The sequence below is a fragment of the Syntrophus buswellii genome, assembly GCF_046097065.1.
Taxonomy (GTDB): domain Bacteria; phylum Desulfobacterota; class Syntrophia; order Syntrophales; family Syntrophaceae; genus Syntrophus; species Syntrophus buswellii.
Genome location: NZ_CP175563.1, coordinates 230,083 through 287,753, shown reverse-complemented (window position 1 = coordinate 287,753; position 57,671 = coordinate 230,083). Strand labels below are relative to the sequence as shown.

At 56.6% G+C, this 57,671-nt stretch carries 50 protein-coding genes and 1 pseudogene (2 of these 51 only partly in view); 28 read left to right on the top strand and 23 right to left on the bottom strand.

Annotated elements, in window-relative coordinates; all coding sequences use genetic code 11:
- From ACJ77P_RS01285 to ACJ77P_RS01245, 9 genes are all read right to left on the bottom strand, one after another.
- Positions 1-278 carry the 5' end (the start) of a FecR domain-containing protein gene (locus tag ACJ77P_RS01285; protein ID WP_408998818.1) on the bottom strand. The gene continues 1,408 nt to the left of window position 1, outside the view, so 278 of the gene's 1,686 nt are visible here — the first part of the coding sequence; it begins with the start codon at positions 276-278; its stop codon lies beyond the left edge, outside the window.
- 447 nt (positions 279-725) lie between these two features.
- Positions 726-1,022 (bottom strand): HesB-like (seleno)protein, encoded by a 297-nt coding sequence (locus ACJ77P_RS01280; protein ID WP_408998817.1) that lies wholly within the window; start codon positions 1,020-1,022, stop codon positions 726-728.
- 75 nt (positions 1,023-1,097) lie between these two features.
- Positions 1,098-1,259, bottom strand: coding sequence for a hypothetical protein (locus tag ACJ77P_RS01275; RefSeq protein ID WP_408998816.1), 162 nt, complete (start codon positions 1,257-1,259; stop codon positions 1,098-1,100).
- A gap of 601 nt (positions 1,260-1,860) precedes the next feature.
- Positions 1,861-3,414: a flavocytochrome c gene (locus ACJ77P_RS01270; protein WP_367360514.1), complete on the bottom strand. Its 1,554-nt coding sequence runs from the start codon at positions 3,412-3,414 to the stop codon at positions 1,861-1,863.
- Positions 3,415-3,941: 527 nt separating this feature from the next.
- Positions 3,942-4,157: a hypothetical protein gene (locus tag ACJ77P_RS01265; protein ID WP_367360513.1), complete on the bottom strand. Its 216-nt coding sequence runs from the start codon at positions 4,155-4,157 to the stop codon at positions 3,942-3,944.
- 123 nt (positions 4,158-4,280) lie between these two features.
- Positions 4,281-4,712, bottom strand: a complete 432-nt coding sequence (locus tag ACJ77P_RS01260) for a DUF2703 domain-containing protein (protein ID WP_367360512.1) — start codon at positions 4,710-4,712, stop codon at positions 4,281-4,283.
- A gap of 88 nt (positions 4,713-4,800) precedes the next feature.
- A complete protein-coding gene (gene hgcB, locus ACJ77P_RS01255; protein WP_408998815.1) occupies positions 4,801-5,091 on the bottom strand; it encodes a mercury methylation ferredoxin HgcB in 291 nt (96 codons plus the stop codon).
- Between the two features lie 13 nt (positions 5,092-5,104).
- Positions 5,105-6,226: a mercury methylation corrinoid protein HgcA gene (gene hgcA / locus ACJ77P_RS01250; protein WP_408999387.1), complete on the bottom strand. Its 1,122-nt coding sequence runs from the start codon at positions 6,224-6,226 to the stop codon at positions 5,105-5,107.
- 150 nt (positions 6,227-6,376) lie between these two features.
- Positions 6,377-6,817: a MarR family winged helix-turn-helix transcriptional regulator gene (locus ACJ77P_RS01245; RefSeq protein ID WP_367360612.1), complete on the bottom strand. Its 441-nt coding sequence runs from the start codon at positions 6,815-6,817 to the stop codon at positions 6,377-6,379.
- 249 nt (positions 6,818-7,066) lie between these two features.
- Here ACJ77P_RS01245 and ACJ77P_RS01240 point away from each other — a divergent pair, with 249 nt between their 5' ends.
- The 18 genes and pseudogenes from ACJ77P_RS01240 (at position 7,067) to ACJ77P_RS01155 (ending at position 21,386) form a co-directional block, all read left to right on the top strand.
- Positions 7,067-7,414, top strand: coding sequence for a helix-turn-helix transcriptional regulator (locus ACJ77P_RS01240; protein WP_367360510.1), 348 nt, complete (start codon positions 7,067-7,069; stop codon positions 7,412-7,414).
- A 127-nt stretch (positions 7,415-7,541) separates the two neighbouring features.
- Positions 7,542-8,633 carry an ACR3 family arsenite efflux transporter gene (gene arsB, locus ACJ77P_RS01235; protein WP_408998814.1) on the top strand — a complete coding sequence of 364 codons (1,092 nt, stop codon included), beginning with the start codon at positions 7,542-7,544 and terminating at the stop codon, positions 8,631-8,633.
- Between the two features lie 24 nt (positions 8,634-8,657).
- Entirely contained in the window at positions 8,658-9,830 is a 1,173-nt protein-coding gene (locus ACJ77P_RS01230; RefSeq protein WP_408998813.1) for a permease, read from the top strand.
- Positions 9,831-9,888: 58 nt separating this feature from the next.
- On the top strand, positions 9,889-10,122 hold the full coding sequence (locus ACJ77P_RS01225) for a thioredoxin family protein (protein ID WP_408998812.1): 234 nt from the start codon (positions 9,889-9,891) through the stop codon (positions 10,120-10,122).
- Positions 10,107-10,559 (top strand): arsenate reductase ArsC, encoded by a 453-nt coding sequence (locus ACJ77P_RS01220; RefSeq protein WP_408998811.1) that lies wholly within the window; start codon positions 10,107-10,109, stop codon positions 10,557-10,559. Before ACJ77P_RS01225 ends, ACJ77P_RS01220 begins: the two co-directional genes overlap by 16 nt.
- A gap of 99 nt (positions 10,560-10,658) precedes the next feature.
- Positions 10,659-10,895: pseudogene (uxx1, locus tag ACJ77P_RS01215) on the top strand (UXX-star selenoprotein family 1).
- A 181-nt stretch (positions 10,896-11,076) separates the two neighbouring features.
- A complete protein-coding gene (locus tag ACJ77P_RS01210) occupies positions 11,077-11,460 on the top strand; it encodes a thioredoxin family protein (RefSeq protein ID WP_408998810.1) in 384 nt (127 codons plus the stop codon).
- Between the two features lie 13 nt (positions 11,461-11,473).
- A complete protein-coding gene (locus tag ACJ77P_RS01205; protein ID WP_408998809.1) occupies positions 11,474-12,187 on the top strand; it encodes a cytochrome c biogenesis CcdA family protein in 714 nt (237 codons plus the stop codon).
- A gap of 142 nt (positions 12,188-12,329) precedes the next feature.
- Positions 12,330-13,256, top strand: coding sequence for an AAA family ATPase (locus ACJ77P_RS01200; protein ID WP_408998808.1), 927 nt, complete (start codon positions 12,330-12,332; stop codon positions 13,254-13,256).
- A 12-nt stretch (positions 13,257-13,268) separates the two neighbouring features.
- Positions 13,269-14,684 carry a vWA domain-containing protein gene (locus ACJ77P_RS01195; protein ID WP_408998807.1) on the top strand — a complete coding sequence of 472 codons (1,416 nt, stop codon included), beginning with the start codon at positions 13,269-13,271 and terminating at the stop codon, positions 14,682-14,684.
- 154 nt (positions 14,685-14,838) lie between these two features.
- The gene (gene uxx1, locus ACJ77P_RS01190) at positions 14,839-15,084 is read left to right on the top strand and encodes a UXX-star selenoprotein family 1 (RefSeq protein ID WP_367360501.1); all 246 of its coding nucleotides are present in this window, start codon (positions 14,839-14,841) and stop codon (positions 15,082-15,084) included.
- 184 nt (positions 15,085-15,268) lie between these two features.
- Positions 15,269-15,460 (top strand): hypothetical protein, encoded by a 192-nt coding sequence (locus ACJ77P_RS01185; protein WP_408998806.1) that lies wholly within the window; start codon positions 15,269-15,271, stop codon positions 15,458-15,460.
- A gap of 352 nt (positions 15,461-15,812) precedes the next feature.
- The gene (locus ACJ77P_RS01180) at positions 15,813-17,087 is read left to right on the top strand and encodes a B12-binding domain-containing radical SAM protein (protein WP_367360499.1); all 1,275 of its coding nucleotides are present in this window, start codon (positions 15,813-15,815) and stop codon (positions 17,085-17,087) included.
- 74 nt (positions 17,088-17,161) lie between these two features.
- Entirely contained in the window at positions 17,162-18,001 is an 840-nt protein-coding gene (locus ACJ77P_RS01175) for an alpha/beta hydrolase (protein ID WP_367360498.1), read from the top strand.
- A gap of 142 nt (positions 18,002-18,143) precedes the next feature.
- A complete protein-coding gene (gene tpx, locus ACJ77P_RS01170) occupies positions 18,144-18,653 on the top strand; it encodes a thiol peroxidase (protein ID WP_408998805.1) in 510 nt (169 codons plus the stop codon).
- Positions 18,654-18,719: 66 nt separating this feature from the next.
- Positions 18,720-19,565, top strand: coding sequence for an NAD(+) diphosphatase (gene nudC, locus ACJ77P_RS01165; RefSeq protein WP_408998804.1), 846 nt, complete (start codon positions 18,720-18,722; stop codon positions 19,563-19,565).
- Positions 19,566-19,575: 10 nt separating this feature from the next.
- Positions 19,576-20,238 (top strand): hypothetical protein, encoded by a 663-nt coding sequence (locus ACJ77P_RS01160; protein ID WP_408998803.1) that lies wholly within the window; start codon positions 19,576-19,578, stop codon positions 20,236-20,238.
- Positions 20,235-21,386 (top strand): TolB family protein, encoded by a 1,152-nt coding sequence (locus ACJ77P_RS01155; protein WP_408998802.1) that lies wholly within the window; start codon positions 20,235-20,237, stop codon positions 21,384-21,386. Before ACJ77P_RS01160 ends, ACJ77P_RS01155 begins: the two co-directional genes overlap by 4 nt.
- Here the strand turns inward: ACJ77P_RS01155 and ACJ77P_RS01150 are convergent.
- The 5 genes from ACJ77P_RS01150 to ACJ77P_RS01130 all read right to left on the bottom strand — a co-directional run bounded on the left by ACJ77P_RS01150 (position 21,334) and on the right by ACJ77P_RS01130 (position 34,223).
- Positions 21,334-30,321, bottom strand: coding sequence for a hypothetical protein (locus ACJ77P_RS01150; protein ID WP_408998801.1), 8,988 nt, complete (start codon positions 30,319-30,321; stop codon positions 21,334-21,336). The two genes, ACJ77P_RS01155 and ACJ77P_RS01150, sit on opposite strands and share 53 nt — an antisense overlap.
- 136 nt (positions 30,322-30,457) lie before the next feature.
- Positions 30,458-31,117: a TPR end-of-group domain-containing protein gene (locus ACJ77P_RS01145; protein ID WP_408998800.1), complete on the bottom strand. Its 660-nt coding sequence runs from the start codon at positions 31,115-31,117 to the stop codon at positions 30,458-30,460.
- 33 nt (positions 31,118-31,150) lie between these two features.
- Positions 31,151-32,479: a caspase domain-containing protein gene (locus ACJ77P_RS01140; protein ID WP_367360491.1), complete on the bottom strand. Its 1,329-nt coding sequence runs from the start codon at positions 32,477-32,479 to the stop codon at positions 31,151-31,153.
- Positions 32,480-32,502: 23 nt separating this feature from the next.
- On the bottom strand, positions 32,503-33,318 hold the full coding sequence (locus ACJ77P_RS01135; RefSeq protein ID WP_367360490.1) for a hypothetical protein: 816 nt from the start codon (positions 33,316-33,318) through the stop codon (positions 32,503-32,505).
- Positions 33,319-33,332: 14 nt separating this feature from the next.
- On the bottom strand, positions 33,333-34,223 hold the full coding sequence (locus ACJ77P_RS01130; RefSeq protein ID WP_408998799.1) for a DUF4384 domain-containing protein: 891 nt from the start codon (positions 34,221-34,223) through the stop codon (positions 33,333-33,335).
- Positions 34,224-34,578: 355 nt separating this feature from the next.
- Here ACJ77P_RS01130 and ACJ77P_RS01125 point away from each other — a divergent pair, with 355 nt between their 5' ends.
- A complete protein-coding gene (locus ACJ77P_RS01125) occupies positions 34,579-37,281 on the top strand; it encodes a glycogen/starch synthase (protein ID WP_408998798.1) in 2,703 nt (900 codons plus the stop codon).
- Positions 37,282-37,294: 13 nt separating this feature from the next.
- Here ACJ77P_RS01125 and ACJ77P_RS01120 read toward each other — a convergent pair whose 3' ends face one another.
- Entirely contained in the window at positions 37,295-39,058 is a 1,764-nt protein-coding gene (locus ACJ77P_RS01120; protein ID WP_367360487.1) for a mechanosensitive ion channel family protein, read from the bottom strand.
- A gap of 286 nt (positions 39,059-39,344) precedes the next feature.
- Between ACJ77P_RS01120 and zupT the strand changes: the two genes are divergently transcribed.
- From zupT to ACJ77P_RS01100, 4 genes are all read left to right on the top strand, one after another.
- Positions 39,345-40,247 carry a zinc transporter ZupT gene (zupT, locus tag ACJ77P_RS01115; RefSeq protein ID WP_367360486.1) on the top strand — a complete coding sequence of 301 codons (903 nt, stop codon included), beginning with the start codon at positions 39,345-39,347 and terminating at the stop codon, positions 40,245-40,247.
- Between the two features lie 464 nt (positions 40,248-40,711).
- Complete coding sequence (locus ACJ77P_RS01110) at positions 40,712-41,155, top strand: hypothetical protein (protein ID WP_408998797.1); 444 nt, start codon at positions 40,712-40,714, stop codon at positions 41,153-41,155.
- Between the two features lie 51 nt (positions 41,156-41,206).
- On the top strand, positions 41,207-41,722 hold the full coding sequence (locus ACJ77P_RS01105) for an N-acetyltransferase family protein (RefSeq protein ID WP_408998796.1): 516 nt from the start codon (positions 41,207-41,209) through the stop codon (positions 41,720-41,722).
- A 2-nt stretch (positions 41,723-41,724) separates the two neighbouring features.
- The gene (locus tag ACJ77P_RS01100; RefSeq protein ID WP_367360483.1) at positions 41,725-42,885 is read left to right on the top strand and encodes a M20 family metallopeptidase; all 1,161 of its coding nucleotides are present in this window, start codon (positions 41,725-41,727) and stop codon (positions 42,883-42,885) included.
- A 31-nt stretch (positions 42,886-42,916) separates the two neighbouring features.
- Here the strand turns inward: ACJ77P_RS01100 and ACJ77P_RS01095 are convergent, their stop codons facing one another.
- Positions 42,917-45,055, bottom strand: coding sequence for a protein kinase domain-containing protein (locus ACJ77P_RS01095; RefSeq protein ID WP_367360482.1), 2,139 nt, complete (start codon positions 45,053-45,055; stop codon positions 42,917-42,919).
- 643 nt (positions 45,056-45,698) lie between these two features.
- Here ACJ77P_RS01095 and ACJ77P_RS01090 point away from each other — a divergent pair.
- Positions 45,699-45,914: a hypothetical protein gene (locus ACJ77P_RS01090; protein WP_367360481.1), complete on the top strand. Its 216-nt coding sequence runs from the start codon at positions 45,699-45,701 to the stop codon at positions 45,912-45,914.
- Between the two features lie 119 nt (positions 45,915-46,033).
- On the opposite strand, the gene ACJ77P_RS01085 is transcribed toward ACJ77P_RS01090, so the two are convergent.
- Together ACJ77P_RS01085 and ACJ77P_RS01080 are read right to left on the bottom strand one after the other, a co-directional pair.
- Entirely contained in the window at positions 46,034-46,885 is an 852-nt protein-coding gene (locus ACJ77P_RS01085; RefSeq protein WP_367360480.1) for a ferritin-like domain-containing protein, read from the bottom strand.
- Positions 46,886-46,961: 76 nt separating this feature from the next.
- Positions 46,962-48,098: a site-2 protease family protein gene (locus ACJ77P_RS01080; protein WP_367360479.1), complete on the bottom strand. Its 1,137-nt coding sequence runs from the start codon at positions 48,096-48,098 to the stop codon at positions 46,962-46,964.
- A gap of 177 nt (positions 48,099-48,275) precedes the next feature.
- Here ACJ77P_RS01080 and ACJ77P_RS01075 point away from each other — a divergent pair, with 177 nt between their 5' ends.
- The gene (locus tag ACJ77P_RS01075) at positions 48,276-49,241 is read left to right on the top strand and encodes an MBL fold metallo-hydrolase (protein WP_367360478.1); all 966 of its coding nucleotides are present in this window, start codon (positions 48,276-48,278) and stop codon (positions 49,239-49,241) included.
- Between the two features lie 6 nt (positions 49,242-49,247).
- Here the strand turns inward: ACJ77P_RS01075 and ACJ77P_RS01070 are convergent, their stop codons facing one another.
- Genes ACJ77P_RS01070 through ACJ77P_RS01060 form a run of 3 tightly spaced genes read right to left on the bottom strand, consistent with a single transcriptional unit; the run spans position 49,248 to position 51,832 of the window.
- The gene (locus ACJ77P_RS01070; protein WP_367360477.1) at positions 49,248-49,916 is read right to left on the bottom strand and encodes an MBL fold metallo-hydrolase; all 669 of its coding nucleotides are present in this window, start codon (positions 49,914-49,916) and stop codon (positions 49,248-49,250) included.
- A gap of 50 nt (positions 49,917-49,966) precedes the next feature.
- Positions 49,967-50,413, bottom strand: a complete 447-nt coding sequence (locus ACJ77P_RS01065) for a PPC domain-containing DNA-binding protein (protein ID WP_408998795.1) — start codon at positions 50,411-50,413, stop codon at positions 49,967-49,969.
- A 39-nt stretch (positions 50,414-50,452) separates the two neighbouring features.
- Positions 50,453-51,832, bottom strand: coding sequence for an FAD-binding oxidoreductase (locus ACJ77P_RS01060; protein ID WP_367360475.1), 1,380 nt, complete (start codon positions 51,830-51,832; stop codon positions 50,453-50,455).
- Positions 51,833-52,233: 401 nt separating this feature from the next.
- On the opposite strand from ACJ77P_RS01060, the gene ACJ77P_RS01055 reads away from it, so the two are divergent.
- From ACJ77P_RS01055 to ACJ77P_RS01045, 3 genes are all read left to right on the top strand, one after another.
- Entirely contained in the window at positions 52,234-52,788 is a 555-nt protein-coding gene (locus ACJ77P_RS01055) for an HDIG domain-containing metalloprotein (RefSeq protein ID WP_408998794.1), read from the top strand.
- A 39-nt stretch (positions 52,789-52,827) separates the two neighbouring features.
- Positions 52,828-53,247 carry a universal stress protein gene (locus tag ACJ77P_RS01050; protein WP_367360473.1) on the top strand — a complete coding sequence of 140 codons (420 nt, stop codon included), beginning with the start codon at positions 52,828-52,830 and terminating at the stop codon, positions 53,245-53,247.
- Positions 53,248-53,888: 641 nt separating this feature from the next.
- The gene (locus ACJ77P_RS01045; protein ID WP_408998793.1) at positions 53,889-56,099 is read left to right on the top strand and encodes a beta strand repeat-containing protein; all 2,211 of its coding nucleotides are present in this window, start codon (positions 53,889-53,891) and stop codon (positions 56,097-56,099) included.
- A gap of 216 nt (positions 56,100-56,315) precedes the next feature.
- On the opposite strand, the gene ACJ77P_RS01040 is transcribed toward ACJ77P_RS01045, so the two are convergent.
- Together ACJ77P_RS01040 and ACJ77P_RS01035 are read right to left on the bottom strand one after the other, a co-directional pair.
- Positions 56,316-57,191 carry a chemotaxis protein CheX gene (locus ACJ77P_RS01040; protein WP_367361442.1) on the bottom strand — a complete coding sequence of 292 codons (876 nt, stop codon included), beginning with the start codon at positions 57,189-57,191 and terminating at the stop codon, positions 56,316-56,318.
- A gap of 143 nt (positions 57,192-57,334) precedes the next feature.
- A protein-coding gene (locus ACJ77P_RS01035) for an HAD family hydrolase (RefSeq protein ID WP_367361441.1) crosses the window boundary here: on the bottom strand, positions 57,335-57,671 show its 3' portion. The gene runs 320 nt beyond the window's last position; 337 of the gene's 657 nt are visible here — the last part of the coding sequence; its start codon lies beyond the right edge, outside the window — the gene reads right to left on this strand; it ends in the stop codon at positions 57,335-57,337.

The window sequence follows — 57,671 nt, the reverse complement described above, 5'->3', positions numbered from 1 at the left end:
GGCGTCATGTTCCGGGAGGGAACAGGCTTCCCGGAATATCGACTGCCTTTAAGCCTTTTTTTCGTGCTGGAACAAACCCGGACCTTCCGATCAGCCGGCGTTCCACTGCTGTGGCCGGACTTGCTGAAGTTGCGGGAATCTTTACGGCAACCTGTATCTGGTATCTGATCGTCCTGGGTAGAGCGTTCTGCGGATGAAGACTTCATGCCGGCACTGCCGTTTGTCGGCTGGGCAACAAAGAAAAGGAGAACCATCAGAATAAGAGCACACTTTTTCATTGTACACTCCATAAATTAACTTTTTTATTCAACTTAAATAAGGAGTCAGAGATACCCGAGATCTGCATACTTGTCAAAGGAAATCAACCGATCCAAATGCCCTGCAGCATCATCTTACCGGACCGACAAAAACGAGACCTCGTTCATTCCCCGCTACAGGCTGTGGCCTAGGATCGTCATACCGAGAGGAAAGGGAACAAGCCTGAGATGGTTGCGGCAGACGGGAAGAAATGCCGCGGAGGAGGGCGGAGTTCACCGGAAACGTTCATGGCGGGGGCGTTTTTATGTCCATGGAGTCCATTTCATCGCCTGGAACTCTCCAACGGGCCTGATATGGCCGCCTCGCTTCCGGGAATCCCGCGTAAAGCGGATCATCCGAGCACAGAAAGCCTCTCCCCGGTTAAGCGGGCCGGTGCCGGAAATTGAAACCCGAAAAAACCGCCATGATCAGCCGCATCCACCGGTGGGGAGGCTTGAAGTGAGCAGAAATCCCTTCCGTCCCCCGCATTCGACGAAATCGATCCGGATAGGTCTTGCCTTATCGAGAAGGTCCCTGTTGATCGCAAAGGCGATGTTCCGGACCGTGACTGTCAGATCCTTTTCCCCGGGCTCGTCAAAAACCATCGCCAATTCAGGCCCCAGGGCATTCTGCCTCAGGATCCGGATGGTGGAGGCCCCGGTCCGGTTTTCAAGAAACGGCCTGATCGCCTCGTCGGCTTTTTCCGTCACTTCCAGAATCGTCATGATGTTTTGCCTCATGGAAATGGAGCGTTTCGATGCATGGCCTTCTCCAGGATAACGTTCTTTTGCGCCAATGCACTACTCCGGTATGGCACACATTTCGTCAACGGCCTTGGCCAGCCCGACTGACGCCGCTCTCGAAAGAACGGCATTTCCCACCGTGACTTTCAGAATTCCCCTGGCATCTAAAACAGGGAGATCGAATCGACATTCACATAAAGCAGCGTCCGCTTCCAACAAGCGACTCCTCCCATCGGTATGGAACCATTCCCTCCTTTCTTTACGAAGCTTGAAAATGGACAAGGTGATGAAAGTTGCAGGTTGAACGCGCTTCGGCGATTGCCGGAACAATCTTCCCGGCGGCGGCAACAGGATTCAACTAAAACGGGGGCCATTCCCCTCGGAGCAACGGAACAGTTATCAACCTAAATCATTCATCGTGTCAACTGTTTTTGTTTTTCAAAACGCAGGCATCCGGTGCATCCGCCGGTGGCTCCGGGGCGTGCCGCGACCGGAAGCGGGAGGTTCTCGAGGCAAAACGGGAGCGCCATGGCGCTGGATCGGCAGAAGCGGATACCTGGATCAACGGCTGTCCGGAGCCTCTGATGCCGGTCCGAAAGCGGAAAGGCAGGGCCGGTGAAGGGTCCTGCCTTTCTTTATGAAGCGGTCAGGGCGATTGGAAAAGCACGCCCATTCCCATTTGAGCCCCCTTCCGGCGGCCTTCAGGGCACCTTGAAGTTGAAGCTGTGGCACTGGCTGCGGGAGTCTTCGCTCCGGGCATGCTGGTGGTGGCAGAGGTTGCAGTCCGGCTTCCTCCCGGAATGTCCTGATCCCTGAGGGGTTAACCCCACGGCTTTTCTTTCGCCGCGTTCGTTCCGGCAATGCGCCCGAAGACGACACAGTCGGTCATGGCCACACTGCCGAGGCGCACAGCCCCGTGAACCCCGCCGGTGACCTCTCCGGCGGCGTAAAGCCCCTTGATCGGCTCCATGCCAAAGCCCGTGACCTGTGCATTCTGGTCGATCACCAATCCGCCCATGGTGTGGTGGACGCGGGGCCATAGCCTGGCGACGTAGAAAGGCGGGGTCTCCGACGCTTTGGCTTCGGGGAAGATCATGCAGCCGAAGTCATCGTCCTTTTTCTTGTCGACGAAGGCGTTCCAGCGCTTGACTTCCGTCTGGAAGGCGTCAGCGGGGATGTTGTAACTTTTCGCGATTTCCTCGAGGGTGTCGAATTTCTTGATCGCACCGGCCTCCATGCCTTTCTTCAGGGCGATTGGGAATACCTGCTTGTTTACGGCATAGGAGTCACCGAAAATGATGACAGGATGCCCGATGAGGATGATCGCATCGGCCCGCTCCTTCCGGTTCCCCGTTTCCTTGAAGAAGCGCTTGCCAGTCCCGGGGTCGATCATGGGTCCATAGCCGACGAGCCTTTCGCAGAAGAGGGGGACGTGGCCGAATCCCTTCTCATCGGGACTGGTCCAGGGGCCGAGTTGGATCCAGTCCATCTGGACGTCCATGGCGCCTGCCATGCAGGCCGCCAGCAGAGCCTCGCCCGTGGCGCCGGGTTGGTTGGTGGAGTCAAAGCGGTCCGTAAGGCGGGGGTCATGCACCTGGCGCAGACGGACGTCCTGTGAGAAGCCGCCCGAGCACAGGACCACGGCCCTGCCGGCCTTGATAAAAGCTGTCTTTCCGGTTTTGTCATCGGGGAAGCGATATCCTTTGAGCACTTCCAGACCGACAATCCTTCCTTCCCTGTTCGACAGCAGCCGCACGAGCTTGGTGCGCATTTCGAACTTTACCCCGAGGGACCGGGCCTTGACCATCATCTTGTTGACCAGCTCGGACCCGGAGGCATTGGCGGTCTGCACGGACCGCTTCACCGAGTGGCCGCCGTGAAAGTTGAGCCTCGTGAAGCTGGCGCCCACATAGTTCTCGCACCACTCGAGGGTTGCGTTGGACTGGTCGGCGACCATCCTGGCCAGTTCGGGGTGATTCAGATAGGAACCGGCCTTCATCATGTCCTTGAGCATGAGCTCGGCGGAGTCCTGGATTCCCGCTTCCTTCTGCATTTTGTTTCCTGCGGCGGCAAAATCCCCGCCGTTGATGATCGAGTTGCCGCCATGAACCGGCATTTTTTCGATCACGATCACGTTTGCGCCGCCGTTGCGCGCCTCGATGGCGGCGGCAAGTCCGGCGAATCCGCTTCCCACCACGACCACGTCCGTGGTCTGATCCCATTTGGCGGGCAGTTCTCCTCCCGCGGCGGCGGCATCACGCCCCGGAATGGCAACGCTGCCCATAGCCATTCCGGCCACGGCAGCCGCTCCTCCCACCGTCTTCATAAAATCCCGCCGCGATACGCTTTGGGCTCGCTTTGACGCTTCGCTCATGGTCCACCTCCATAGGTTAAGGTTATTTGCAGCCGCGGCGGAAAGCTCCTTTGGTTGAGCGTGGAGTGCGGGCAGCCCACGCTGGCATAGCGGGGCTTGGCTTGCGGGTCTTTCCACAGCACCGGATCATTTTTCTTGGTGGTGACCAAACCGGCCATGCCGGGGCAATGCTTACGCCGGAACCCAGGGCCTCGACAAAATTCCTTCGACTTGGTTCCATATGTACCCACCTAAGGTTGTGTGCCGATCAAAAGCGGCTTCTTGTTCGATCGGCACAGTGCTGGAATGAATGCCTGCATATTCAGGCAAATCATCGGGGTACTCTGTCAAATGGCCGCTGTCCTTCCAGTGGTCACCCGGCTGCCGGATCGGACGAACCCCTGCGCTGTCATGGACATGATCATACTTGCGTTTGATAAAGAACCTGATTTTTCCGATGGTAAAATATAGGAAATTCCTGATTATGTGTCAATAAAATTGAAGAGGATCTACCCGGTCGATGGTCCATCCCTGCTTCCGAGTTTCCCTCAGCCGTTCTTCTTCTCAGCCGGATCGTTCTCTTTTCGACGCTTTTCCATCACAGCGAAATATTCTTCATAGTGTTTCAGAATCGCATGTTCGTACTCTCTGACGCTGTTGGGGGGAATGTAATTGACTTCCCCCAACTGGCTCACCAGGTACTGAGCGGTCTCCTTATCGGGAATTTTCCCCTCCTTGTAAGCATGTTGAAAAATAGCGTTCAAACCCGTCACATTGACCTTGGATCCATCGGGAAAGAATACGGCACGGTATTCCTGGGGTTCTCCCGGTCATCAAAAACAGGGACCTAAAGTGATTTGTGGTGACATGTCAAACCTCCTGATTAATTAATGGTTATTTTTCTGGTGGTTTTCTTGCGGCGGCACGTCTGCAAAAAGCTCTGCCGCAGCCAGGAGACCCGCCTGAATAATGAGTCTCTCCGGAATTTCCTCAAAGGTGTTGCCCCCGATGATCAGGGTTCGGCACTCCGAATCGGTACAGACCCCGCAGCAGGGGCTCTGCCCCACGGAAGCTCCGACCCACTCCTCCAGGGGTTTTTCTCCAACCCAGATGCGGTTGGATTGAAGAGGATCCCGGGAAAACATGGGAAAGTTGAGGGCTTCCATTTTCAAGATCACCTCAATGCCCAGTTCGGCCAGGGATTTTTTCAGCTTGCCGACCGCGCTTTGAACGGTTTCACCGGTGATGCCACAGCGAGGGCAAGTCCGATCCTCCCCGTCAACAAGCCTTTTCCAGCGGATCGTTATGGCTTTCATCATAACCTCAAACTATCATTATCATTCATTAGACGCGCAGAAAACGATCGCGGAAGAAGAGACCCGACACGACCGACCGGATAGCCATAAGTCATCCACAGCATTGCTTACGGACACGATAGAATTTCTGTTCAAGAAGCCATTCATTGATGAGTCCTGTTGCGCAACCAACGCCGGCATCGACAAAGAGAGCATGGACAGGGCAATTCCTGGCACAGGCGCCGCACTCCATGCATGCATTGAAGTTAATTATCCGAGCCTTTCTCCCTGCGAGTGAAAAGACCTGGTGCGGACAGACCTCCAGACACCTGCCACAACCAACGCATTTTTCCGTATCCAACGCCATTGTTGACACATTGCGCAAATAGCTGAAATTTTTCATAAGAACCCCAGATTCACAGCAATGTTCCCGCCAATACAGAGATGGCACTCAAGGCAAGCGCAATTCCCATAGCCGGCATTGCAGCCCGCATCTCCTTTTTGACCCCCGAGCGCGAAGTGTAGGGGGTGCATCCGGTAAAATTTAGCGCGTAAAAGGCGCTCACTGACGGTAGGGCAAGAAAGGCAGCGACGGTCATCGGTCCGCTCCAGTCTCTCCCCCCGGCAAGAAGATAGAAGGCTGCCATCCATGCAAATCCTGTCAGAGCTCCCTTGAAGGAAAAACTCCTGCCGGGCAGCCAGGGAAGAAGCATCGGCACAATGGCAACACCGGAAATCACTGCGCCTAGATAGGCGTAGACCGTCACGAGGCCATTCTTAGGTGCCTGCAACAGTGCCGCTATGATAAACAGCGCTGCTGCCACAACAATGGTTGGCTTGAGGGCCTGCACCAATTCCACGGGGATAAGCACAGCTCGTTCCCGTAGGGTAAAAGTCTGCTCCCGCATTTCAGACGTTGTCATCATGCCGTTGTCCAGGTATGCCGGAATATCTTCAGCCCGGATGGCCGCGTACCGGATGCTGAAACCGGTTCGTCTTGTCACTTCGTAAGCCGCCACCCCCGGAGCCCCAAGGATCGGCAGAATGAGACGGCGGTGGGTGACCACCATTGCCAGATTGGACAAGTCGATGCGCCGCACCAGCTCTTCCGTGCTGAAGGTGCCTTTTCCCGCCGCACACCACACATTGATGCCATAGGTCTCAAGGACGAGAAGCCAGACATTTCGTCCTCCCAGGACGCTGCGGACGATGTCATAACTCATTTTGTAGTTGGCTGTTACCAGCACCGGATCATCCGCTGTCGGGGCGCCGATCGCATAAAGGCCCGGCGGCACCATATAGTTCATCCGACCGATACTCCACCGGGCCTTCCAACGGCCGAAATGGTCTGTAAAGGCAAGCGTCGTGGCAATCTGCGGAACCCGTCCCACTCCGGTCGTCAGCCATCTGATGAAACCGGGAACATTCTCATTTATTTCCCCACCGCCGGCAGAGGTTGGGGGACCTCAGCAGGGAGGTTTGTCGGAGTAAGCCCCTCCCGCTGAGCTTAAGCCTATCGGTGCCAGTTTCAACTGCATCTTATCGATTGTTTTCAGAGACATTTTGTCATTGAGTCCCACGGCCATGCCTATCTCCGGCGTCTGGCGCCCTTAAAAACGTTCCGAGGCTTTTCTTTCTGATGCCTCCGTAGTAAAAAAATCAATCTTCTCACCCTATAGTTGATTAGATCAACCATTTCCGGAGAAATGATTTCCCTCCGGTATACAGCAGGTTTCCCGCTGCGAACTTTCGCTAATTCCCTTCCGCTCTGAAGCCCGAACAAAGGCGCTGAGGCTGATGATGAGGATTTCCCGCATGTCCGGGTCTATGACCGCCAGAATCTCCTGCATTTTAGCCATCAGCAGATCCTCAATCCGGTTCAGAAGCGTTCGGCCTTCTTCCGTAAGAGTGACACAGCAGATCCGTCCGTCTTTCCTGTCCTGCTGACGATTCGCCAGCCCCTTGTCTTCCAGGCGTTTGGCGATGCGGGTTGCACCGCTCTTTGTAACCGCCGCACTTCTTGCGATATCCTGCATGGTGCAGCTATTCTGATGCAACGCAACCTGCAAGGCGCGAAACTCACCGTGGGAGATATTTTCGTTACAGCATCGGCCCTCAATGCTCTGCATCCCGAAGGCGTATGTTATATTTTCAATCAATCCGATTAGTTGTCTTGCTTCAGATTCGATCAATACCTTTCTCTCCGCAGTGAAGCATCCCAACATCAAGGTGCGTTTTACTGTCTGAAAGATTTTTTCTCAGAATTAGTTGCGTTTGTCAACTATAATTGAACTGCTGAAAGAAGCTGGATAGTTTTAACTTGACAAGGAAGAGTCAAGCCCAATATATTACTCAAAAAGAATATGGAGCCTTCCTTTATGAAAGAATTTCTGAAAGTGACCAAGGCCCTATCCGATCCCAATCGGGTTAAGGTGCTGAAGATGCTGCAGCACAAGGTCATGTGCGTCTGCGAGATCCAGGCCGCGTTGGGCATCGCCCAACCAACGGCCTCCAAACATCTGAAAATTCTTGAAGAAGCCGGGCTGGTTAATTCCCGGCGGGATGGGCAGTGGGTGAATTACTATCCCGCAGACGGGAAGAACAGCCCCTATGCCGCGACAATGCTGGGCAACCTGCTCCATTGGTTAGAGGATGACGAGGATGTACACCAGCTTATCGAGAAAATCCCCTGTATTCGCCGTGAAGAGATTCTTTGCCGGCGTTGAGGATGCCTGTAGGCAGGTTGCGAGATATATTACCAAATGGAAATATGATTCCATGTTTATCCGATGCGATGATTGATCTCTCTGAAACCAGATTCGCGGCGCACCTATTCTGAAAAAAGGAGGCACTATGGCACACGCAGCGGTGGAGCGACTTTCTTTTTTAGACCGGTTTTTAACCCTCTGGATTTTTCTGGCTATGTTTATCGGCGTAACTGGAGGGTACCTCTACCCCGGCATCCGGGACATCATCAACCTTTTTCAGGTCGAAACAACCAACATCCCCATTGCCATCGGGCTGATCCTGATGATGTACCCGCCCCTGGCTAAGGTGAAATACGAAAAACTGGGGCAGGTCTTTTCCAACGGCAAGGTTCTATTGCTTTCGCTCGTTCAGAACTGGATCATCGGTCCGATTCTCATGTTTCTGCTCGCAATTACTTTTCTCTCCAACTATCACAGCTACATGGTGGGTCTGATCCTCATCGGCCTGGCCCGCTGCATCGCCATGGTCATCGTCTGGAACGACCTGGCAGACGGCGATCGGGAATACTGTGCAGGCCTGGTAGCCTTTAATTCGATCTTCCAGGTCCTGTTCTTCTCCTTGTATGCCTACCTTTTCATCACAATTCTTCCCACCTGGATCGGTCTAAAAGGGGCAGTCGTTGATATCTCGATTGGACAAATCGCCCGGAGCGTTTTCATCTATCTGGGAATTCCCTTTATCGCCGGGATTATCTCCCGGTTCGTCGGCCTGAAGACAAAGGGGCAGGTTTGGTACGAAGAGACGTTCATCCCGAAGATCAGTCCCATCACTTTGATTGCCCTGCTCTTTACAATCCTCGTCATGTTCTCCCTCAAGGGAGAGTACATCGTTGAACTGCCCATGGATGTGATTCGGATCGCCCTTCCCCTGCTGATTTACTTTGTGGCGATGTTTTTCGTGTCTTTCTACCTGTCAAAGAAAGTTGGAGCGACCTATGAGGAATCCACGACCCTGAGTTTCACCGCTGCCTCCAACAACTTCGAGCTGGCTATTGCCGTGGCCATTTCCGTTTTCGGAATCAATTCCGGCGAGGCCTTCGCCTGCGTTATCGGACCGCTTCTGGAGGTCCCTGTTTTGATTTCCCTGGTCAATGTGGCCCTCTGGCTCAAAAGGAAATACTTCCCCTACGCCAAGGAGACCCTCACGGGAGTCTGCCATGTTTCCTGTAAAGATTAGCCCCACGATGAAAGGATAATGTCCATGAAAGAGCGTTACAAGCTGTTAATCATTTTACTGATTTTTCTGGGGGCTTACTATATTCCCTGGAGCCAGCCCATCGTTCGCCGGTCCGGCCTGGAGGCCTTCCTGATGCTTCAGGAATACGCCCAGCAGCATGTCCTGACCTGCCTGATCCCGGCATTTTTCATTGCGGGAGCCATCGCCGTCTTCGTTTCCCAGGCTGCGGTGCTGAAGTACTTCGGTTCAACAGCCAACAAGATTCTTTCCTACTCCGTGGCTTCGGTTTCCGGGACGGTGCTCGCCGTATGCTCCTGTACGGTTCTGCCGCTGTTTGCCGGAATTTATACCCGGGGCGCCGGCATCGGTCCCGCAACGGCGTTTCTCTATTCCGGTCCGGCCATCAATGTCCTGGCAATTGTGTTGACGGCCAGAGTTCTCGGCTGGCAGCTCGGATTGGCCCGGGCGATCGGTGCGGTAGCCTTCGCCGTTATAACGGGGCTATTGATGGCCCTGATCTTTCGCCGGGATGACGCCAATCGGACGGCGGGAAACATTTATGTTCCCGATGCGGAAGACCGTTCCCGCACCATCACGCAGGATGCCCTGTACCTGCTCACCATGGTTCTGATCCTGGTCTTTGCCGCCTTCGCCCGTCCGGCGCCCGGCGTTACGGGAATCTGGCCCTTCCTGTACGCCGCCAAGTGGATCATCACGGCCACCCTTCTCGTTGTACTGGGCATCATGCTGAAAGCCTGGTTTTCCAGGGACGAATTGACGTACTGGGTAGAAGCCACCTGGGGATTCATGAAACAGATTTTCCCCCTTCTGCTGGGCGGCGTTCTGGTGGCGGGTTTTCTTCTGGGCCGCCCCGGTTACCCCGCATTGATTCCAGAGCATTACATCCAGACCCTGGTAGGCGGCAATTCCCTCTGGGCCAATCTCTTTGCCGCCATCGTCGGCGCCTTCATGTATTTCGCAACGCTGACGGAAGTTCCCATTCTTCAAGGGCTGATCGGTTCGGGCATGGGACAGGGACCGGCCCTTTCCCTTCTGCTGGCCGGCCCGGCACTGTCCCTTCCCAACATGATCGTCATTGCCCGTGTCATGGGGGTGAAAAAGACGGCCGTTTTCTGCGTCATCATCATCGTGCTTTCCACACTGGCAGGGCTGGGTTACGGATGGCTTGTTTCCTGATGAGAAGAATCCGTTTCATCAGGCGGTATAGATAAAAACTTAGCGGAGGTTAGTACTGATGAAAATCAAAGTGTTAGGACCTGGATGCGCCCGTTGCCATCAAACGGAACAGCTGGTGCGGGAAGCCGTTGCCGAAGCCGGCGTGGATGCGGACATTGAAAAGGTAACCGATGTCATGGCCATCGCTCAATACGGCGTTCTCGGGACGCCTGCGGTGGTGATCGACGAGAAGGTCAAGTCCGTGGGAAAAATTCCGAAAAAAGAAGATGTGTTAGCATGGCTGAAGGAATGACCTCACCAGGAGAAGACCTCGTGGAAAAGGAGCGGAAAAAGAGGATCCTCTTCGTGTGCACCCACAACTCCTCCCGATCGCAGATGGCCGAAGGGCTCCTCCGCGCTTTGCGGGGGGATCGCTACGAGGCCTTCAGCGCCGGCACCGAGCCCACGGGAGTTCACCCTGGGGCCATCGAGACGATGGCGGAAATCGGAATCGACATCCGAAATCACGCGTCCAAGGGGCTCTCTTCTTTCGGGGATGAGGCCTTCGACGAGGTGGTGACCGTCTGCGGACATGCGCAGGAGACCTGTCCCATTGTCCCAGGCCCCCACAGGAAGCACCACCAGGGTTTTGAAGACCCGGCAGCGGCAACAGGGACCGAAGCCGATGTCCTTGCTGCATTCCGGCGGGTCAGGAACGAGATTCGGGACTGGATTCTCAGAACCTATTGAAACCGGTGTCATCCACCGGGCGTTAGAACTTGGAGTGTCGACAAAGGTATCGCGAAGATCAAGAAACAATATTCACTTTTCAGGGAAAGGAGGGCAATCATGGAGGATATAATCAGGATTTATGGAACGGAAACGTGCCCCTAATGCAAGCAGGCCCGTGCGGCCTATGGGGAGAGGGCCGTATTTATCAACGTCGATAGCGATCCGGCAAAGCTTGACGAGATGCTTGCCTATTCCGGCGGAAAACGTACCGTGCCCGTCATTGTGGAAGGAAACAAGGTGAAGGTCGGTTTTCTGGGGGACACGGGTGGCGCTCCGCTTTTCGGGGGTGGCTGAGCCCTATAGCAAGTTCTCTCGGGGAGAGAACCACACGAAACCATTTAATGATGGTGGATAAAGTCATGCTCGAAGTTACACAAAAAGCAGCTGAGATGATTTCGGATTTGGTGTTTTTTTCAAACTTCCAGTAGTACGAAAAGGGGCGAATCATCATGTCTCAAAAATGGAGATCATAATCGTGATAAAAAAAGCAGCAATAACGTTTTTGATACTCACAACCTTTATTCTGTTCGCTTGCACTTCGGATGCCGGCAGCGAAAAGGCACTTAAGAATGTGCCTGTCAAGGGCATGGTGACCATGGTGGATCTGGGTGCGACCCGGTGCATTCCCTGCAAGATGATGGCGCCCATCCTGGACAAAATGAAGAAACACTATACAGGGAAGGCGGCCATTGTTTTTCTGGATGTATGGGTTGATCCGAGGCCAGCGGAATATTTTCGCATCCGAACCATTCCCACACAGATTTTTTTCAATAATAAAGGTGAAGAGGTATTTCGTCACGAAGGCTTCATGAGCGAGGAAGCAATTATCACGATGCTTGCACAGCTGGGCGTTAAATAACGGGGGTGTGATCATGGAAATGTTTTTCTTGACGGTCAATGAGTGGTTGACTGCGTCATCCCTGCTGGCTGCCGTGGCGAGTTTCCTCTGGGGGATGATCAGCGTGCTGTTCAGTCCCTGTCACCTCGCCTCCATCCCTCTGATGGTCGCCTATGTGGCCGGCCAGCGCGAAACCCTCGCGCCCCGCCAGGCAGGACTTTATGCGATTCTCTTCACCGGCGGCCTGTTTTTGTCAATCGCTGCCGTTGGGAGCATCTGTGCCGGTCTGGGCCGCATGCTGGGCGATGTGGGACCTTACTGGCAGATCATCGTCGGCGTCATTCTGATCTGGGTGGCTCTGGGAATGTTCGGGGTCCAGGCCTGTTCCGTCTCCGGGAATGGCCTGCTGCAGCATTTGAACCTGGAGGGACGGAGCGGGTCATTTTTTCTTGGTCTCGCTTACGGACTGCTTTCCGGTTCCTGCACCTTCGGCTTCATCGCACCGATTCTCGCCATCATCACGATCCAGAAACAGATCGTCATGGGCCTTACGCTCATCATCCTGTTCGCCGTCGGCCACTGTCTTCCCATTGCTGTTGCCGGCACCTCCACGGCCCTGGTCGGGCGGTTGCTGGAAAGTTCCACCTGGAATTGGGCAGGCGGTTGGTTCCGGAAAAGTGCTGGTATCGTCATCATCATTCTTGGAATCTATTTTATTGGGAATCCTCTCTGGCAGCTGTTTTCGTGATGTTGAAAATTGAGGTCAGTTGCAGACATAAATGATCTCGTAATGAAAACTAAATAATTGATACTATTCAGTATTTTTGCAAAAACTACAAGTGAAAAGTTATCCATCCCATTCCACCCCATTTATGAAACGGAGGCAGGCGATGTCTTTTAAAAATGTGGCGGATGCCGACAAAAAGCTTCGGGAGGTCGGGTATATTTCTTCACAGGAAATCGCCACGGTGGTTTTCCTGGCTGGAGCGACACAGAAGCCGGTCCTCGTGGAAGGACCGGCGGGCGTGGGCAAAACGGAACTGGCCAAGGCCGTGGCAAAGGCGCTGAGGCGGGATTTGATCCGACTCCAGTGCTATGAAGGGCTCGACGAGAGCAAGGCCCTCTATGACTGGGAATATTCCAAACAGCTCCTCTACACCCAGATGCTGAAAGAAAAGATCCAGGATATCATCGCCGACGCCCGGACGCTTCCGGAGGCTATGGACCGGATCGCCGCGCAGGAGGATGCGTTTTTTTCCGATCGGTTCGTTCATCCCCGCCCCCTTCTTCAGGCCATCACCTCGGAAGAGCCTGTTGTGCTTCTCATTGATGAGATCGACAAGTCCGATCCGGAGTTCGAGGCCTTTCTCCTGGAGCTGCTCAGCGATTTTCAGGTGACCATCCCCGAGATCGGGACGAAAAGCGCCCGGAACATTCCCTTCGTGTTTCTCACGTCCAATAATTTCCGTGAATTGAGCGACACCCTCAGGCGCCGTTGTCTGTACCTGCACATCGATTACCCGGACAAGGAAAGGGAGATGGGAATCCTCGGGGTGAAATTCCCCGACATCGATCGGGCTTTCGCCGAAAAGGTCGTCGAGGCCGTCCGGACGATCCGGGGACTGGATCTGAAAAAAAAGCCCTGTGTTTCAGAAACCGTAGACTGGACGCGGGCTCTCATCGCCCTGCAGATGTTTGAAATCAAGCCGGAAGTGATCGGGGATACCCTGAATGTCCTGTGCAAGGGCGAGGCGGATGCACAGAAGGTCCGGAATCATTTCTCCCGTCCGCAGCAAGACGGTTCAAGCTCAGCCTGAAGGGGGTAGGCCATGCTTCAAGCGCTCCTGCAGTTTGCCGCCCTGTGCCGTGCGGGAGGATTGAGGGTCTCCACGTCGGAAGTCATTAACGCCGTCCGGTGCCTGGAGCTGATCGACTTCACCCCCGAAGAGCCTTTTTGTGTGGCTCTGCGGACCAACTTCGTCAAGGAGGCAAAGGACCGGGAACTTTTTGACAGAATTTATGACCTTTATTTCCACACCCTGCAAATCGGCGCGGACGACATGCGCTCCCGCGCGCTGTCCAACCGTCTGATCGATCTGGTGGACACCTTCAGCCAGGAAGCCCGGAGATCTGGTTCCGCCCTGGAGTTCCTCGATTTTCTGGCAGGCAATCGGGCCGCGTTCCTCCAGGAACTTCAGAAAATCCTGGATCTTGAGGCGGATGCCCCGGAACTTTCCTTTTCCGACATCCTATCCGCCATCCAGAAGAAGGTTCTCCACGGAAGGGCCGATCATCTTCTGACGGAAAGCGATCTCGCGGGCGCCGACATCGAGAAGCGGAGCTTTGATGATCTCCTGCTGGAACGCTTGGGCATGGCCGGTCAAATGGAGTCCGAAGTCCCGCCCGGCCAGAAGCTGCCGGGGGCGGAAGCCGACCACGCCCCCGGGCGGGCCAGAAATCTCGAGGAAGTCCCCTTTTTCCAACTCACTCGAGAAGAGGCCAGGGAGGTTCATTCGGCCATCGAACGTCTCGCCCATAAGCTGCGGGACCTAGTTTCCAGGCAGTATCGCAGAAAACGCAGTGGAATCGTCGATATCAAGCAGACACTCCGCCGAGCCACCCGTTACGAGGGCATCCCCCTGGAGCTCTTCTTCCGCCGGCGACAAAAGCGAAAAGCAAAGATCGTAGCGCTCTGCGACGTTTCCTACTCCGTTTGGAAGGCTGTTCCCTTCATGCTCAACATCCTCTATTCCATCCAGGATTGTCTGAGCCGGGTCCGGAGCTTCGTGTTCATTGCCCGCGTAACGGACGTGAGCGAAACGATGAAAGACCACGCCATCATGGATGCCATCGACCGAATCATGACCAGGTTCAAACTGGAGCTGCCGGGTTACGTGGTCTATGGCAATGGCGAGACGCGCAGCCATATCGACGAGGATCTGGAGATCTCCGATTACGGAATGGCCTTTTCCCAGTTCCAGGAAGAATTTCTGGACATTCTCGACAAGAAGACCACCGTGATCATTCTGGGCGACGGTCGAACGAATTTTCTTGATCCAAAGGCACAGATTCTGGATATAATTCGGGACCATTGCCGCCGCGTCATCTGGCTTAATCCGGAACCTGAAGGGCTCTGGGGCGTCGGCGATAGCGCCATTGAAATTTACCGCCCCTTCTGCGACGACGTCCGCTCCTGCCAGAATCTCAATGAATTGCGGACTTTCATCACCAGCCTTGTTCTTTGATCCAACAGGAACTTAGTCGGCAGAAATTGAAAAGACGCCCTGAATTATGAAGGAAGATCCCAGAGACGACACCATTGACACAACGGCGGACATCTGAAAAGATGATGCCATAGCGGCTGGCCCCGGAACGACCGATAGCGCAGGGAGGGCATTTATGGAAAAGAAAATGAGGATTTACGGAACGGAAACCTGACCCTATTGCCGGCAGGCCCGTGAGGCGTACGGCGAGAGGGCCGTTTTCATCAATGTCGACGGCAACCCGGAGAAACTGGAGGAGATGCTTGCCTCTTCCGACGGCAGACGGACCGTGCCGGTCATCGTGGATGGGGAAAACGTGATTGTCGGTTTTCTGGGGAGGTCACGCATGACGTTAGGCATTCCGCTTTTCGCCGTTGGCTGATCCGTCTGACAGGCCTCTCGGGAAGAGAGCCGCGTGAACCTATTTTAATTTCAAGGAGGGAAAAGCCATGATCGAAGTTTCGAAAAAAGCAGGGGACATGATCAAGGATTTTATGACGAACCGGCACGGGCCCACCACGGTCCGGATTCTTTTGCAGAGCTGTTGAGGCCCCGCCTCTCTGGCCATGGCTCTGGATGAGCCTCAGGAAAACGATACGGTTTTTACGCAACAGGGAATCACCTTTGCAATCGACAAAGACCTCCTGGAAAGGGCCAAACCCATCCAGCTCGATTTTGTAGAAGCCTGCGGACAGGCCGGATTTCAATTCACTTCCAGCCTGCCGGAGGAGAGCTGCGAGGGGGGTTGCTGTTCGTGAGGAGACTAGGCGCTTCGCAAACCGGACGAAGCAGGACCTTCGAAACGACAGGCAAGGCTGGGGAAATCCCTGCACGGCGGATTCCCCCGGCCTTGGCCGCAGCGGCATCAAATCGCCTGTGCAGCTCTCGGAATACCTTGTTTTTTTGATTGATTCGGCTCCACCCTTATCCGGACACATCACGCAGGCCGATATGCTCTCCTTATGAACGTCCGGGCCACGACAAACGGGGTGCATAATCCCGATCATGTTGTCATCTTCATGCCGAGTCAGGGTCCTCCACCTGAATGACAGGTTCCGGCGAGCTGCTTTTTTTTCAGCGGATTGCACGTATCATCAGGAAAACTATCCCATGAGAGTATTGCTCATTTCCGCCAATTCCGAAACGCTCTACATGACGACCCTTCCCCTGGGCCTCAATTGCGTTGCCGTTGCCGCAAGAAATGCCGGACACGACGTGCATCTGCTCGATCTCATGGGCAACGGAAACAGCGCGTCAATCATCCGGGACGCAATACGGAAGCATCAACCCCATGTCATCGGAATCTCGGTGAGGAACATCGACAACCAGAACATGGCCGACACGAGATTTCTGCTGGAACCTGTGCGCGACACCATCGCCTTGTGCCGTTCCTTCTCCGGCGCCGTGATTGTCGCGGGGGGTGCGGGGTTCAGCATCTTCCCGGAAGCGGCGCTCCGCTACCTGAAGGCGGACATGGGGATCTGCGGCGAGGGGGAAGTGGCTTTTCCGGCTCTTCTCCAGGCGCTGGAGCTGAAGAAAAATCCGTCGGGCATCGCCAGCCTCTGCCTCCCCGGCTCGAAAGTGCAAGGGGAACGCACCGAGGGAGGGGCGCTTGGGGCGCTCCCTCTCCCCGACCCTTCGCTCTGGACCGTGCCGGATGACGTCCGGGCGGAAATCTGGGTTCCCCTCCAGACCAGGCGTGGATGCCCAATGCGGTGCAGCTATTGCTCCACTCCAGCCCTCGAGGGAACCCGGATCAGGACACGTCCTGCTGATGCGGTTGTACAGTCGCTTTCCGACCATGTGGCCGCCGGCTTTAAAAATTTCTACTTTGTCGACAACACCTTCAATCTGCCGCCGAAGTATGCGAAGGATCTCTGCGGAGCGATTGCTTCCGCCGGTCTGGCAATCCATTGGCAATGCATCCTCTATCCAGGTTTTGTGGACGAAGAGCTGGTGCGGAAGATGGCGGCGGCCGGCTGTCTTGAGGTAAGCCTCGGCTTCGAAAGCGGCTTCCCTGCCATTTTGAAGAATCTCAACAAGAGGTACAACGTGGATCAGGTTCGGGCCGCTTCCGAGCTGCTCCGGAAGCACGGCATCCGTAGAATGGGCTTCCTCCTGTTCGGCGGACCCGGAGAAACCAGAGAATCGGTCCGGAAAAGCATGGATTTCGCCGATTCCCTGGAGCTCGATGCACTGGTTCTGACAAAGGGAATCCGGATCTATCCGGGAACGGCGCTGGAAAAGGTCGCCCGCAGCGAAGGCCATATCGCCGGAGGGGATGACCTGCTCATCCCGCGGTTTTATCTGGCCAGGGGCCTCGATGACTGGCTTGATCCGATGATCGGGGAGTGGGCCGCCGACCGCCCCTACTGCATGACATGACGGGGCGCCGCGAACGAAGCTCCCGAAGCGAGCCCTTAGAAGTGAAATCGGCACAGGGGCTGAAGAGAAACACTGTGACGTCAACACAGATCCTGATGAAAACCGCTAGGGGATGCATCCTGGGAAGCATCATCGCCGTTCTCCTGGGATGCGACATTCAGAAAAACATGCTCTATTACCCCGGGTCATACACCATCGCTGACATCCGGCGGTACACTGCGGAGAACGACCTGCTTCTGTGGCCCGGGCCAGACGGAGGGTATCAGGGCATCGTCAGCCGGAAAGGCCCGGCGAATTTCAAGGGCACGATCGTCATCTTTCACGGCAACGGCGGTCCCGCCATATTCCGGACCTACTATCTGGCCGCACTGGAAGCGCGGGGCTACCGCGTCGTACTGGCCGAATATCCGGGCTACGGCGGCCGTTCCGGCGAGTTGAGCGAACAGAGTTTTGTCGCCGACGCCCGGCGGGCAGCGCTTCGCGCCAAAGGGGAATTCGGCGGTCCCTTGTACCTCTGGGGAGAATCTCTGGGCTGCGGCGTGGCATCCGCCCTGGCTGCGGATAAGGAGCTGCGCCCGCAGGGCGTCGTCCTGCTTACCCCGTGGGATTCGCTGCTGGGAATAGCAAAAGCCCAGTTCCCGTGGCTCCCCGTCAAGCTCTTTCTCAGCGATCGCTATGATAATGTGGCGAACCTGGATGCTTATGGAGGCCCAGTCGCCGTCATCCTGTCCGGACGGGACGAAATCATCCCCAACAAATTGACGATGAGGCTGTATCATGCCCTTTCTCCTCCCAAGCGCATGTGGACTTTTGAAAACGCAGGGCACAATGACTGGCCGAGCCATCCCGAACTGGACTGGTGGGACGAGGTCATGGACTTTCTGAATACCGGGGGCGAAAGGTCAGGACCGTGAAGACAGGTGTCATCCCTGCCTACTGCCCGTTCAATGGAGCGCCCCACGATAGCCCTCATAGAGAAGGTTACACCGTCCCATTAGAATGATAACATGTCGACAAAGGGAATCATGTTGGAGAACACTGACGAGAGGTGACGTTATGGAAAGAAAAGGGATTGTGACATTTGCCGGAAACCCGTTGACTTTGGTGGGCAACGAGGTAAAAGTTGGTGACAGGGCACCGGAATTCACGGCCCTGGACAAGGATCTGACCGAGGTTAAGCTTTCCGATTTTGCAGGAAAGGTCAAAGTCATCAGTGTGACACCCTCCCTCGATACGCCTGTATGCGACCTCCAGGCCCGGAAGTTCAATGAGGAGGCCGGCACCCTGGGAGACGGGGTATCCGTCATCAATATCAGCATGGACCTCCCCTTTGCAATCGCTCGATTTTGCACCAGCGCCGGGATCGAGAAAATCAGGACCCTCTCGGATCATCGGGACGCATCCTTCGGCCATGCCTACGGCGTGCTTATCAAGGAATTGAGGCTCCTGGCACGTTCAATTTTTGTCATCGATCCGTCGGATGTGATCCGCTACATGGAGGTCGTATCCGAAATTGCTGATCAGCCGGACTACGGAAAGGCCCTTGCTGAGGCGGGAAAACTTTGAGGACATCGGGAAACGCGATATGAACCCGGCTGAAGACTGGCTTCAAACAACAGGGGTTGTAAACGGATGAGCGGGCCATGGATTCCCTCTGGATGTCCGCCATCGGCGAAAATGGATCCGGCGTGGTGGTTCATATTCGCAGCGCACAAGATCCTGGTGCTGGAAGAAGGCAGGTCCGTGTCCGTTCCCCTGATCGCCGATCCGGCATCGCTTGGCCTTTCGTCGATCCGGGAGAAGCACCTGGGAACGTTGGCGGGGGTTGACTGCTACTTCGCCGAGGTCTCAGAGCATGCTGCTCTCCCGTCGAAATCGGGGTTTTACGGATTGCGTGAACTCCATGGATTTCTTAGCGAGCCCTTGTTTGCCGTTGCCATGAAGGCCCTGCATCTGCTGGAGTGGGAGGAAACGGCCCGATACTGCGGTTGCTGCGGCAGCAAGATGTCCCCCGCGAAGGATGCAAACGCCCGCCAATGCCCCGGCTGCGGGATGGTGGTTTTCCCTCGTATCTCACCGGCCGTGATTATGCTGGTGGAAAAGGGCGGCCAGGTACTTCTGGCCCGCGGCACAAGATTCAAGGCGGACATGTACAGCGTTCTTGCCGGCTTCGTGGAGCCGGGTGAAACCCTTGAAAATGCCGTTCACCGTGAAATCGAGGAAGAGGTGGGCATCAAGGTTCGGGATGTCCGTTATTTCGGCAGCCAGCCCTGGCCTTTTCCCGATTCCCTGATGATCGGCTTTACCGCGAAATATGCCGGCGGCGAACTTAGAATCGACCGAACGGAAATTGCCGATGCCGGCTGGTTTCACCCGGACAATTTGCCGAACATCCCCGGAAAGATCAGCATCGCCCGCCGGTTGATCGACTGGTTCGTCGAAACGAGTCGGCAGAAAAACGCACCGACTGGACCTTAGGGGACTGGTGATGAAACGTAAGACCCTGATGGCTTTTTGTTTGGCCCTTGCCTGCCTGGCGTTTTTTGAACCGATGCCGGCCATGGCATCGCTGCCCGTTCCGGTTGAACCGGTTACGGGTTGCGTCAAGAATGCAAATATGCTCATCCGGGACCCGGAGCAGTATCGCCATGAGCGGCCTCTCCGGATCAACCCCTGCAGCAATATCCCTTTCGATTTCTCAGGCTGTGACGGGAAACTGATCCGGGCCACGGGAGGAATCGATCTCTACAACGGAACCTTTGTGTGCCCGACGGATATGGAAATCATCGGGGACTGCCCTTCAGCAGATGAGACGGCTCTGCAAAATAAAGCCACGCACCCCGGGATGCTCACCGAAGCAGAGGCAGAAAAGATCGTCTGGGATCTTCCCGAGGTGAAAGCCTTTGCGACCCGGCTGAATGGAACGGAGGTACATCCCTTTACCATGATCACCGGCAAGCCTGACGCAAAGGCAAAACCGGGAGAACCGGCCGCCGCCTATGAGGTGTACGTGGGGGAAGACCAGGGAACACACACCGTCCGCGTTATGACGTTCCTTGTCGATGCCTTCGACGGAAAGGTCTCCTTTTACGACGCGGTAACGGACCGGGTGATCCCCATCGAAGAATACAGAAGACAGGTGAAACAATGAACGCATCCGGCCATATCCTTTCCCTGAGATCGGCAATTCCCATGAAAGCAGAATCCCTTGTTGAGCCTGGGGTTCCGAAGCGGGGCCTCTTTACAGAGATCCGCAGAAGCCGTCTTTTTTTTCTGCTGGTGGTGCTGGCAACGGCTGCTTCCATCGCCTTGATGGCCGGAACCTCCATGGCGGAGGATTCCGCCGCCGAAACCGTCGCCTTTGTCCGCCAGGGCAACATCTGGATCGCCAAGGTGGACGGTACCGGTCAGCGCCGGCTGACGGATATCGGGGACTGCGGCGGGCCGGCCCTTTCAGCCGACGCCAGGCAGGTGGCCTTTTTCTGCCGCACCGAGAAGGACCTCTACCCCGATACGGGCTTCGGGCAGATCTACCTGATTGAAGCCGCGGACGGAAAGCCGCGCAGAATGAAGTTCGACGGGATTCTCGCGGCAGAGCATCCGGGATTTTCTCCTGATGGAAAGAGCCTGGTCTTCGTGGGCCTCTCGGAAGTCCGGAACGAAGGGGAGAAGGATGAAACCCGGGTCTACGCCACCATGTCGGTCAGCATCGCCGACCTCAAGACGGGAAGCACCCTGAACGTGCTACGCCATCCAGGGACGATGCTCGATGCGGGATACATCTACAGCAACCCGTCCTTTTCGCCGGACGGGCGGCTGATCCTCTGGCAGGAAAGCGGAAGCGACGTCTCGGGCGGTTTTGCCCTGGCGGATCTGAAGGGGAAGACCCTGTTCCGGTTCCCTCCCGAAGCCGAGGACTCGACACCCCACTGGAACCCGAGCCTCGCCCCCGACGGGCAGACGGTTCTCTGCTATTCTCCTGCAACATCGGAAGGCTCGGACGACACAATCCACCTGGTTGACCGGAAAACGGGAAGGCTGGTCCATGTAACGACCGGGGCCAGCCCTGCTTTTGTCCGCAGCGGCACGGCGATCGTTTTTGAACGCTGGGTCAACCGCTGGAGCGAAAAGGCTTCCTCCAATCTCTGGATCCTGGAGCTGAAGCCGGGAGCCATTCCGAAACAGATCATCGCCGACGCCTCCGAACCCGCAGGGGCGGCGCTGAAGCCTGGAAACTCGACGGGCCCTATCGAAGTCCTGTCGTCACGGAAAGCATCCCAAAAGGGTTCGAATCGTTGAAGGTAACAATGGGAACCCGCCCTGCCTGCCCGCCGGCACCCTGCCAGCGGGCGCTGGCCAAAATCGTTCCTCCACGCCCCGCCTTGAAGGTGACTCCCCCTTCATTTCCAAGCCGGACGTTGACGTTCCTTTCTTCCCCCGGCTTCAGCCGGTTGGACGGAGAGAAGGATTCCCCCTCCGTAAAGATATGAACGTTTTCCCGGGATGCGTTTTTATACTCCGCTGTCACGGAAGAGGCAGACGCCATCCCGGAAACCGGCGGCGTGGCCCTCAGGCTGCCGACGGCTGAAGACCCCGCAGGATACCCGTCAACGCGGGTGAATCCCCTGCCACCGGACTGGCTGTTGTGCGCCCAGGTCGAGGGTTCGGAATCGACAACCGTGTACGAACCCGCCGGAACGGTGATATTGGGATAGCAGATCCAGCTGGCATTTTTGACGCCGCCCTGGCCATCCATTCCCTCTGTCTGCCAGGGGCCGTACAGAACGCCGGCGGAACTGCGAAGGGCTATCGTGCCGGGACGCGATCCCCTGGCGTTGTTCCAGTGGTAATTCTGAATAAGGGTGATGACATGCGGGGTCGAAACGGTTATGACCGTCGGTTTCGTGGGGTTGTTGTAAACGCCGCCGATATTACCGCTGTCAAAAATCACCTTTGCCTTCGAGCTGTTCACAGGCGTCGTCTTAATGGGCGACGGCGCTGTTTTCTGCACCGGCGGTTTATTCGCCGCCGACTGCAGTTGCGCTATGTGGCTGTTCAAGGCCGGGTCGGGCCAGTAGTTCAGGCTGTCGCGGTACTTTGAGATCGCCTCTGCCAGTCTCCGCTGCTGCTGAAGGGAAGCACCCTCAGCCCGCAGGCGCTTGGCCTGCGCCTTGCGCCCCTCCAGATCCGCCACGTAGGCGGAGCGGGTCGGATCGGACCAGGCCTTCACGCTTTCCCTGAATTTCAAAAGGGCCTCTTCCGGCCTTGCGGCGTTCAGGGACGCCGTCGCTTCTTTCCAGAGCCGGTCGGCAAGGGTTTTCTGTTCCGCCTGCTTCGATAATTCGCGCTCCAGAAGGGCCACATGATCGGAAAGGGCCTTGTCCGGCACAAGGGCGAGGCTCTGCTTGTACCTGGCAACCGCTTCCGGATAACGCTTCGAGCTCTGGAGCTGCTCGCCTTCCGCGCGCAGCTGCCTGGCGCGGGCGGCATTCGCCTTGGCGTCGGCCTGCTTTTTCATCTCCGCTTCAATCTGCCGGATATACTCATCCAGTTTCGGATCGGGCTGGCAGCGCAGGCTCTCGCGGTATTTGCCCACGGCTTCCGAATACTGCTTCCTGGCGGCGAAGGCATCCCCCTGCCGGCGCAGTTCCAGGCATGCCTGTTTCGCGGCGGCCTGCCTGTTCAGCGTGTCCACGAGCTTTTGAACATAAGCCTCCCGTTCCCGGTTGCCCGGTGCGCAGGCGATGTTCTCCCTGAACTTCGCAGCCGCCTCCGCATGCTTCCCTGCATCGTACAGTGCCGTTCCCTCAACCCATTTCGCCTCGCATTTCCGTGCGGCCTCCTGCTGCTGCGCCCTTGTCCGCTGGAGTTCTGCGAGCTTCCACTTCAGTTTGTTCCAGTGAATCTCCATGTCGCCGTTTCGCGGACGGATCTTCAGGGCCTCTTCCGATGCGCCGATCCCTTTCTTGATCGTCTCTTCATCCAGGGGCTTGTCCGTCATGGCAAGACCGGCGGCATAAGCATAAAGCTCCTTGAACCGCTTGTCCTTGGCCGAGGCGTCCTCGAGAAGCTTATAATACTTGGCATAGTCGGGATCGGAGATGTCGCCGTTTTCATTGATCGCCTTCAGCCCTTCCGCATACTGCCTGGCGGCGGGTTCGAAATCATTGGCCTGGTAATAGCGGTCTCCGTTGGCGAAAAACGTCTTTGCATATTCCTTGGCATTGCGGCCCTTCTGCCCCTTTTCCATGGCCGCAGCGAGGTCCTCAAGCTGCCCGCGCCGCGGATCGCCCTGTTTGAAGCGCCCGGCTCGGCTTTTCAGTTCCTTCGCCACCGCGCCCAGGCCGTTGGCGTCAGCCGGGCTTCCCTTTGCAAAATTCGCCTTTGCATTTTCGTAATACTGCATCGCTTCGCGCCGCTCGGCCAACCTGGCATTGACCATCTGCAGCGACGAAGTGTACTGCTTTACATCGGCCGGAGAAAGCTCCTGGGTCATCACCTGCTTCAGGTGCGTTTCCGCCTGCTCCCATTCCTGCTCCTTGAACAGGCGCGTCCACTCTGCAAAGCTCTGCTTCGAGAACTCGGTGTACCAGGCAAGCCCCTTGTTCAGATCGTCATTGACCCGCCTCCAGACGGGGTTTTCCGTCGACTGGCCGGCCGCCAGGGGACGCAGGATGTCCTGCAGCTCCAGCATGGCTTTGTGAGCGGACCAGACCTTCTTCTGCCCGATGTAGCCGTCGAACTCCCTGGCCTTCGCCTCGATCCGGGGCCACTGCGCCGCATAGGCCTTCGCATCGCTCAGCTTCTTCTTCGCGTCGGCGTCCGCAGGGTTCAGCTTGACGGCCTGCTCCAGCCGCTTGATTGCGGTCGTGTAATCGGCCTTGTGCAGGGCGTCCCAGCCGTTCTTCTTGGCTGCGCCCCCCAGTTCGGCCAGCACGGGTGCGGCAAGGGCGGCGTCCATTTTTGCAGCCTCCTCGGCAAGGGCGACCGCCTCATCAAGTTTTCCCTGGTTGGCAAGCTGCCTGGCCTGGGAAAGCTTCTGTGTTTGCTGATTCTTCGCCTTCGCGATCTCCTCCTGCTTCTTTTTCAGAAGATCCCCGGCTTCAAGAACCGGCTTGTACTTTCCGTGGAGTTTAGCCGCTTCGTCGAGTTCCTTTTTCGCTTCGGAAATTTTACTCGACTCGATGAACTTCCTGCACGACTCCACATGGGTCAGGACCTTCTGCTTTTCCGCCGTCCAATTCCGGACCAGGGTGGCCGCCTCCGTATTTTTCGGATTCAGAGCCGCCGCCTCCCCGGCCAGCACAATCCCCTCATCTAGGCTCCCCTGAGCGACGAGCCCCTTTGCCTTCACAAGTTTTTCCACAGCCTGCCTGGCCTTGTCCGACCCCTCCAGGGCTTCTTTAGAGATGGAGATGTTCACCGATTGGGCCGCGTCACCAAGCTTCACCCCCTCGGCGTCAGTAACCTCCAGTTTCACGGTATAACTGCCGGTGTTGCTGCAATTGATGCGGATTTCGCTGCCGCTGCCCGGCATGCCGCAGCTCCCCGCCGGGTCGACCGACCAGCGGTAGCGGGGAGATTCCGGCTGGGGGGTAATGGTCGCCTTCAGGAAGATATCGCGAAACACGGTAAATTCATTTGGTTTAACCGTCACCATTCCGCATTTCTGGGCCTGACCGAGCTGCGTATCGCATTTCCAGATCTGCGGTGGCGATTCCAGGTACCGCGGTTCGCTGATGGAGACATTATAGGCCTGGGCGGTGATCGTCACTTCCTTGGTGCCGACCTCATCTCCGCCGTCCTTGGTTTTGGCGTGAACCGTCACGTTAACCGGCTTGCCGTCCTTGGGTTTGAAGGACGCCTTGTCTCCGGTGCCGCTCCAGTATCCCGGAATGTCCCACCAGAAGCCGATCATGTCCTCGCCCATGGCCGGTTGGGACTGGACCTGAAGTTTGACTTCCTGCCCGATGCTCGGCTTTTCCGGAGTCACCGTCACCGTCAGTTCGGGATTGACGACGGAAATGGGAATCTGTTCCGATTCGCCGACGGTGACCTTGCCGCCCTCCATTTCCCTCTGCACCGTCACCCAGACGGGGGTTGTTCCCGACTTTCTGAAGGTGGCCGTATTCCGTGCCTGGGACCCTCCTGAGGTCTCGTAGCTCGGATTCTTCGGGTCGCCGAAGATGGCGTCGGGATTTCTTTCCCAGAGATAGAAGAGCGTCGATCCCGTATAGGGCTTGTCGCCCGAGAAGACCTCGGCAAGAAATGTCGCCTTTCCGCCCACGGGAACGCTGTCTTCCTTGGGGCTCTCTTTGGTGAGTTTCACTGTCAAGGTGTTGCACTGGATGGTCACGGAATCCGAGGCGCTGTCACCGTCCATGTCGGTAACCGTGACGCTTGCCGCACAGGCCTTGCATTCCCTGGTATTGACGACCTTCGCCTGCGCCTCTTTCGCATCCTGGGCGCAGCCGCTCCAGACAAAGGAGTATCCGCCGCTTCCTTCGGCAGCCTCAGCCTGAAGTGTGATGATGTCGCCGAAATCGGCGGGGTTTTTCGACGGTTTGATTTTGACCGTCAGAGGCTTTTTGTATTTCTTGTTCTCCTTCTTCCTCAGGGCATCCGCTTTTTTCGGATCGTAGGTATCCTTGCCGAAGGCGCCTTCCCAGCACCCCTTGGCACAGTCACTCGGTCCGCCGAAGAAATGGCGCCTTGTGCAGCCGAAGGCCCCGGCGCCGCCGAAGCAGGGACCGCTGCTGTCGCATTCCGGAACGGACTTTCCCTGCGGATCATACCAGACGCCGATGTGGCCCGCCCATCCGCTTGAACAGCGGCACAGGCAATTGAAATACAGGTTCTTTTTTTCTTCATCCGTCGGCGGAGGGGTGCAGCCCTGCTCCAGCGAAGGCTTGGACGTTTCAACGCATCCGGCCGGGCTTTTCGCAATGACGGTCCGTGTCTGCTTCTTGGTTCCCCTGTTGCACTCGCCCCATTCGGAATACTCGTAGGAGCAGGATGGCGGCGGCGCCTTTTTGCCGTCCGCTCCATCCATCCCGGAAGCCGTACCGTCACTGGTTTTACTGACGTCATCCGTTTTCGGCTCATCCTTTTTCTGAGCCCTGGCGGTCAGCATCGACCGGGATGACGTCCCAACCGTCTTTTTCCCCGCCGTGGTGTCCATCACCGCCGCGGCGGAGATGGTATAGGACCCGGGTTCCTTGGGAGAGAAGGAGAGTGAGCTGTCGCTTCCACCCACGGGATAGTTGTTGACACGCCACTCGATGCGTGATTTGGCGAGAAGATTCTGCTGGGCCCGGTCCCTTGTGGCGACCGAAACGTTGTAGGTGACCGGTTTGCCGACTTCCGTTTCCGAGGGACCCGAAACGATAAGGGTCAATGCCGCCGTTTCCTTGGGTGCGATATCCACGGATTTCTCTTTCAGAACCTTGCCGTATTTTCCTGTCGCCGGGTTCCACCAGTCGTAGAGCCGAACCGTCAGCCGCCCTCTTCCGGAAACGATGAAGGAGGCGGAATCGGCATGAATCTCTTTTTTCTTCAACCCGCCTTCAAACCGCCAATCCCAGATCACGTCCCGATGAAGCTTTCCCGCAACCACCTTCGCGGTCGCCGAAACCTCCTCGTCCTGTTCGGGTGTGGCATTGCTCAGCAGGAGATCGATTTGCAGCTCGCCAACCAGGCAGGCCTGAAGGGCTCGGTAGGCCTTTCCTCCCTCTCCTTTCGCGATTTCGAACTCCTTCTGTGCTCCCACCAGGCGCACCTCGAAATCGCGTGCCGTGCTCTTGTAAAGGGCGGCCTCTCCGGAGGCAAGCCCGTAGGGAAGAGAAAAGACGAAGGTCATGAAGGCGTCCTGCATGGCGGCATTTTCCATGGCGGCCCGCATCGAAAAGTCCGGTGCCCGGGCCGCACGGTCGCGGGCTTCGGCATACCGCCGCTGAGCCGCCTCATAAGAGCTTCCCCATGTCGATGTCCCCCCCGCCAGGTGATCGTAGTATTCGATCAGGTTCTCGATGAAGGCCACCTTGTAGCGCAGCGGCGCCAGGAGATCGAAAACCGTTTTGTGACATTCATTGTTCCTGTCGTAGCGGGTTTCCGAATAATTCATGTCCTTCAGGAAAAGTTCGATCTGCTCGATAATCCCCTTTCTACCGGCTTCCATCATGGCGAGCATCTTGGAAATGCGCCCCTTGTCGAACTCCGGATAACCGGTAAGGTACCAGTTGGAGGGAACATAGGGCGATGACGCTTCGCTGAGCAGGTCCGTCACACGGCGGAGCTTTCCCGCCATTTCTCCATAGCTCTTCACATAATGCTCATAGATGCGCATTTTGGAAAGCGGCAGACTCTCCTGCTCCCAGACATTCTTGATGACGCGGGAGTAGGCCTCCACCGAGGCGTCGGCATTGCTCACCAGGCTGGACGTTCTCAGCTCCTCTTCGAGCCTTTTCAGCTCGTCGCGCAGGCGCGTCACTTCGGCATCGTAGTCTTTCGCGGCGCGCAGTTCGTCCTCCGCCCATTTCTTCAGATGGGAAAGGGTCTGATTCAGGGCGGCGGTCCGGACCCGGTTGTAGGAGGCGAAGAGGATCTTGCTTCCCTTGCCGCCCCGGGCCTCGATCTTGATCTTCACCAGGAACTCGTCGTCCCATTCCTTGTCGTTGAAGTCCGGATAGACGCTTTTCAGTGCGTCGCGCAGCGCCTTGACGGACGGATACTGCGGCATGATGTTCTTTTCGGCGTAGTCGCGGATGGAGTCATTGATGGTCACGTCTCCGAATTTCGCGGAGGAGTACGCGACGTTCCCCTTATCGGTGAGAAGCCATTCATAGGTAATGGGGTGGCGCAGCCCCTGGCGGTCGAAGAGCCCCTGCAGTTCCCTGGGCTTCGAATTCGTCCAGAGTCCCGATTCCACCCAGGCCTGGATGAGGTTTTGGGCCTGGCGAGCCTCGTAGGCCGCCGTCGCAACCGGTTTGGTCGCCATCAGAATGCCGGTCACCACCGCCGGCAGCTGCCCGCCGGGGACACAACCCATGATGCCGATGGTCACCCAGAGGCCCGCATCCAGGGCCTTTGACGCGTCGCCTTCATAGTATGCCTGACCGCCCGATATCAGCCCCTGGGCAAAATCACCCACAATGGGAAGGGAGGTGACCCAGGCGTTTTCCAGGGCCAGGGCCTCATCCTCCGGGCTCATCGCTGGACCGTTCAGGATATCGTAGGATTGATAGAGCGCAGCGGCCACACCCACGACCGCGTCGAAGGCGCCGACGCTGATCGACGGATCTCCCAATTTCGTATAGGCCGGATTGAACATCAGATCCCGCACCTTGGACTGCAGCTGGCGCAGCGTCCCTCCCCCCTTTGCGATGCGCGGCTGCGCCTTGGCGCAGAATCCCTTCATTTTCGCCATCTGCTCTTCGGGGCTGAGACCGGCCCGGATCTTGTTCTGGACGGCGATTTCCTCTGAACGCCAGCCGATCTTCTTCAGGTCGCTCTCAGAAGCTTCCCGCATCTCCTTCAGCAGCTTTTTCAGTTCGTCATCGGGCGACTGGAGAATCGCGGCAGGCTGAGAGCGGCGCCAGTCTTCCATCAGCCGCTCCAGGTCAAGAGTCTCGTCCAGGCTGACCATGCTCCCGGCGTTCAGGGCGATCAGTTCCTTTTTCACCCGGTTCACCTGCCCCCGCAACGCTTCCGAAAGCTCTCCACCCGCCTCGAGTGCCTCCAGGTCGGCCTTGTTCACCCGCCCCATCTTCGCGAGCATCTTGAGAATCCGGCCGGTGAGTTCGCCACCCTCATCCATCAGCCCCAGGTTCTTCAGGACAAAGCGCAGTGCGGCCTTGCCGGCATCGGTATCGCCGAATTTCGTCTTCAGTTTTTCCAGCAGCTGCTCCTGCAGGGCCTTGCCGTTGGGCGCGGTCTTCAGCTTGTTGAGTCCGGCCACGATCTCGTTGAGGTCCATGCTGCCCTTGGCCTCGCGCATGATTTTCTCGATATCGTCCAAGGAGCGGGCCGAGCTTGAACCCAGTTCGGCGACGATCCGTCCCATGTCCTTCATCATCTGGGACTCGGTCCAGCGGAAAAGCATATTGCTGATGCCGCGGTTGAAGTCATCCACATTGCCCATGCCCAGTTCGGCCAGGATCTGATTGGCGCGCGAGGGGTTGTTGCTCACCGCCTTGGCCGCCGCCAGGACCTTCAATTCCTCTTCGGTAAGATCCTGGATGGCGTTGAGCCCCATGTCCTTCCAGACGCGCATGGCGTATTTGGCGTTGTCCGAAGGGCCGCCGTGCATATGGGCAAAGAAGAGGGAATAGTCCGAGGCGATCTTGGTGAATTTGACCTGCCCGCCCCCCAGGCCTCCGAAGCCGATCCGCTCGACGATTTCGTCGGGCAGGGCCTGGATACCTCCCTGCCGGAGCGTCCACTGGCCGTTGGCATCCTGGGCAAAGACGCGGGTCCTGCCGGGATCGTCCAGGTAGGTCTTCCGGAACCACTCCTGCCCCGTCGCGCCGCCATAGTAGTCGGGATTGGAGGCCGCAGCGAAATGCGCCTTGACGTTGTTGGTCATGGCATTACGGATTTCGTCGCGGAACATGCGGACGACGTCATCCTTCGAGTCTCCCCGTGACAGGGCATCCTTTGCCTTCTTGTAGGCGTCGTGGAGGTTGCGGTAGCCGTAATTGGGCAACTCCGTCGTGCAGACGGCCAGGGTGCCCGCGGAGAGCTTTTTCGGAACTTCCCCCGGATACTTGCTGAGAATGGGATCATTCCCGGCGTTTCTGAGAATCCTGCCCGTCACCGTGTCAAAACTCGACTCGATGGCGGATGCCGCGTTGTCGCCGTTCTTGCCGAGATAGAGGATGTCGGCGTCCCGTCCCGGTTTCCAGCTTCCCGTTGCCGCGAAAACCGATTCGGCTTCGCCCAGCGACCGGGCCGCCATCTGGGCGGACTCTCCGGCAACATTCACACGGATCTGCTGCACGCGGCTCTGCAGGGCCTCTGGCAGGCGGCTCATGTTCTGTTCGTACCACTTCAGATCCCGGGTCATGAGCAGCAGGGCCGAATCCGTCGGTTTATCTCCCTTGAGGATCGACATGAGAATATGCTCGCCAAGGTCATCAGCCCGGCTTATGGAAGCCGCGCCCAATAACAGCAGGCTTGCAAGAGCAATCCAGACTGACAAAAGAATGTTGAATCTTCCCCTTCGAGTGTTACTCATGAACGCCTCCTGAATCGATAACCCTTCTGTTTTCTTCGATACGGCGGACTGCCGCCGCCTTTGACCGTTGCGAAAAAAAGCCCCCCTCCGTCGAGCACGGGGGAGGGCCGTTTTTATCCTGATGACTCATCCATGATTATTTGACGATGAACACTTTATGAGCTTCCAGTATCTTCTTGAACTCCGGATGTTTGCGCAGGTTATTGAGGTCCGGATCCTTGCGCAGGGATTCATAGTCGCTGAATCCGTTTGCAAGAGCCGCATCCAGTTCATCCAGTCCGAAGTCCACATCCCCCTTCAGCGAATAGAGGCACGCCAGATTGTAGCGGATGGAAGGGCTGTCCGATTTGAGTTCCTTGGCTTTTTTCAGATCTTCCAGGGCCTTGTTGAATTTATGCTGCTGCATATAGGCGACGCCGCGGTTTGAGTAGGCATCGGCATAGTCCGGAGCCTTTTCTATGGCCAGAGAAAATTCCTTCAAGGCGTTCCCTATGTTTTCGTCAAAAAGGGCTTTGTTCTGTGCGTTCTTCGCCGTTGAAACATAACTCAGCCCCTGCTTGATGTGGCTCTTCACCTCAATGGACGCATCCGCAGACGCTGCGGGGGCCTGCTGTTCCACCGGAGCAGGCTGCGGAGCCGCTGGAGCGGCCGGGGCGGGAGCGGGTGCTTCCTGTTTCGGCATTTCGGCTTTTTCCTTGCCATCCTGGGCCTTTTCACATCCGGTTAGAGAAAGCGATGCGCAAAACAGGGCCGCTGCCGCGAAAATCATCGTGCTGTAATGAAACTTGCTGAGCATAAAAAATATCCTCCTTCGAAATGGTTAAATTGATTAACGCCGTCTCTGCCCGAGCGGCATGTTCCATTCGCTCTGTGACGCAACAACCTGTGGATTCTGGTCGATATCGCCTCCCTTTTCCTGCTTGACCCGCTGTGTGACACGAGGCTTTGCGTAGTAAAAGGCGTTCTGCACCGCTCCGTTGTTCCTGTTGAGCCCATCGAGAAAATAATAGGTAAAGATGCTGTTGTTCAACTGATCCGACTCCCAGGACTGTTCACCGGCCCCGCTGGCGCCGATAAGGACCTTGCCCCATCCGTCCTGGCCGCCCATGGATTTCGATCCTCCCGATGCCTTCCTTTTCGGACCTTCATCGTCAAGAACGATATCCTTGGCGCCGAGCAGTCGCCTTCCGTATTGGGGTGAAAGGCCATAGCCCTCATGATCGTCGGCACCCAGCGATTTGCCGCCTGGGGGAAGAAAGCCCGGCACCTTGCTGTAGGCGCCGTTGCTGTAGCAGGCGTCCAGAATCATCACCAGCCGCTTGGCCTGCAGATTGTCGATAAAGTCCCGCAGGATTCCTTCACTGATGGACGTGTGCCACACTCTCTCCCTGGGCTTGATTTCGGTATCGTAGGTGACGATGAACACACCGCCGAATTTTTCCGGCGGCGTACCGTGGCTGCTCATATAAACCGTGACGAGATCATCGGGGCCGGCCATCCTCTTGATGCGATCGAGGGCCGCCGCGATATTCTTTCTTGTGGCATTCGCATTCGTCAGGAAGGTCACGTTCGAGGGGGGGAATCCTCCCCGGTTCGGATCGACAAGAAACCGGTAAAAGGTGTTCGCGTCATGTACGGCAAAATGCAGTTTCGGGATGTTGCTCATGAACTCCCCGACACCGACGACCAGGGCGTAGCGGTTGCGGACGGGCCCCGGAGGAGCGTCACCCCTGACCGCGGGCTTCAGGACATTGGCCCGGGAAAAGAGGTTGCTGAGTCTTCGCTCCCATTCCTTTACCTTGATATGTTCCGGCGTCACCGGTGAAACCCACCGGATGCCGACGACGGTCTGAGCGATGGAGAAGGCACGGTCCACCTGTATCTCATCTTCATAGGAACCCTTCAGCTGCACCCGCCCAAAGGGGTCAAGTTCAACGAATCCGCCACTGATGCCGCCACGGAGAAGCAGTTCATTGATCTGGTCGATGTGGGAGCTTAAAACCGGTGTATCCGCGGAACGCGCCGGAATGGTCACCATGAGCGCGACGACCAGGCACAGCAGAAAGGAAGCGGTCAAACGCGCCTTCGAAGGGTGATGCGTGCTCCCCGCCCGGCTCCGACTGCAGGGGGCGGTTTTCATGTTGCACAAAATGCTCATAAGGTCTTCCTTTTGCTCTCCATCTATTTTTTCTTTTTCGCTTTCTTCTTGACGTCGCCCTTACCCAGTGATTTTGCACCACTGACGGTCCCTTCAACGGACTCCGACGGACCCATGGCCAATCCCTTTTCAACAGTGAGATTCTGCGTCAATTGATCGGTCTTTCCGAATGCGGACACCTTGAGGGTAATGCGGTAACGGCCCTCCGGTGCATCGGCGGGGATGTCAAAGTTTCCTTCGGCACGCCTCGTTCCAATGGCGGACGTGACCTCCTGATCCACCGAGCCCAGATCCTTCCACTCATTCTTTTCGGGATCAAAAAAAGCAAGGGCCCGGGTTTCGGTCACTTTGACCTCACGTTCGCCTTCCGGCGCCATGACGTAATAGGAGCCGTTCATCTGCACTTTTCCTCCCGGGGACACACCGGAGGGATTGAGGACATAATTCTCTATTTTAATGACTTCACCCTGCGAGGTATCGTATCCTGTCCGCTTCGCCGTCTCCGCCCCCCCGGCGACGGGATAGCTCGTCAGATCCGAATAGGCCGCGAGGCATCGCCCCCAGGCGATGGCGAAGGCCAGGGCGCCGCCCACGGCGGCACCCGCCGCGGCACCGATGAGTGCCCCCTTCCCCTTGCCGGACACGGCCCCAATAAAGGCGCCTCCAAGCGCCCCTCCGATTGCGCCTACCGCGGTATAGGTGGCAATGCACCGACGCTGTGCCGATGCCCGCTCTTCCGGTGTAAGGGGCGTACCGGGCGGCGGCAGCGGCGCACAGGCTGAGAAAAGAAAGACCACTAACAGAACAGGAATCAGTCGGCGGAAATGTTTCATCTTCACGGCTTTCATCCCTCTCAGTGGTGGCGCAGCTTAACCTGCATGGTCAGTATCCCGCCCTCGGACATGGCGAACGCCGGGACAACGCCGAAATTCTTTCCGCCTTCCGATTCAAGGATGATGTCTTTGGCCCCTCTGCCGGCGGGTTTCCACCCCGTTTTCGGCGAGATGACAGCATAAGTCGTCTGCATGTTGTCTTCGACCACAATATCCTTGGCTCCCCGCAGGCTCTTCGCTCCTTCCATATTTGATGCAATTTCGATCGGCGGAGGTGGCGGCAGATCCGCAACACCGGTGGACGCCGTGCTCATGCCCGGATCAGGCGAAGAATACGAAGGGGACGAGGACGACGGAGAAGGGCCGCCGGCGGTCACGGCACCCTGCTGGCCGCCCACGATGGGGCTGGGGTTGTCGGAAAGCATGATCATCAGGGTTTCCGTTCCCGGCCTCCCGACGAACCTGAAGGTCGTTGCTTTGGGGATCTCATGCATGGTGAACGCCTCGACATATTCATTGAAGAGAATGTTCGTATTACCGGATGACCCGATGTTGAGGATGGTCATATAACCCGGCCTGTTGGTCCTTACCAGCATCTTGATCCGCTCCCCGGAGCGGAATGTACGGGCTTTCGTCACCGATGTCATTTGACCGTCATCAGAGAGCAGCATCAGCTGATAGGAGATGCCGGTGTAACGTTCCCTTGACGGCGCGGCCTGCTTTACGGTCTTTTTTGCAACGCTCCGGACGGGCGTGCTCTTGGCGGGCGTGGAAGACATGGAGACGGAAGGCCCCTCGCCGCTGTCGAAAATCGCCTTTGCGCCTGTCGGCCCGGCGCCGATGGCAGGCAGCGCAATCAGCAGTGCCAGAGCGCAGCATCCTCCGATTGTGAGAAATCGTCTTTTTTTCATGTTTCATCCTCCTCTATGGTAATGTAACATTCTGAAACTGCATGAACCCATCAATAACCGTGCCCTTTATGGTGATGTCCTCTCCAGCCGGCATCGTGGCTGCAGAGAACCCATTCGGGCTTTTCCACATGATACTTCAATGGAAAAAGCAGGGGCACTTTTCTTTTGCTTGATAATATTTCAGAAAGATCCTAGACTGCTGGATCTTCCCGTGTGGGGCAAAACAGTCAACGTACCGTAAAGTTTCCTGAAATGACAAAGCACCTGAATCTCAATATCTTGCCGATCGCAGTGAGCTGGTCGTCAAACAGCACCAAGCTCATGAAGGTCCGGCGGACCCGCGCTGATGAAAACCATGCCATCTGTCATTTTTTATTTTCAACTGCATCAACCGTTCCGTCTTCATCCTGACAGGGACAAATTTCTTTGGGACGAGGAAAACAGGGAAGTCTTTCTGAAAGCTTCCCAACGGTCCTATCTCCCGTCGCTCCGGATGTTTGCCGATCTGATCCCGCAGCATCCCGGTTTCAGGATCGCCCTGAGCATCTCGGGAACATTTCTGGAGCAGGCCCAGAGTTATGATCCGGAGGTGATCAATGCCCTGCGGAATCTTCTCGATGTCGGGAAAAAGAACCATCAAGTCGAATTCCTTGATGAAACCTATTACCATTCCCTGACCTGCCTCTTTGCCGACCCGCATAAGCAGGAATTCCGGGACCAGGTCGCTCTGCACCGGGAAAGCATGAGAAGGCTTTTTGGCGTCTATCCCCTTTCCTTCAGGGATACCGAACTGATCTTCAACGCTTCCACAGCCGACATCGTCGCCGATATGGGTTATCTCGCCATCCTGTGCGAACCGAGGCAGCATCTGCGAACGGATCATGAAACCGGCGCCATGGCCCCCAACAGAATCTTTCACGCCGGAGGATCCAAGCTGATCGTGATTCCCAGGAACCGGTCTCTCAGCAACGATATCGCCTTCCGCTTTTCCGACCACCCGCTGACGCCGGAAGACTATGCCGCCTCGATTGCCCGAGCGGACGGCGAAGTGGTCCTGCTGGGCTATGACCTGGAACACATCGGCGGCCACATCCACGAAGACAAGGGGATCTTCGAATTCTGGCGCGGACTTCCCGCCGCGCTGGAGCAGCATCCCGAAATCAGGGTCGAAACGCCTTGCCAGGCCGCTGCCCACTATAAAGACGCGCACTGTCCAACCCTGGCCCCCCGGAGTGCATCGGCCTCCTCATGGCTGGATGCCGTCAGGATGACCTTCGGCTGGCTGGAAAGCTCGACGCAATATGACCTCTTTAAAAATCTGGAAGGAATGGAAGGAGTGGCGCGCCGGGCCGGCGGCGATCTGTTGACCCGCTGGCGCACCCTGACGGCATCGGATCACATTTACTTCCTCAACGACCGGGTCGATGCGGAACAGATCCTTCGCCGCTATGACAATCCCTATGAAAATTCCACGATCCGGGCCACGGAGATCCTGACGCGGAAGATCTGCGTTCTAGAGGGCTCCATCACCCGTTTTGAGATCCTCAAGAAGGCGGATAAAACACCCATTCTTCTCATCACCCCGGAAACGGGAAGGCTTCCCAGCGACATGGGGCTGCTGGCCAAATACATCTCCGGAAAAAGCGGCGGTCAGGGCGATGTGGTCTCCGCCTTGTGCGAGGGGCTTCTGGACAGAGGCATCGAAGTTCACCTGGCCACCCTGAATCTGAAGAAACGGTTCCAACTGGAGTCCCATATGACGGAGCATCAGTGGCGGGAACTTCGCTATAAGATCGATCCCGAAAAAATCCATCTCATCAGTTCCGCCATTTTTGCCGATAATCTCAGCGCCTATTCCGGCGATGTCCTTTCAACCGCTGCCGAATTCCAGCGGCAGATCGTCAACAACGTCATCAAGACCGTCCGGGCAAAGCACGGGGGGCGGATCATCATCCACAGCCACGACTGGATGGCGGGTGGCGCCATAACCGCCTATGCCAAATCCGCCGACGTGCCCGTTCTGCATACCGTGCACAACGTATTTACGGAGAATCTTCCGCTGGAGCTGATGTCCGGGATCAATCTGAACCGCATTTCGGATCATCTCTACTACTCGGAATCCTATGGGAAAACCTGCATCGACTGCCAGGCCACGGCCATCAAAAATGCGACTCTGATCAATTTCGTGGGAGAGCATTTTCTCCGCGAGGTCGTGGAGGACTATTTTCTTGATCGGCCCATCGTTCCGACCAGTGTCCGGGACGAAGTCAAAGTGAAATATTTCGGCAACGCCGCCCAGGCGATCCTGAATGCCCCGGCCTCCGTCATGTACCCGGAAAACTGCCCGTTCCTGGTCCGGAAATACGGCCTCGACGACTCCATCATGAAGGCCAAGCGCGAAAACCTGGTGGTGTTCCAGGAAAAAACCGGATTGGACGTCAACCCTGAGGCCATTCTCTTCTTCTGGCCTTCCCGACTGGATCCGCTTCAGAAGGGCATCGAACTCCTCGAGGCAATCGCCCAGTCCTTCGTTTCAGCCCATCCGGAAGCCCAGATCGCCGTCGTGGGGGATGGAATCGGAGGCGACCGCACCCACATGGAGATTATGGGGCGCATCGCCTGCGCCTCCCAGGGGCGCATCGCCTATTATCCCTTCGATGAAGCCCTGTCGATGCTCGGATATGCCGCCGCAAGCGATGTCTTCGGAGCGTCCCTCTACGAGCCCTGCGGCCAGATTGACCAGGTGGGAAATCTCTTTGGTGCAACGGCCACCAACCGGGATACAGGCGGTTACCACGACAAGATCACGGAATTGAGGTTAAAAATGGACGGTGCTCCCCAGGATGAAGGCAACGGTTTTCTTTTCAAGAATTACGACCCGGGCGGACTGTGGTACGGCCTGGAAAGAAGCCTGAACTTTCACAAGAACCCCCTCGCCGTCCGTGAAGACCAGATCCGGCGGATCATGCGGGAAGCCCGGGAGAAATACAGCCTTCAGACAATGATCACCCAGTACCTCAGGATTTATGAAAGGCTCAACGGCGGAAGCCCCCTCTGATAAGCCTCCGTCCTCAATCTTCTTCCTTCTTTTCGCTCAGAACCGAACCGTCCGGGGGATAGTCCAGTGTACCGTCGAGCTGTGCAACCTTCCCGGGCGCATGCTCGGGGAAAGGCAGCTCGCTCCGGGTCCGCCAGCGCTGAACGGTCTCGGATGCTTCACCCTTCCTTTTTGCATCCAATCCACCGTCCCGGGTCATGTAAAGGGTCCGGGACGGGAAGGCGAAGCCGCTGCCGGCCGACTCGACAAGATCCATGACCCGCAGCAGCAGATCCTCCTGAACGGCCAGATAGGACCCATGCTCTGTTTCAAGGACATAGGCGAACATCTCCACATCGAGAGACGACTGTCCGAAGCCGATGAAACGAACGCGAACCGTTGCCGAATCCACCCGGGGATGCCGGTACAGAAGTTCACGCAGGCCTGCCAGGATGAAGCGGAGCTGATCCGCCGTCGTCTCGTAGCGAAGGTTCAACGTATGGCGGAGGAGAAAGCGGTCACGCAGAGTGAAGTTCTCGACAGCGATGGATGAAAGCTGGCCGTTTGGAACAAAGGTGACCGTGCGGTTCAGAGTCCGGATCTGAGTGGAGCGGAGGCCGATATGCTCGACGGTGCCCATGTACTCGCCGGCCTTACAGAAATCGCCAAGGCGGATGGGCTTGTCCCAGACAAGGAAGACTCCCCCGAAGAAATTCTCGATGGTCTTCTGGGCGGCAAAGGCCACGGCGATGCCGCCGATGCCGAGACCGGCCACCACGGCTGTGAGATTGATGCCGGCGAAGTAGTGGAAGCTGACCACAAGCGCCGTGATGACGGCAAGCGCCTTGAGAAGCGTCGCTGAAAGGCGGATGACGGCACTGGCGGCCTCCGGCCTGCGCTTCTCCAGGATTTCCGCCGCAACATCAACCAGTTGGATGCAGATCCAGGTCAGGCCGGCAAGAGCCATGGTCGAGGAGAGAAACGTCCAGAAGAGCCGGTCCAGCAACCAGAAACTGCCTAAGGAAAAAAGATAGATTACCCCCGCCGAAAAAAGAACAACCAGGGGCTTTCTGATCCGCCTGAGTGTTATCAGTCCCAGTTCGTCAACACGGTGGCGAATGGACTTCTGCAGCAAAGCGTAACATAACACCGTGAGAATCCAGCCGCAGAAAACGGCGGCAAGGAGCATCAGCAGAGGCAGGATCCACCGATACAGGGGAAGACCGGCCAGGCGGTTTTCCGTCAGCGCTGCGGGCAGACGCCCCTCCAACCAGGGGGCTTCGATTTCCTCATAGATCTGCGGCACGGATCGGAGCGTTTCCGAGGAAAACAGCCAGACCTTGGGGCTGTCATCCTTTTGAAGGCGCTCAAGAAGGATTTTATATTGCCCCCTTTTTGTTTTGACAGACGCCACCACCTCTTTTTGAGCGGGCAATCCGTCATCCAGATCCCCTTCGGGTTTCGTGCTCAACCTGGCCCTGGATGCGGAGCCCCTCTCATCGAGAACCCGCTGAAGTTCGAGGGCAAGTTGACGGGCGTTCTTCCCCCTCTGCCTCGTGTCGAGATATTCAATGGCCCGTTCATAGTCCTCCCTCTCCACCGCCCTCAGGAAACCGACGACCGTTCCCTGGGGTGTGCTCCGCCCCAGGGGATCGTCGAAGGATTCTTCCGCCTGTGGCACCGCCTTGCCGGCCTGGTCGCCCTCCCCCTTAACAGCGGCCCATGCACCCGATGTGATCATCAGGCAGGATATCACCGCCAGGATCAGTCCCATGGTGTGCTTTCGGATCGTTGACATGGTCTTTCTTCCTTTATTTCTTGATGTGCATTCTGTTCCCGATGTTCATAGCTTCTTACAGGAACAAAGTAAAGTCATTACGAAACCCTCTTTCCGCCATGCCGTCCCGTACCGGGCGGGGAGATGCGATGTCCCTTCGTGAGGAATACCTTTTGAATTTTGCACAGGGATGGTTTAGAAGGAGGATGATGGGATGTTCATAAGAGCATAAAAACATGACTCCGATTTTCAGAGGCCGACAATCGGTTGACCGCTGGAACGTGAGACTCCTGTAGATTAGAATACCATGGAAAATTTATGGCTCGCCTTCGGGCTGACCCTTTTTGCAGGCATGGCTACGGCGATCGGCAGCATCATCGCTTTCAAGGCGCGGAGGGCTGACTACAGGTTCCTGTCGGTATCAACCGGTTTCTCTGCCGGTGTGATGCTTTACCTGGCGTTTGTAGAGATCTTCTTCAAGGGATTGGAATCCCTCACCGACCATTATGGGGACGACTTGGGGCCCTGGATCAATGCCGCCTCCTTTTTCGGGGGGATGCTGCTGATCGGCCTGGTGGACAACCTCATCCCATCCGCCGAAAACCCCCATGAGACCCACTCTGAAGCGGAGATCATGCCGCTCCATGACGCATCGGCTCCGATCCCGGACTCCGAGTCCTCCATAAAAATGAACCCGTCGGAAAAGGGGCTCCAGAATGACAGTGCCCATTCTCGAAAGCTCATGCGGACGGGGCTTTTTTTAGCGCTGGTGATCGGGATACACAATTTTCCCGAGGGGCTGGCCACCTTCATGGCCGCCCTGCAGAACCCGGGGCTGGGCGTGGCCATTGCGGCAGCGATTGCGCTACACAACATCCCTGAGGGGATCAGCGTGTCCGTACCGATCTTCTATGCCACCGGTGACCGCAGGAGAGCCTTCCTGTATTCGGTTCTCAGCGGATTAGCCGAACCGCTCGGCGCCCTCACCGCATATGTCGCGATGCGGTTCTTTCTGGCAGACAGTTCCGGGGCGATCCCATCCCAGGTTCTTGGAATCTCCTTTGGAGTCGTGGCCGGCATCATGGTGTACATCAGCCTCGATGAGCTGCTCCCGACAAGCAGGGCCTACGGGAAAGGCCATGACAGCCTGTATGGCCTCGTCGCAGGCATGATGGTCATGGCGTTGAGCCTCCTGCTCATGAAGCCTTGACCAAGGAGAAAAGGGCTTCTTTCAGGATGGCCTCCGAAATACATCCCCCTCCTGAGCACGTCGGGCAGTTCACGGTCAATTGCCCTGAGAAACAACAAGGCCACGGGGAACGGCCATGATCCGAGGGAGCAATTCGCCGATCCGGACGGTTCCCCTTCCGCGGGGAGGTTTTCCACCCGGAAGGCCGGGACCTGCACCGCATAAACGGACGGAATTTCCTGCTGCACACTCTTGAAGGCCTTTGAAAACAAGTCATTTTGTGCCGTACCGCGCCGGCGGCCAATTAAAACGGGACAAGTTGCTAAATAAATTCAGGAATATTAAAATTTCACCTTATCTTTCTCTTCTAAAAATGATAGAATCATCCCGCAGTTGAGACCAATTGACGTCCATGGATCTGAAATCACGGACGGATAGCGTTCTCCATTATTACAATGAAACGATTTTAAAGGGAAATTCGTGCCGTGCCCTTGTCCCTAATAACTTTCAACACCGATGCGTACCAGGCAAAGGACACCTCTTCCGGCTTCGGCCAGGTGCGGAGCGGATTGCATGAACTCGTGCAATCCGTCCATGACGGTCATCTGGAAAAAGCCAGGCTGGCCTATAAAAATCTCTCTCTGACAGCGCCGGCCGTTTTTGACAGGGTCAGCCTGAAACTGACCGGGGATTATGATGCCATCGGCCGCGCCCTCGGGGAAAGCAATATTACTGAAGCGCAGAAGGCCGTTTTGCAGCTGGGTCAGGATCTTCACGACATCGGACGCGCGGAGAGCGCCTCCTCCCGGTATTCGAATACGCCCGGCCATCGGATTTTTTCCTCGTCACTGCAGAACATGATCCGGGCATACCGTCCGGAAGGCGTTCAGGGATTTCCCGTCGGCATCCATATCGACATCATGGCCTGATTTGACGCCTCGAGAATATCCGGTTTGGCGCGAACAAAACGAGGGCATAGTATGGAACAGGATCCGCCGATCGAAGAAGAAAAGTTGCGCATTCGGGAATTGATGATCGACGATCTTGCCGAGGTCTTCCACATCGGCGAGGAGATTTTTACCGCCGAGTACTCTCAAAACCTCTACCGCACCTGGGACGAGTATGAAATCACCACCCTCTTCAATTCCGACAGCGAGCTCTGCCTCGTAGCGGAGGCGGGTAACAAGATTCTTGGCTTCGCCTTGGGAACGACTGTGGAAAAGCACAACTCCCCATGGAAATACGGTTACCTCGTCTGGCTGGGAGTACGGGAGGAAGCCCAGAAGAGGCAGGTCGGCAGCCGGCTTTTTTCTGAGGTCAAACGGCGGATGAGAGAACGGGGGGTCAGGATGCTCATCATCGACACCTCGGCCGACAATCAGCCGGCTCTTTCATTCTTCGATAAGATGGGGTTCAAGGATCGCCAGGAACACCTCTTTCTCTCCCTCAACCTGTCCCGCAGGGCCAAGAGAAAATCGGTCAGGAAAAAGGTTTAATCATGACCCGTGACCCGAAGCTGTTGGAAAAAGCCATTCAGCCGGAAAGGCTGCATGAAACGCTTCTGGATCTTCTCGACATCTACTCCCCATCCGGCAAGGAAGCGGATATCACGGCCTACCTGGAAAAGCTCCTGAGGGGGGCCGGCATTGCCGTGGAGCATCAGGAGGTTGAGGAAGACCGTTACAACCTCAGCGCTGCCATGGGGCCGGGCGAACCGTTTCTCTACCTGGTCGGTCATGTGGACACCGTCGCCTCCTGGGATCTGGAGGCGTTGGGAACGCGTGAGGAAAAAGGCGTCCTGTACGGACTGGGCAGTGCCGATATGAAAGGGGGATGCGCAGCCATGGTGGAGGCCTGGCTGGCCCTTGCGGAGACCCTGCAGGTTGACGAACGGCCGCCGGTGGGCCTGCTGCTTGTCGTCGGAGAAGAAGAAAACGGCGACGGCAGCGCTGCTTTTCTGGACAGGTGCCGCCCTCCCTGGGCCGTCATCGGTGAACCCACGGGGCTGTCGGCCTGTTTTTCCCATTACGGCTACCTGGAGGCGAATTTCATCACCCGGGGCCGGCGAAGCCATTCGTCCCTGCCGGAGCTGGGCCACAATGCCGTGGAATCCATGCTGCGGCTTCTGCTGCATCTGGGTAAAAACACCCTGTTCGACCGTGACAAGTCGGATGTCGTCTATTCGATCCGGGAAATGAATTCTTCCCCGGCGGGCTTTGTCGTTCCTGACCGTTGTGAAACCTGGATCGATCTGCACCTTCCCCCGGACAGGGAGCCCATGATCATTCAGGAGGCCATCCGCCGGGGCATTGAGGGAGCGCATCGCTACATCCCTGACCTGGACGTGGAGATAAGCTTTGACGTCTCCTATGGGGGATACGATCTCGGAGCCGACAATTCCATGGCCTCCCTTTTAAAAGAGATTTATGCGGATCTGAACATCCCCTTCCGCCAGGACGCCTTCCGTTCACATTCCGACGGCAATCTCTTTTATGCGGCGGGGACCAAGCCCATTCTTCTCGGACCGGGCTCCCTGGAAACCGCACATACATCGGAAGAACAAGTGCCCTTCCGGGAAGTACTGGCAGCGGCCCGGATCTATGCCGCCCTCTGCCTGAATCTTGTGCCGGAAAAAACGGACGATCCCGCGGTGAAGTGAACCCGGAAGCGATGCGGCTTGTTCCGGCTCTTCAGGAGCTTATCAGACCCTCCAGACCGGCCGCCATTTCCCGCCCGGACTGATACCGCTCTTCCCGCTTTTTGCTCATCGCTTTTTCTACAATGGCTGCCAATTCTGTTGAAACGATGGGATTTCTTTCCAGGACGGGGGCCGGGGAACGGTTGACGATGTTGTTCATGACGGCGGCGAGAACGTCGCCCTGGAAAGGTTTGCTTCCAGTCAAAAGCTCATAGAGGACCACCCCCAGGGAGTAAAGATCGGCTCTCCCGTCCACCGTTTCCCCGTTGACCTGTTCCGGGGACATGTAATTGGGCGTACCCACGATCGTGCCGGCGCGGGTGCCTGACAGATCAGCCACCCGGGCAATGCCGAAATCCGTCACGGTCACATGGCCTGCCGAGGATATCCGGATGTTGGCCGGCTTGATGTCCCGGTGAACAACGCCCCGTTCATGGGCATAATCCAGGGCAAGGGCCACATCCCTGGAAATTCTGGCCGCCTCCGCTTGAGAGAGCAGGTTTTCTTTCGCGCAGTACTTGCTCAGATCGCAGCCCTCCAGGTACTCCATGGCGATGTAAGCCATCCCCCGGCCTTCACCCACATCGTATATCGTTACGATGTTCGGATGGGAGAGGTTGCCGGCCGCCTCCGCTTCCCGGAAGAAACGGAGCCTGGACAGGGCGATGTCGTCCCCGTCGGCGCAACGCAGAGTCTTGATCGCCACGGTCCTCTGAATCAGGGGATCCCTCCCCAGATAAACCGTTCCCATGGCGCCCTGCCCGATAACCGCAAGGATTTCATAGCGTCCGATGGTGAGTTTTGACTTTGCGGAATCCATGATCACCGTGGCGTCTCCGTCGTTTCCGCACGCCCCGGTATCACCGGCGGCAGGAGCGCCTCCGTTCTGCTTGAAAATGGTTTTCCCGGAGGAGACGGTCTGAGCGTGAATCATTCCAGCCGGGGGACGGAGGGAGAGGGCGTCCGCCTCCCGTATCTGGGACAGGAAAGCAGCCTCCTGTAAAAGCGCCTGCAATCGGCTTCGTTCTATGATTTGGCGATAGCTGGGATGGAGAACATCAGCCTTGAGATGTTCGTCGCCGGCAATCCCCTTTGCCAATTGATCCGACATGAACAGTACGAAAAGATAAGGAAATTGATCCCGCGCCACAGACAGGGATGCACGGTCTCGATAGGAAAGCACATGGTGATTGACCACGGCGTTCACCATGAGATCGGAAAACCCCCATTCGGAAAGAGCAATCCCGGCAATGACGGCATGGTTGACTCCAAAAAGCCGGTCTTCCTGCTCAAGGCTCAAGGAGTCCACATGCTCTTCCGATACCGTGGCGCCCTCGGATGTCGGCATCATCAGCAGAATCATCTTTCCGATATCATGAAGCAATCCCATGGTCAGAAGACTCCCTTGATTCAAGCCGCTGAAAAGAGAGTGGAGGTGGGCCGCGCATATGGAAGTCAGCGTGGCATGCAGCCAGATCTTTTCCATCACCGCATCCTTTTCGGGATTCGCAGTCAGGAAAAGCCGGAGCAGACCTTCGCGATAGAGAATATTCTTGACGTTGACAATGCCGAGAATCAACAGGGCATGATTGATCGAATCAAGCTTCTTGGGCATCCCAAAATAGGGAGAGTTTGCTACTTTCAGGATTTTTGCCGTCAAAACCGGATCAGAGGTCACCATTTTTGAGATATGGGATATCTGAATGTCCGGGTTGTTTAAGATATGTTGAAGTTCGTCGTGGACAGAACGGAAATTTTTCAGTTGAAAAAGTTGATCCTGGATGATGTGGACCGTTTCCGGTGAGACATTCCGATATTCCACTGGCGGCATAAACGGATAGGGATTGATGTAGTGATCCGCGTAAATATCCTCCATGGCGGCCTGGATATTGTTTTTGATCACCCAGTTCAGGGTTGAAAACCCCTCTCCCGGCGGAAGTGTCTCCTCTCCGTCGGGCTGCAGCGGAGGCAGAGCCGGAGAAGAAATGACCGTTCTGTCCATTTCCGGGAAAGACTTTGTCGGCGATTTGATGACGGCCAGGCAGGGTTTTTTCTTCTCTTTCCCCTTCAGAAGGAAAAACGCCAGAAGAAGCAGGATCAGAACCGCTGCAAAGATCACACTGATTGGCATATCTCTCCCTTGCAGAATCTTTTCTGTTGAAGACGAGCGTAAAAGACTCGATAGCGGCTTGACTTTGAGAATCCGCGGAAGCGCATTCCGTTTCGAGCCGTGAGGATGATTCTCCTCTTCCCGATGTTCTCCTCGACAACGTCGGGAATCTGCAACCTTGCCGCGCCTGCAGCCGCAAAAAGGCGGGACGGATCAATCGGCAAACGCCTTCCAACATTCCGACATCACGGCGTTTTCATTTGCCGGGTGAAACCGGCCGTTCTTTTTTTGCTTGCATTTAAAAAAAACTATAGTAACCTACAATTAGTTGAACGCTCTTCCCGACGATCCTTGACGCCCGCTTCGATCGACGGCTGTTTTTCGGAAACAAATGCTCCTCCGCTGAAACGCCATACTCCTCCCCCGTCACCCCTGGTTTCTCTCCTTCAAGACTTCGCACCGGATGCTGGATCGCCGATCCTTCTCTAAGAAAAAAATCCGTTCGCCGGAAGGAAGAAGACCTTTCGTCCTTTTAATTCCGGCTGCAAATTTCAACAAGCAAAAAAGAATCCATCGCGTTCCCCGGCATTTGCTTTTTATTAAAACCTCGACAGATGAACGTCACGGTCTCGACGAAAACATGGACAGACAAGGAGGTGGAAGAATGAAAAGCGTTAATCCCGACGGCTCCGTCACGGCCAGGGCCAGGTCACTTCTCTATCTACTTGATAAGCCCTTGACGCCGGAAGAAATCTCTCAGCAGCTTGGGCAACCCCTCTTTCATGTAAAGAACAGCCTGCATGAAATGGTTCTCTGCCGCATCATCGACCAGAAAGGTGAATGCTTTGTCATCACCGAGCACGGGAAAGAAAAGCGATAAGAGGGGAAAAGCGGATCAAGGAATGATGTTCGACGGTAAGAAAGAGGAACACCTCCCTGAAAGCGGACCGCCCAGCGGGCAGTCTCTGAATCGCCTTCAGGGAGGAAATTGGAACCGCCTTATTTCAGCCAGTCTTCTATTTCTTCAGCCTGATGGGACTCCTGCTGGACCGTAAGATCCATCTTCATCACCAAGCCGGAATGTTTTTTAAACTCCCCATCCTCCTGCAGTCGAGTGTGCCGCCCCAGAGCCTCCCGGACATCTCCCAGGGCCTTTCGAAGAGCCTGCTCCACCGCCTGCCCCGCGTCCATGCTCTCGGGAATCAGACGCGGCACCGCTCCGTCTTCGGCAACGGCCTCCGCGAAAAGGGCCAGCTGCTTCATCTTTTCCATGGACTGATCCATCAACGCCCAGCCCTTAGCGCCATCCCTCTGGGAGAGCCAGGACAGGCGGAGATGCCGGAGCATTTCGTTGTATTTGCCGATCAGCTCTTGCTGGAGCATCTCCAGAAAAGCGGGGGGAAGCTCATGGTCGCCCTGGGGAAGCCCCCCGGCATCTTCCGGGCTGAGCTTGTCCAGCATCCGCTGAAAACGCCTGGCATGGATCGCCGATTCCCAGGCCTCCCGGTGAAGCACCCTGCGTATGTGGGGATCATCCACCTTCTCCGCTTCGCCGTGGTAATGGGGAATCAGCTTTTCTTCATACTCGATGTAGGATTTGAGCATCGTCGCCCGGCTCGTGGGATCAAAGGGATAGGGCCCCGGCGTGAAATCCGGTTCGCCGCCCAGCCGGCCGATGATCATACCCAGCCAGTGCATGTGCCACATCTCCTCCCTGGAGCGGGAAAGCAGGCCCGCTCCCATCGGGGTGTCCTCCCCCTCCTGGTACGCATGGACCAGGTAGCGGATGATGGCGGCGTGTTCATCTGCAAAATCACGATTCAGCATGTCGATCAATTCCTTCGTATCCATGTAATCCTCCTCCTGAATAAATAGTTATTCCTCCTGTGGATTTTCCCTTACTGCCGGGCAGCAGAGGCGGCGATCCCTATGCCTTCCAGTCACGAAGCTCCAGTTTAAGAGACAGAAACTGCAGCATGTCCTTGAGGGTGAGAATTCCCAGCAGGCGCTCACCCTCGACCACCAGCAGGCGGCTGTTTCCCGTCCGGCTCATGATCGCCAGGGCGCGGACAGCGTCTTCATCCGGTCCAATGGTGATGTCCGGGGTGCACGGTGCGGCGATTTCGCCCACCGTGTGCTCTTTCCAATTCTCCCGGGGAATCTCCGCCGCCTGACGGACGGTGATGCACCCGGCAAGGCGGCCGTAGGAAACCACGGGAAACAACTTGTAATGATACCGGTAAACATAGTCATTGACAAACTCGTCGAGGGTCAGAGTCCGGGACACCGTCACGGGCTCCGTCACCATGAAGCGGCGCACCTTTTCCCCTTCCAGGACCTTGCGGGCTAGAAGCTGGGAATAAGACATCTGGGCCGCATTGCGCAGGAAAAAACCAATCATCAGCCACCACAGCCCCCCGATAAAATTGCCGCGGAAGATGCTGAAGATTCCAAGGAGCATCAGCACAACGCCAAAGGCGGAACCGAATCCGGAAGAAATGCGCGTCGCCCAGCGAAGATTTCCCTTCCATCCCCAGAGGAGCGAACGGAGGACCCGGCCGCCGTCCAGGGGAAACGCGGGAATCAAGTTGAATGAGGCCAGGAGCAGATTGATAAAGCCCAGGTAGGACGTGACCGCTGGAATCGTTCCCGGCCACCCCAGCTGCCTGCCCGCATAGGAGATCCCGTGAAAGGCCAGGCCCAGGAAGAAACTGGACAGTGGCCCTGCAATGGCCATGAAAAACTCGGCCCTGGCACTGGGAGGCTCATCGTCCATTTCCGCGACGCCCCCGAAGATGAACAGAGTGATTCCCTTTACGGGGATTCCATAACGGGTGGCCACCAGGGAATGACAGAGTTCGTGAAAAATGATGGAAAAAAACAGCCCCAGGGCTCCCAGGGCCCCCATGGCCCAATAGGCGCTCTCGGACACCCCCTTGTAGGAGCCGGGGAAAATGCCCTTTGCCAGAGACCAGGTGACCAGCAGGGCCAGGATAACCCAACTGGCATCAATCCGCACTTCAAACCCCAGTAGCCGGAACAGGGTGATTCGGTTTCCAAACATAGCGATACCTGGAGATTATATTGAAATTACAGCAATAATGACCGTATTCCAGGAGAAAATCAAGAGAAATAAAAGGGGGTTCGGAGCCCAGCGGGGAAAAACCTGTTGCCATTTGACCCGCTCCTCAATTATAGGACGGACAGTTCTTATCAATGAGCCATGGAGGTTTTCGGATTCTTGATCGAAGAAATCGCCGGGGGATTTTACAGAATATCCCTTCCCATGCCCTTCCGCTTGAATCATATCATGTCGTTTGCCCTGGTTTCGGAAAGGCAGGTCACGCTGTTTGATACGGACATGGATATTCCGGAGGGGTTTTCAGCGCTGGAACGTGCGCTGCAGCAGGTCGGAAGGTCCGTGTCCGACATCGACCGGATCTTTCTGACCCATTACCATGCCGATCATTGCGGCCTGGCCGGCCGATTGAAGGAAATCAGCGGCGCCCGGGTTTATCTTTCCGAGGCCGACTCCGAGGCCCTCCGGAATCAGAACCGGACGGGAGAGCTGTTTCGCCGCCTTCGGATTTTCTGCCGGGAGCAGGGCTTCCCGGAGGAACTCATCGATTCCCTGCAGGAGCTTCATCTGTATTTCACGGGGGTTACTTCTCTCATCGAGGCCGATGAACCCCTCCTCCCTTATTCCTGGCATACGGCGGGCCATCGCGCCTTTCAGGTCATCCCCGCCGCCGGTCACACGAGGGGGCAGGTCTGCTTTTTCTTTCCCCGCGAGGCGCTGCTCCTTTCCGGAGACCATGTTCTGCCGGTCATAACTCCCAACCTCAGCATCGACCTCTTTCACCCCGAGTGGCATCCCCTGGAAAGCTTTCTCGAATCTCTGAGGCGAGTCAAAAAATTAGCGGCTGATCGCACGTTTCCTTCGCACGGCCACATGATTCCCGATCTGTGCTCCCGCATCCGGGAAATTGAGGCGCATCACGAGGAGCGCAAGCAACTCATCCTGGAAGCGGTTCGCCAAGGATTTGACACGGGGCGGAAAGTCTCCCTGGACCTTTTCGGCGGCAACCTTCCGGAATTCGACCAGTATCTGGCGCTTCACGAAACCTGCGTTCACCTGCTGGAATTGAAAAGCGAAGGGCTGATTCAAGAAATCCGATCCGGCGATACCATCCGCTATCTTCCCTGAGGAAGCCTAGATGTAGGGGAAAACATGCCGGGTCACGATTTCAAAGTTATTTTTGACCCGCTCCCGGCCGATCACCATTCCCATGTGTCCGGGAAACAGAAATTCGGCATTCAATTCGGAGAGGCGCGTGATGCTCTGCTTCAGGAGACTGCCGTTACCGCCCGGGAAATCGGTCCTCCCCACATTCTGATCGAAGATCACGTCCCCGGAAAAGAGGGCGCCGGTACGCGGCCAGTACAGTGCGATTGAGCCGGGGGAGTGGCCCGGGACAAGCAGGACCTGGAAGGTTTCATCCCCGAGAATCAATTCGCCCTCATTCAGCAGAAGGTTGATCTCGATGGGAGGAACCGCCAGGCCGAACATGCGGCATAACATGGCGTTTTCGGGCCCTTTGTAAAAGGCCAGATCTTTTTCGGACAGGGCGATCTGAATCCCGGAGCCGTTGAACAGCGAACTTCCTTCGATGTGATCGGCATGGGCATGCGTATTGATGATCGTGCGGATGTCCTGCCGCTGAATTCCGTCCTTTTCCATCTCGCCGAGGAGGCGGGGGAAATATTTGGCCAGCCCCGGATCCACCAGGGCCTGGACAGATCCTCCGATGTAATAGCTGTTGCAGTTGTTGTCGAAATACTCCGTCCATTCGTAAACATAAAGATCGTCATCAAATTTCACGTTCGTTCTTCTCCTTATTTCTGGAAGCTGTATCTGCACTCATAAAAACGTCATTCCGGCTGCATCAGATTGAAACCCAGCGCGGAATCGGCCACCCGGCGCGCCGGCGTGTCCAGCAGCTCCCAAAGAACCACTTCCAGAATCTGCCACACCTTGACCCCTCTCCGGATGCACCCGGTGACGGTCCGGTCTTTCCGGCCCATGGCACAGTGCATGTGGATCTGCGGGCGGCCTTCTTCATCGGGAAAGAGCGTGCCGGTTCCCGCCACCTCATGGACATTTTCCAGCAGATGCTCCATGGGAACCACGGGAGTGGAACGGCCTTCCTCCGGACCGACGACCACCCGGCTGCCCGAATCCAGCGCACCCACGGCGATGATGGCCGCCGCGCGAATCGACTGTTCCGCGGCAAACCGCTCGATCACCTCATGGACAATTTCTCCGTCTTCGAGACGGATCACAAAGATGCGACCCTGGCGGGCCTGTGAAAATTTCATGGGTCTCTCCTGCTCATCCTTTTTTTTCTGAACTCTTCTTCAGGGAAACATCTTGCCGGGGTTGAGAATGCCCCGAGGGTCCAGCAGCTCCTTGATTTTTTTCATCGTTTCCAGGCTCTCGCCATGCTCCCTGGCCATGAACTTCTTTTTCCCCAGCCCGATGCCGTGCTCTCCAGTGCAGGTTCCCTCGAAGTCCAGGGCCGAAGAGACCACCCGGCTGTGGGCCGCCTCCACCCTCGCCCAGCGCGATTCGTCTTCGGGATCGTCCATCACGACGACGTGGATATTGCCATCGCCCGCATGTCCGAAGATGTAAGCCGTCAGGCCGGCCACGAGTTCCTTGATGAGGGCCACCAGTTCGCTGTACCGGGAAAGGGGCACGGCAACATCCATGCTCAGCGACTTCAATCCCGGGTGAGTGCGCCGGATGGACTCGTGGGTGAGATGGCGGATCTCCCAGAGCCGCTTGCGCTCTTCCGGACCGATCCCACGGTCCAGGAGGATGCAGCCGTTGTCCCGGCAGATCTCTGAAACAAAACACATCTCATCTTCAAGCCCGCGTTCACTGTACCCGCTGAACTCCATCAGCAGCGTGGGCGATTCTTCCAGGCGGAGCCCCCGGTCCCGATTGAGAACGGCAACGATGTCCCTGTCGAGGAACTCCATGGCCCCCGGCGTTATCCCGGAGCGCATAATCTCGAAGACGGTCCGGGTGGCGTGACCGAGGGTGGGAAACGTCGCCCGGACAGCCATGAAGGCGGCGGGAAGCCCTGCGAGCTTCAGGGTGGCCTCGGTCACGATCCCCAGCGTTCCCTCCGCCCCGGTAAAGAGACGGCAGAGATCATATCCAGAGGAACACTTGCGGGAGCGGCTGCCCGTCCGGATCACCTGCCCGTCGGAAAGAACGGTGGTAAGGCGCATCACGTAATCCCGGGTGGCGCCGTACCGAACGCTCCGGATCCCGCTGGCGTTGTTTCCTATCATCCCGCCCACCGTTGCCGCCGCTCCGGGATCGGGGGGAAAGAAGAGCCCTTCCGCCTCCAGAATGCGGTTGAGTTCCTTGTAGACCACCCCGGCCTCCACGTCCGCCTGAAAATCCTCGGGGCGGACCGCCAGGACCCGGTTCATTTCCTGGAAATCGAGCACGATCCCCCCGAAAACAGGGATGGGGTTTCCCTCCAGGGAACTGCCCGCCCCCCAGGGCGTCACGGGAATCCTCCGCCGGAAGGCATGGGCGACGATCCGGCTCACTTCATCGGTGCTGTGCGGCCAGAGGACAACCTCGGGAAGGCAGGGCTTATGGAAGGATTCATCATGGGAATGAAGAAAACGGACCGACTCCCCCCGGGAAATCCTTTCCCGCCCAACGATCCGGGTCAGATTGTCGATATCCCGTTCATCCAGGCAAGGTTCGGTCATCTTCGCATCCACCTCACAGCAGCCCGCTTGCTTTCGGACATGGGCGCCGGCTTCGCCTGCCTCTTCCGGATCCGTTTCCGCATCCTGTTGAGCCGCTTACGTCATGCCGGCGCGTGATCCTTGTTAATAACGTCATTAAGAAGGCCATTCTACGGGGCCTTTTGTCCCCATACCACAAAACAGGAGAAGAAAAAAGCTTTCTCCCGCACGGAACAGGACAAGCCCTTTTCAGAAGGGCCAGGACGGCACCGTTCTTCCTGTGAAGGCGGTTTATGGCTGCCGCCGTGTGCGAATTCCAAATCCGGCACACCCCAGAGCAATCCCCTTGACATCCATCCCTTGAATTGTCATCCTAACGCCGGAGTAAATCTCAATTTCGTGCAAGGAGGATCAAGTGCCGCATGGACCGTTCAGACGCCATTCAATTGTTGAATGCCTGCATTGCCAACGAAAAGATGCGCCAGCACTGCTATGCTGCCGAAGCCGTCATGCGGGCGCTGGCCCGGAAGCTCCATCAGGATGAAGACCGGTGGGGATTGGCCGGGCTTCTGCACGACCTGGATGTGGAGAAGGTAAACGCGGATCTGGCGGTGCACGGACTGGAAACCGCAAAGATCCTTGAGGAAAGGGGGGTTGACCCGGAGATCGTTGAGGCCATTGTCCTGCATAATGAAATGGCCAGCGGCAGGCCTCGGCAGTCGGATTTTCACTTTGCCCTCGCCGCCGGAGAAACCGTAACCGGCTTGATAACGGCTACGGCCCTTGTCTATCCTGACAAGAAGCTGGCCAGCGTCAAGCCCAAATCGGTCGTCAAGCGGATGAAGGAAAAGAACTTCGCGGCCTCGGTGAATCGGGATATCATCCTGGAATGCGAAAAGCTGGGGATTTCCCTGCCGGAGTTCGTGGATCTGTCCCTGAATGCCATGCAGGAGATCAGCGATCAGCTGGGACTGTAAGATCCCGGGGTCCGGAGATCCTGCTGCGGAGGTGTGACCATGTTTAAGCACATTCTGGTTCCTGTCGACTTTACACCAAAAAACAGAAAAGCCCTGGAGATTACCCTTCAGGTGGCGGCGCAGGAGAAGGCTCGCGTCAGCCTCCTCCATGTGGTAGAAAGCATCGAAGACGCTACCTTTGAAGAATTCAGAGACTTTTATACCGGCCTGCAAAAGAGCGCAGACAAGAAAATGGCCGGCCTGGTCGCCTTCTGCGAGAACCGCGGCGTCCAGGTAACCGACAAGATCGCCTTTGGCAATCGTGTCAAGGAAATCCTCAACTATGCCTCCGAAACGGGGGTGGATCTCATCGTCATGAGCTCTCACAAGCTTCACCTGGACGAGCCGTCACGGGACTGGGGAACCATCAGTTATAAAATCGGAATCCTGTCTCAGTGCCCCGTTCTCCTGGTGAAGTGAAGGAAACGCCGGTTGAACAGGGCGCATCAAATGCGGGTGCCTTCCGGAAACAACCCATGAAGCGATTCAGGCAACCATGAAGGAACCCTTGGCAAAGCAGGCTTTATTGAGGCATGAAGCGGCCGCAAACCCGACAGCTCGGCTCCCCGCGCAGCCTTCGCGGGTGCCGGTTGTCATGTTGATACAGATGTCCCTGTCCTGGATACCGTTGCCCGTGTAAACAGCACGGGGACAATAAGGTCTTTTTATCAGCGGGACGGCCGCAATAAAAAGCCTCTCCAATGTTCGTCGTCTTTTCTCAATCAAAAATTCTTTTCATCTCCTCTCTTCCTGTCTTCCTGATTTTATAGAAAAGTACATCTAGAACTTCATGCTTATTGACTTTAAAGCGAAGATAAGGTATGGTTAAACCGTTTAATTTATTGAATATATCTGTTTTTATATCCATTCAACAAATGAACCTGCTCAAGAACATTTTTTTCGGATCATCCTCCCCATCCGACATGATGATTCGAAGCATTTGATCACGCCCCATCTGACGGGGTAACAAGTGAATTATTCATTTACTTCGACCTGTTTCTTAAAAAAACAAATGACATTTTTTATGGCCTCAACAACAACTAATGAAAGGAATACAAAAAATGGCTACGATTAAAGGTACTTCCGGCAACGACACAATTACTCCCGAATCTGTTTCACCGGGAGTGACAGGCGGTATTCCTTCCGATGCGGCCGACACCATCTATGGTTACGCAGGGAATGATACGATTGATGGGGGTGGCGGCAACGACTGGATCGATGCGGGAAGCGGGGCCGATACCGTCAGAGGGGGGAATGGAGATGACACGATCTACCTCACCACCGACTTTGCCAGTGTCAGCGGTGGCGGCGGTTACGACCGGGTTTACATCAGCGGGACGGCTGGAAATTCCCTCAACCTGACTACCGCGGGCATTGAATGGATCTCCGGTGGGGACGGCAATGACAATTTCAATGGGAGTTCGCAAACGGTGGCCCTGACAATCGACGGCAATCTCGGGTCTGACGTCCTCCGGGGCGGAAACGCCAACGACTACATTTACGGCGGTGACGGAACCAACTCCCTCTACGGCAATGGAGGCAATGACCACCTTTACGGCGGCAACGGTAACGACACCGCCTCTGGAGGCAGCGGCAACGACTCGATCAACGCTTATAATGGAAACAATACCGTCTACGGTAATGACGGCAACGATTCTATTTCCACGGGCACGGGCAACGACTCCATTGTGGGTGGCCGAGGAAATGACTCGATCAATGCCGGCAGCAGCGGTATCGACAGCGTCAGCGGCGGGGATGGGGATGACACAATCACCATCAACACCGCCTTTGCCGGCGTCAGCGGCAACGACGGTTACGACCGGGTTTACATCAATGGAACCATCGGGAACACCCTCAACCTGACCACGGCGGGCATCGAGTATATTTCCGGAGGGAGCGGCGACGACAGTTTTGATGGAACCGCACAATCCGTAGACCTGACGATCGACGGAAATCTCGGCAATGACGTCCTCCGGGGCGGCAACTTCAACGACTACATCTACGGCGACAACGGAAACAACACCCTCTATGGCAATGGAGGTAACGACCGATTGTACGGCGGTACCGGCCGAGACATTGTCTACGGCGGGAGCGGCGATGATACCGTCAGCGTCGGGAACGGCAACAATTCCGTAGACGGAGGCACCGGCAACGATTCTATTTCCACGGGCACGGGCAATGACACGATTATCGGCGGGGCGGGAAACGACTCGATCAACGCCGGCAACAGCGGAGCCGACAGCGTCAGCGGCGGAGCCGGGGACGACACGATCACGGTCGGCACCGCCTTTTCCAGCCTCAGCGGCGGCGCCGGTTACGACCGGGTCTACATCAACGGGACCGTCGGGAACACCCTCAACCTGGGCACGGCGGGCATTGAATGGATTTCCGGGGGAGACGGCAACGACAATTTCGATGGGTCTTCGCAGACGGTGGCCCTGACGATCGACGGCAATCTCGGCGATGATGTCCTCCGGGGCGGCAGCGCCGATGACGACCTTTACGGCGACAACGGCAACAACTCCCTTTACGGCAATGGAGGCGACGACCGCCTGTACAGCGGCACCGGCGATGATATCTTGAACGGCGGAGCGGGTAACGATTATCTGGCAGGCGGAGCGGGTAACGACACCTATTATGTTGATAGCCTGGGCGACGCCGTCTCCGAGGCATCAGGCGCCGGCAGCGACAGAGTTTACGCCTCCGTCAACGAGACCCTTGACGCCAATGTCGAATACCTCTATCTGACCGGCACGGCGACCACCGGGACGGGCAACACCCTCAACAATTTGCTCTACGGAAACGGTTCCGACAACATTCTGTCCGGTCTTTCCGGCAACGATTCCCTGTACGGCAATGCCGGCGGCGATACTCTGTCCGGCGGCATTGGCCAAGACTATCTGAACGGCGGCACCGGCCAGGACCGTTTCGTCTTTTCCGAATCCGGATCTGCCAACCGCGACACGATCGGCGACTTTTCCCATACGGACGACACCATCGTGCTGATGGACATTCTCGATGGCGCCGAGGATTCTTCCATCACAGGGCTCTCTTTCAATGACAGCAACGTGCTGTCCTCCAGCTGGTATTTCGAAGGCACCGGTTTCAACGGCAACGGCACCCAACTCAGTGGGATCTACAATGACACGACGACCGGCAGTGTCTGGTACAACCCCACGAGTAATTCCGCCGGGGATTCCGTGTTGATCTGTATTGTCGGATCCGCAACGGCGGCTTCACTGGATAGCACGGATTTCGTCTACGCCGCATAAGGAAACTTCCATATGCTTTTTCAGGAGGGGTGCGCAAACGGCGCGCCCCTTTCTGTTTTCCGTGAGTTGTACCATACGATTCCAGAAGTCCAGTGCGGCCAAAGCACATGGGATGACGGATCCTGGGGGCACATTTCTCCAAATCAGGACTCATCGGAAAGAAATATGCTCCCGAGCCGTGAGGACGGTTGGAAAAAAATTTTTTGCCTGACGGCCTCAGTAGTGCTGGTAATGTTTCTTGATGGTGGGATTCGCCAGATCCTCCGGGGCCAGCCTGGACAGGACATCCAGGGCTGTCAGATCCAGCTTCATTTTGCGGATCTTCTTGTCGTACCGGGCGACTTTATCATTGAGCTTCTTCCGATCTTCCCTCCGCATGAAGGGCTGTGAAGACAACAGCTTCTGAATGTCCCGGCGGGCTTCGATCATCGCATCCAAGGCTTCCTTGAGGATATCGCGGTGGCTCTTTTCCTCCTGCATTTCCTCTACAGGCGGTCCCTGCTCCTGCGCAGCCGATTCCATCCTGCAGGGAAGGGGCTCAGGCTTATTTTTTCCCGGCTGCGGAGAAATCAGTTCTGCCGTCCGCCGATTGATCACCTGATAATTTTCCTTGGATCTGGCCTGGGCCTCGGTGGTCCGGATACAGACGTCCACGACAAATTCCCCCGTTTGTGTGGAAAAAGGGATAACAATGCTCGGGCTGTTCAAGATATGACGGATCGTATGGTCCCGACCGAAAATGACGGAGGGGATGGCGGCAAAGACTTTTAGCCCCATCTTCTCCATGTTGGTTCGAGCCACGCCGGAAATCATGTTGGTAAGCTCCCCAGCGGCGTCGAGCACTTCCTGCGTGGTATCCGTATACGTTTCCCCCAGCATGGATCCGGCGATTCCCCAGATGCACCCTTCGGTAAAACTGATGGCCAGGGAGCCCGTGGCATCACCCGTGATGCCGATAATTCCGGATACATCGCCCCTTGCCGTGTCATCCTTCTTCAAAAAGGGCTTTCCGGGAACAGCCTCCATGAAGGCCATGGTCTTGATGACCTCTGTAGCGCCGTCCAGAAAGGGATTGATAAATTTGACATCCATGCAATCAGGTCTCCCGCATTGGCAAATGTAAAAGGGCTTGGTGTGCCTGTCGATCAGAAAAACCGGAAACACGGCCCCCGGAACTCAACAGCTGCCGCCGGTATGCTGCAAGCAATACCAATGCCATGACAAAGGCCTGATCGTTAACATCCCTGCGATGGGGGTTCCGTCGTGAACATGCGAGCGAGAGCTTGAGGCGTATCCACGAGAAAATCGGGAGAAACGGCTTCCAGGTCGCTCCGCTCATGCCAGCCCCATGTCACCGCAACGCTTCTGATGCCGGCCCGGTGCGCTTCCCGGATATCGCCGGCGGTGTCCCCGACATAATAGACGTCCTCCTTTGCGAACCCGGTCAAATTCCACGCGTGGACGATCTTTTCCGTTTTGTTCAGAAGAAAATCCGCACCCATGACCTCTTCAAAGCATTCCGATACGCCCATCCGGGCCAGCAGCACCTCAATGACCTCTCTGCTGTTGGAA

Coding starts and splice junctions, on each gene's coding strand:
- ACJ77P_RS01130 (WP_408998799.1), bottom strand. CDS start 34,223: ATGAAAAAAAGACGATTTCTCACAATCGGAGGATGCTGCGCTCTGGCA.
- ACJ77P_RS01195 (WP_408998807.1), top strand. CDS start 13,269: ATGCTTCAAGCGCTCCTGCAGTTTGCCGCCCTGTGCCGTGCGGGAGGA.
- ACJ77P_RS01200 (WP_408998808.1), top strand. CDS start 12,330: ATGTCTTTTAAAAATGTGGCGGATGCCGACAAAAAGCTTCGGGAGGTC.
- ACJ77P_RS01090 (WP_367360481.1), top strand. CDS start 45,699: ATGAAAAGCGTTAATCCCGACGGCTCCGTCACGGCCAGGGCCAGGTCA.
- ACJ77P_RS01145 (WP_408998800.1), bottom strand. CDS start 31,117: ATGCTCAGCAAGTTTCATTACAGCACGATGATTTTCGCGGCAGCGGCC.
- ACJ77P_RS01065 (WP_408998795.1), bottom strand. CDS start 50,413: ATGAAATTTTCACAGGCCCGCCAGGGTCGCATCTTTGTGATCCGTCTC.
- ACJ77P_RS01270 (WP_367360514.1), bottom strand. CDS start 3,414: ATGAGCGAAGCGTCAAAGCGAGCCCAAAGCGTATCGCGGCGGGATTTT.
- ACJ77P_RS01245 (WP_367360612.1), bottom strand. CDS start 6,817: ATGCAGAGCATTGAGGGCCGATGCTGTAACGAAAATATCTCCCACGGT.
- ACJ77P_RS01045 (WP_408998793.1), top strand. CDS start 53,889: ATGGCTACGATTAAAGGTACTTCCGGCAACGACACAATTACTCCCGAA.
- ACJ77P_RS01205 (WP_408998809.1), top strand. CDS start 11,474: ATGGAAATGTTTTTCTTGACGGTCAATGAGTGGTTGACTGCGTCATCC.
- ACJ77P_RS01155 (WP_408998802.1), top strand. CDS start 20,235: ATGAACGCATCCGGCCATATCCTTTCCCTGAGATCGGCAATTCCCATG.
- ACJ77P_RS01140 (WP_367360491.1), bottom strand. CDS start 32,479: ATGAGCATTTTGTGCAACATGAAAACCGCCCCCTGCAGTCGGAGCCGG.
- ACJ77P_RS01220 (WP_408998811.1), top strand. CDS start 10,107: ATGGCTGAAGGAATGACCTCACCAGGAGAAGACCTCGTGGAAAAGGAG.
- tpx (WP_408998805.1), top strand. CDS start 18,144: ATGGAAAGAAAAGGGATTGTGACATTTGCCGGAAACCCGTTGACTTTG.
- ACJ77P_RS01125 (WP_408998798.1), top strand. CDS start 34,579: ATGCCATCTGTCATTTTTTATTTTCAACTGCATCAACCGTTCCGTCTT.
- ACJ77P_RS01185 (WP_408998806.1), top strand. CDS start 15,269: ATGGCTCTGGATGAGCCTCAGGAAAACGATACGGTTTTTACGCAACAG.
- ACJ77P_RS01100 (WP_367360483.1), top strand. CDS start 41,725: ATGACCCGTGACCCGAAGCTGTTGGAAAAAGCCATTCAGCCGGAAAGG.
- ACJ77P_RS01085 (WP_367360480.1), bottom strand. CDS start 46,885: ATGGATACGAAGGAATTGATCGACATGCTGAATCGTGATTTTGCAGAT.
- ACJ77P_RS01260 (WP_367360512.1), bottom strand. CDS start 4,712: ATGATGAAAGCCATAACGATCCGCTGGAAAAGGCTTGTTGACGGGGAG.
- ACJ77P_RS01160 (WP_408998803.1), top strand. CDS start 19,576: ATGAAACGTAAGACCCTGATGGCTTTTTGTTTGGCCCTTGCCTGCCTG.
- ACJ77P_RS01095 (WP_367360482.1), bottom strand. CDS start 45,055: ATGCCAATCAGTGTGATCTTTGCAGCGGTTCTGATCCTGCTTCTTCTG.
- ACJ77P_RS01280 (WP_408998817.1), bottom strand. CDS start 1,022: ATGACGATTCTGGAAGTGACGGAAAAAGCCGACGAGGCGATCAGGCCG.
- ACJ77P_RS01055 (WP_408998794.1), top strand. CDS start 52,234: ATGGACCGTTCAGACGCCATTCAATTGTTGAATGCCTGCATTGCCAAC.
- ACJ77P_RS01225 (WP_408998812.1), top strand. CDS start 9,889: ATGAAAATCAAAGTGTTAGGACCTGGATGCGCCCGTTGCCATCAAACG.
- arsB (WP_408998814.1), top strand. CDS start 7,542: ATGGCACACGCAGCGGTGGAGCGACTTTCTTTTTTAGACCGGTTTTTA.
- ACJ77P_RS01105 (WP_408998796.1), top strand. CDS start 41,207: ATGGAACAGGATCCGCCGATCGAAGAAGAAAAGTTGCGCATTCGGGAA.
- ACJ77P_RS01180 (WP_367360499.1), top strand. CDS start 15,813: ATGAGAGTATTGCTCATTTCCGCCAATTCCGAAACGCTCTACATGACG.
- ACJ77P_RS01120 (WP_367360487.1), bottom strand. CDS start 39,058: ATGTCAACGATCCGAAAGCACACCATGGGACTGATCCTGGCGGTGATA.
- ACJ77P_RS01040 (WP_367361442.1), bottom strand. CDS start 57,191: ATGGATGTCAAATTTATCAATCCCTTTCTGGACGGCGCTACAGAGGTC.
- ACJ77P_RS01150 (WP_408998801.1), bottom strand. CDS start 30,321: ATGAGTAACACTCGAAGGGGAAGATTCAACATTCTTTTGTCAGTCTGG.
- ACJ77P_RS01080 (WP_367360479.1), bottom strand. CDS start 48,098: ATGTTTGGAAACCGAATCACCCTGTTCCGGCTACTGGGGTTTGAAGTG.
- ACJ77P_RS01050 (WP_367360473.1), top strand. CDS start 52,828: ATGTTTAAGCACATTCTGGTTCCTGTCGACTTTACACCAAAAAACAGA.
- ACJ77P_RS01240 (WP_367360510.1), top strand. CDS start 7,067: ATGAAAGAATTTCTGAAAGTGACCAAGGCCCTATCCGATCCCAATCGG.
- ACJ77P_RS01230 (WP_408998813.1), top strand. CDS start 8,658: ATGAAAGAGCGTTACAAGCTGTTAATCATTTTACTGATTTTTCTGGGG.
- zupT (WP_367360486.1), top strand. CDS start 39,345: ATGGAAAATTTATGGCTCGCCTTCGGGCTGACCCTTTTTGCAGGCATG.
- ACJ77P_RS01060 (WP_367360475.1), bottom strand. CDS start 51,832: ATGACCGAACCTTGCCTGGATGAACGGGATATCGACAATCTGACCCGG.
- nudC (WP_408998804.1), top strand. CDS start 18,720: ATGAGCGGGCCATGGATTCCCTCTGGATGTCCGCCATCGGCGAAAATG.
- hgcB (WP_408998815.1), bottom strand. CDS start 5,091: ATGAAAAATTTCAGCTATTTGCGCAATGTGTCAACAATGGCGTTGGAT.